Raw genomic sequence first — 57,028 nt, forward strand, 5'->3', positions numbered from 1 at the left:
ACCGTTGGGGGACTTCATCCGGGCCAAGCGCGACAGCATCCAGCCCGAATCGCTGGGACTGCCCAATCACGGCCGCCGCCGCTCACCGGGCCTGCGGCGACTGGATCTCGCCGCGCGGGCTGGCATCAGCGTCGAATACCTCACCCGCCTGGAGCAGGGCCGTGACCGCAACCCGTCCGTTGCGGTGGTCAACGCGCTCGCCGACGCGCTCAGCCTCGATGCGGCCGAGCGCAACCATCTGCGCTACCTCGCGAAGATCACCGGCGGCGCGTGTGTCGCGCACACCCAGCCCGCGCCGCCGCGCCGCGAGGTCCGTTCCACGGTCCTGGACACGCTCCGCCTCCTCGAACCGGGCATCGCCATGGTCACCAACCGGCTGGGCGACGTCCTCGCCCACACCAGCGGCTACGAGACGGTGATGAGCGGCACCGGACTGCTCGACGCGGACACCCCGAACCTCACCCGCTACGTCTTCACCGACCCGCGCGCCCGGACGTTCTTCGCCGACTGGGACGACATCGCCGACCAGCAGGCCTTCGACCTGTGGCTGGCACCGTCCGTCGAGAGTTCCGAGTGGTTCAGCACGGAACTCGCCCCCGTCGCCGGCCCCGACTTCACGCGCCGCCTGCACCGTCACGTGGTGCCGCAGCGCGGGGACCTCCGCCTCGACCACCCGTCCGGATACGAGCTTCGGCTGACCCGCGAGCTGCTCGAACTCCCGTCGGACGCCCAGCAGTTGGTCGTCTTCCTGCCGGCGGACGAACAGACGGCCCAGGCCGTCGACCAACTCCGCCGCCGGTCCCGCGGCGGGCTGAGGGCCATTTCGTAGAGCCGGGCCATCGTTCCCGGACGGTCGAGGCCGGCCCCGTTCCTGCGCCCACCGGGTGATCGCTACTGGGAGGTGATCCGGGCGAGGCGCCGGTACGAGTCGACCAGCGCCGCACGATCGTACGTACTCGTGGTGACCAGCACCTCCTGTGCGCCGGTCTGCTTGAGCACCGTCTCCAGCTCGTGCGCGACCTGTTCCTCGGTGCCCGCGAGGTGGCCGGCGAGCCCGGACTCGTAGAACCCGCGCTCCTTGTCGGTCATGGCCAGTCCCTCGACGCGCTCGGCCGGCGGCAGCGGCGGGAAGGTGCCGTGAGTGCGGGAGTACGCCATCGACCACGCCTCCGGGACCAGCAGCCGCCGCGCCTCCTCGGGCGTGGCGGCCACCGCGACCGTGCCGGAGATGACGACGTACGGTTCGCTCGCCCACGGGGAGGGCCGGAAGTGGGTGCGGTAGTGGTCGATGCCGTGCTGCATCTTCTCGCGGTTACGCAGGTCGCCGATGACCATCGGCAGGCCCGCGCGGGCCGCGACCGCGGCGCCCTCGCCCATGGCCAGCACGAACGGCGGCACGGTCAGACCCTCCGCCGGGCGCGCATGCACACCCGTCGGGGAGGTCCCGCGGAACCAGCCGAGCAGCTCCTCCAGTTGTGCCCCGAAGTCCTCGGCGTCGCCCTTGTCCCGCCCCAGCGCCTTGCGCACCCCACCCGTGAAGCCGACCGACCGCCCCAGCCCCATGTCGATCCGACCGGGGAACAGCGACTCCAGCACGCCGAACTGCTCGGCCACGACCAGGGGTTGATGGTTGGGCAGCATCACACCGCCCGTGCCGACCCGGATGGTGCGCGTGGCGCCCGCGACGGCGGCGGCCAGCACGGTGGGCGCGGAACCGGCCACTCCCGGTACCCCGTGATGCTCGGACACCCAGAAGCGGTGATAGCCGAGCTCCTCCAGTTCCTGGGCCAGCCGCACGGTGTCGCGCAGCGCCTGTGCGTCCGTGTGGCCCTCGCGGATGCGGGAGCGGTCGAGGACGGAGAAGCGGGTGGCGGCGATCAGGGAACTCACACGAATGGCAACGCGTGACAGACCACGGCATTCCCGCTCCTGCCGCCGCTGCCGGTCACATGAGGTCATGGTGATCCTCCGGTGCGACCTTCGCGCACGCCGGGCGCCAGGGCATCCGGGCCGTTGCGGCCCACTTCACAGACGGGCACGGCACCGTCGACCCACAGGGGCGCTCCTCTTGGAGGGGTAGGCGGCCTGCAGCAGCGCAGCCAGGTCCCACGGCAGACACATGTCGTCCGGGTTGTGCTGTTCCTTCAGTGCTTTGATGCGGCCGCGCCGTGACCGGGATCGTGTCGAGGCGCGGCGGGACGAGGGCCAGGCCTGGCGGTGGTGGCTGCGCATCGTATGGCCGGCCGCCGGCTTGACCTCGCTCATGGCGTTGACGATCACGGCCACCCGCAAGCCCTGCCGATTGGCGAGGACATGGTTGAGGAGCGTGGTCTTGCCCGCCCCCAGGAAGCCGGACACAACGGTGACGGGCAGGCGACCATACGGCACGTCGTACGGCATCGCGAGCTCAGCCTTCGGGGTGCAGCAGCCCGCGCTCGTATGCCTTGACCAGGTGCTGCGGCACCAGGTGGCGCACGCCGTCGAGGGTGAGCGGTACGAGCTGCGGGGTGGCCGCCTTCCACTGGGCGCGGCGGTGGCGGGTGTTGCTGCGGGACATCTTCCGCTTGGGGACAGCCATGGGAAACCTCCTCGGTGGGCAAGCACCGAGGACGCTATATGAAAATGGATCCCATTAACAATTGACTGGGTGGTTCATCGGCGGCTGCGCACGCGTGCGTCCCGCGGCGGCTGGATGAACTGCAGCTCCAGCGTCACTGGCGGCTCGGCGATGCCCGGACCGCCCGCCGCCGCCCAGCCGATGAGCTCCTCGGTGCAGTCGTCGTCCATGGCGAAGCCGACCCAGGTGGCCCGCCCGCCGGCCCGGCGCCCCGCCGCCGACGGCTGCACGACGATGACGTTCGCCTGGTCGCAAGGGCCCAGGCAGTCGGTCGTACGGACTTGGAAGCCGTGCTCGGCAGCCGCGGCGCGCAGCCGGTCCAACTGCCAGACGTGGTCGGTGCCGGGGTGCTTGCGCGGGTCGCCGCAGCAGCAGCCCCGGCAGACGACGAGGGTGCAGGGGCGCTGCTGGGCCGCGCCGATCAACGTGCGGCGGGGGGAGGGAAACGCGGATGGCATGGGAGAAGCATGATCCATCCGCCCTGCGTCCTGCCGCACCGGGGCGCACGGATCAGAACCGGGCGCCGATGTTCGCCCCGTTCCGCAGCACCAGGAAGTGCGGTGCCGACGGCAGCGAACCGTCGGCCGCGCGCGGGCCCGTGAGCGGGGCCGGATCCGTGCGGAGAACCGGAGAGGCGTTCCAAGTGCCGCCAAGACCCCGGGAGTTGCCCTTGGGTAGTTGCTCGCCGTCGACCACGACGTGCTCGTTCTGGTGGGCGCCGAGTGTGAGGGGCCGCGCCGGCGTACCGGGCGCCGAATCGTCCCCGTTCGGGGCCACGACCCGGGGCTCCGGCGCGGCCGACGCCACACCCGCCGTCACTGATCCCGTCATCAGTAATCCCGTCAGCAGTGCCGCGCTCACGACCGCCGCCGTCCAGATCGCCGCATTCCTGCGCATGGGGTTCTCCCGCCTCCGACTGCCTGTGGTGTCGCTCGGCAGTGGCCGCCGGTGGCGGGAAGGTTGCCCACCACCGGCGGCGGGATACGGAGCCGGAGTACTTCGACCGCTCGCGTCAGTCGCCGGCGTGGTCGCGGTTGTTGCAGGCGTCGTCCACCGACTGATCGGTGACGGGTGCGAACACCGGGACGAGCGCGAGTGCCTCCTTGCAGAGCCCGGTGGCGAGAGGGCTTCGGTGGCTGACGTTCATGTGGCCGCGGGGGTTGTCGTCGTTGTCGGCGTGGGCTGGGGTGGCGAGCGCAAGTCCGGTCATGGTGAGCACGGCAAGCACGCTGATCTTCTTCATAGCCCAGTCAACGACCTCGGATCGACCCAGGTCACGCGGCTGGTGGAGGCCAAAGCGCCGACCGCCGGGGGCCGCGTCGCGTTCGCTGCATGGCTCCCTTTCCGGTATTGCCGTCTCTCTGCGGACGCATCTGCTGCCTCGGCCTGCACCCCGCCGTGCTGGACCGGATGTCCAAGGCGACGATCACTCGGCTTACCCGAGGCTGCGCTGTTTGGCCTGGAAGCGCGCCTTCTTCTGGCGATTCCCGCACGTGTTCATGTCGCACCATTTCCGGGTGCGGCTCTGGCTGGTGTCGAAGAAGGCCGCTCGGCAGGTCGGTGATGCACACAGGGCCAGTCTTCCGTCGCGTTCGCCCGCGACGATGCTGATCGCGTCGGCGGCGATCACGCCGAGGGCGTCTTCCACGCGGGAAGCCGAGCTGAGCCGCCACTGCCGCTTGCCCTCGGGTGTCAGGAACGCCGCGGCCCGGCCCTCGGCGCTGCAGTCGTTGATGACCTGGACCGCCGACGGGGGGAGCGGGTCGTGGGTCACGGCCGCTGTCGCGACGGCGTGAATCGACTCCCTCAGTTCCCGGGCGAGATCGAGCTGGGCCGGGGTGCAGGAGTCCACTGCGAGTCCGCTCACGGTCAGCCAGTCGACGAGTCGCTGCGGGGTGGGAATGCGCTCCACGGCGTCGCCATGACGCTCCGACAGAGTGCCCGTGAAGCTGGTCGCCAGGACGCTGCCGAGGCGGAAGTCGGGGAACCCATCACGCATGGAACCACCTTAGCCGGTTGCGGCGTGCCGTGGAGAGCTGTTAGAACCGTCTAAGCCGGTTCCGCGATGGCCAGGAGGTCTCATGTCCCGTCCAGCCAACGACGTACAAGCATGTGAAGCCCACGCGACTGACGCCGACCTCGACGATCTGCGCGCGCGATTGGCCGCGGCGCGGCTGCCGGAGGCCGAGACGGTCCATCCCGCCGCGCCCGGCCCTCGCCGCTGGGAACAGGGCGTTCCTCTCGCCGACCTCGTCGAGCTCGTGAACTACTGGCGCACCGGGTACGACTGGCGGTCGTTCGAAGCGCGCCTCAACGGGATCGGCCAGTTCCGTACGACCATTGATGATCTGGGAATCCACTTCCTGCACCGCCGATCCGCGCGTGCGGACGCCACTCCTCTGCTCCTGACGCACGGCTGGCCGGACAGCGTTGCTCGGTTCATCGATGTGGTGGACGAGCTGGCGGATCCGAAAGACGCAGACGCGCCGGCGTTCCACGTCGTGGCCCCCTCGCTGCCGGGCTTCGGCTACAGCGACAAGCCGGCCACCACCGGGTGGGGAACCGAAAAGATCGCGGCCGCATGGGTGGAGCTGATGGGGAGGCTCGGCTACGCCGAGTTCCTGGCCCATGGCGGCGACTGGGGAGGCAATATCACCACCGTTCTCGGCGGCAGGTTCCCGGCGCACGTTCTCGGTATCCACACCACGTTCGCGGAGGGACCGCCCGGGCTGTCGACGGACGGGCTGACGGCGGTCGAGCGTGGATGGGCCGAGGAAACCCGCCACTTCTGGCGTCACCGGGCGGCCTACGCGAAGCAGCAGGCGACCCGGCCGCAGACCATCGGCTACTCGCTCGTCGACTCACCGGTCGGCCTTCTCGCCTGGATCCTCGACAAGTTCGCCGAGTGGTCGGACACCGAGGACAGCCCGTTCGAGACGATTTCCAGGGACCGAGTTCTCGACGACGTCACCCTGTACTGGCTGACGCGGACGGGTGCGTCGGCGGCCCGCATCTACTACGAGAGCCACAACTCGCTCGACCCCGAACTTCGGGTCGACGTGCCGTCAGCACTCACCATGTATCCCCGCGACATCGAGAAGTGCCCACGCCCCTGGGCACAGGAGAGGTACCGGCAGATCGTCCGATGGAGTTCGCCGGAAACCGGGGGGCATTTCCCGGCGCTGGAAGTTCCCGAGTATTTCGTCAAGGACCTGCAGGAAGGCCTCGCGGCAGTGCTGGCGGCCAGTCGCTGATCGTCGACAGACGTCGCTCGCTCCCACATACGGAGTCACGCCCCGAACCGGGAAAGCGGGACAGATCTAGGGTGGGCGTGTGACCGACAGCAGCAAGCGCCCGATCGCCGTGTTCGACCTGGACAACACCCTCGCCGACACGGCCCATCGCCAGCGGTTCCTGGAACGCAAGCCGCGCGACTGGGACGCGTTCTTCGCCGCCGCACCGGACGACCCGCCAATCCCGGAGGGCATCGCGCTGGTGCTGGAGAGCGCGGAGGAGTGCGAGATCGTCTATCTCACCGGACGGCCCGAGCGCTGCCGGCGCGACACGCTGGACTGGCTCGCCGCGCAGGGGTTGCCCGACGGGCGCGTCCACATGCGCCGCAACGACGACCGCAGGCCCGCCCGCCGCACCAAGCTGGAGATCCTGCGCAGCCTGGCCCGCACCCGGGAGGTCCGCGTGCTGGTGGACGACGACGAATTGGTGTGCGGGGACGCCGAACGGGCCGGCTTCCCGGTCGTACGGGCCCACTGGACGGCCCCGTCGGCGGCCCTGGAGACGGCGCAGGAGGTGGAGGGCCGGACCTGAGAAGTCCGACCGGGTGCCGCCCCGCCCGGCGCAGGGTTCTGCGGTCGGCCGGTCGCCCCCGCGCGTCAGGCACCGTGCGGCGGCCCGCTTGTGTGTCCGGCTGGTCGAGGTCTGGCGTGGTGGCAGCATCCTCTGCCCGGCGTGTGAGGTGCCGTTCGGGCGTTTTTCGCGGGCTGGCCTGCAGCGCTTGACCCGGCCAGGGTCGTGGAGCGGGCCCGGCTGTTCAAGGAGCGGCCCCGCTTCTCGGGCGCCATGTCAGAAGTCGGCCCCCGGGCCGGCTCGTCCGTGGCCTGGCCGGAAGCTACCCCGGCTGCCCGGCCCGTCCGGTGCCGCCGCAAACCTGTTACGTCTGCCCGGCCCGTTCAGCGCAAGCCCGGAACCTGCCCCCTCTGCCCGACCCGTCCGACGTCCGCCCGAAGCCTTCCCCGTCAGGCCGACTCGTCCAGGCGGAAGCCGACTTTCAGGCCGACCTGCCAATGGGCGATCTGGCCCTCCTCGATCTGGCCCCTGACCTGGGTGACTTCGAACCAGTCCAGGTTGTGGAGGGTCTGCGAGGCGCGGGTGATGCCGTTGCGGATGGCCTGGTCGACTCCGTCGGGTGAGGTGCCGACGATCTCAGTGACCCGGTAGGTGTGGTTCGTCATGCGGGTGCTCCTCTCCGTGACACCTGCGTCACGCGTCACTCCACCGTGCCCCAAGGCGGGGCGGAGCGCGACACGTCCGGGCTGCTTTCCTGCTTGGGCGAGCGGCGCGCGCGCCGTCGAGAGCGGGCGCCCTTGGCCCGCGGTGTGCGGGCGTTCTCGTCGCGGTTGGGCGGTGGCGTGTCGGCCGGGCGGTCGTTCCAGGCCTCGTATCCCTGGAACCCGTCGAGTCCGAGCGGCGGTGCCTCCTGCGGGATGAAGGATGCCGTCGAGATGCCGTGTCGCGATGAGGAGGCCTCCGTCACGGCGGCCAGGGCCAGGGTTTCGGTGTCGGGTTCCTCTGCCGCCGTCCGGTAGGTGATCGTGTCCGGCAGCATGACGAGCGACGTCGTGCCGGACTGCTCGCCGCCGGGGCGCAGCTGCACGCGGATGCCGTGCCGGCCGGCCAGTCTGCCGACCACGAACAGTCCCATGTGCTGGGAGATCTCGGCGTCCACGGTCGGCGGATTGGCCAGCTTGCGGTTGATCATCGCGAAGTCCTCCGCCGGCAGGCCGATGCCCTGGTCGTGGATCTCGAGCATGATGCGGCCGTCCGGCAGATGGACGGCGGTCACGCGGACCTCCGAGTGCGGGGAGGAGAACGAGGTGGCGTTCTCCAGCAGCTCGGCCAGCAGATGGACGAGGTCGGTCACGGCCCGGCCGTGGATCTCGGCCTCCGGAATGCCGGAGAAGGTGATGCGCTCGTACTGCTCCACCTCGGAGGAGGCGGCACGGATGACGTCGATCAGCGGCAGGGGCCGGTCCCACTGGTGGGCGGGTTTCTCGCCGCCGAGCACGAGGAGGTTCTCGCCGTTGCGGCGGACCCGGGTGGCGAGGTGGTCCAGCCGGAACAGGTTCTCCAGCTGGTCAGGGTCGGTCTCGTGGTCCTCCAGGTGGGTGATCAGGGCCAGTTGACGCTCGATCAGGGACTGGTTGCGCCGCGACAGGTTGGTGAAGATCGTGTTGATGTTGCCGCGCAGCAGGGCCTGTTCGGCGGCGAGCCGCACGGCCTCGCGGTGGACGTGGTCGAAGGCGCGGGCGACCTCGCCGATCTCGTCGGTGCTGGTGATCGGGATGGGGGCGACCCGGGGGTCGACCTGGACGGGGGCGGCCCGCGACAGCCGGGTGATCAGGGCGGGCAGCCGCTGCCCGGCGATCTCGATGGCGGAGGCACTCAGCCGGCGCATACGGCGGCTCATCGTGCGCGCCACCCAGGCGGCGAGGAGGAAGGCGAGGAGCACGGACGCGATGACGAGCACCGCGTTGATGATCGCGTCACGGCGGGCGTCGTCGGCGATGTCGCGGGCGCCCGCGAGGGCCGTGTCGGTGAGGTGGACCTCGATGCTGCGGTAGGCGTCGAAGCCGAGCGTGGACGCGGCGAAGAACGACTCGGGCGTGATGCCCTCGGCGGTGAGCTGCGCGGTCGTCCGGCCGGCGGCGATCTCGCCGACCATCTTGTCCAGGTCGGGCGGGGCGACATAACTACGGCCTGCCGCCCTGGCGTTGGCCGCAGCGTCGGCCCGCTGTTGCTCACCCTGCGCGGCCGCGGCGGTCAGTGCCTTCCGCAGCCGTGCCATGTCGTCGGCTGTGCCGGCACCCGCGTACTCCTGGAGCGCGACCTTTTCGAGGTAGGCGTACGAGCGGAAGGACGCGAGCTGGGTGTCCAGTTCGCCCGGGGCGAGGGTGCCGCGGTCCTCGGCCAGCAGATGGGTGCCGATGGAGCGGATCAGGGACTCGGCCGCCTGGGTCAGGGAGATGGCGTAGAGGGTGCGGCCGAAGCTGGCCTGGTTGTTGCTGCCGAAGCCCAGCTCGTTCGAGATCTCCATCAGCGGGTGCTGGACGAGGTGGTAGCTCTCCTCCGTCTGCACCCCGGCCAGGCGGGAGGTGAACGCGTTCGCGCGCACCGTCGGCAGCTGCTTCTCGCCGGCGCGGACCAGTCCGACGCGCCGCAGCAGGCCGGAGTTCTGCGGCATGCGGGCGACGGCCCGGTCGAAGGCCTTGGCATCCTCGTCGGTGGTCCTGCGGGCCTGCACCACCGCGGCGGCGGTCCGCTCGCCCTTCAGCAGCGGGATGACCGACACATCGCGCTCGTTGATCGCGTCGCTGGCGTACTTGTTCGCCGCCTGCACCAACTCTGCCACCCGGACCGCATCGTCGGCTGCCTGCCAGGTGTCCACGGAGTGCTTGACCCGGATGCCGCCGAGGACGAGGGCGATGACGACCGGGATCAGCAGCACGGCCCTCAGACGCCTGGCCACGGGCCAGTTGCCGGTCAGGGACCTCCGCGGTCGGTCTTCGGATGTCGGGGAAACCGTGTTCGGCAAGATCGTCCTATCGCTGCGGGATCGCCTGACGTTCGACGCAGGCCCGGCATATCTCTTTACGTCCCGCCTACCGCCCACCGTTCACCCGGCGCCCCGATAACGCCGTTTTTCATGGGGTCGGTTGTGGCTTGTGCGCTGTGGGCGGCCGGCCGAGGAGTCTTTTGAACGCGGCCGTGTAGGCGGCGGGATTGTCGTAGCCGAGCAGGGCCGCGATGCGGGTGACGGGCATGCCCGCGGTGAGGTGTTGCAGGGAGTGCAGGATGCAGGCGCGCCCGCGCCACTGCGAGAAGCTCAGACCGGTGCCGCTGCGGAACAGACGGGCGAGGGTGCGTTCGCTGATGTTGAGGGCCGCGCACCAGCGCGCCGGCGGGTCATGGATGTCCGGCTTCTGCAGGAACGCCTCGCACAGTCGGCGCAGCCGGGGCTCGGGCGGCAACGGCACATCGAGGGGCAGCGGGGTGAGGTTCCTGAGCTCGTGGAGGAGGAGGGCGGCGAGCGCCGCGTCGCGGCTGTGTTCGGCGTAGCACGGTTCCATGTCGACGGCGGCCAGGATCAGCGCCCGCAGCAGGTCGGAGACGTCGACGGCCTGGCAGCGGGCCGGAAACCACGGCACGGCGGTGGGTTCGATGTAGAGACTGCGGGTGCTGACACCGGTCATCGTGACCTGATGCCTGGTCAGAGGCGGGATCAGGACCGCGCGGGCCGTGGGGGATCGTCCAGTTGCCGTCGTCCGTCTCGACCCGCATGACGCCGGTGGCCGCATACAGGACCTGGGCGCGGCGGTGCTCGTGCCAGACGAGCAGATGGTCCTGGGGGTAGTCGGTGCCGATGGCCAGCACGGCACGGCCGAGGTCGTCCACCTCCGCGACCGGGATGTTGCGCATGCCGCGAGATTACGTGCGGCCACATGGCTGTGTCTGCTGCGCGTAGGAAGTTGGCGATCCATCGATTGCCTGCCATGCCGCCTGATCCCTAGCGTCTGACCAGTGCTGATCTCCTTCTCCACCCTCCTCTTCTTCGGCTGCCTGACCGGCCTGACAACGGTCCTCTTCGGCTTCGGCGGCGGCTTCATCACGGTCCCCGTCGTCTACGGCGTCCTGAACGTGACGGCGTGTTCCGGGGCGGACGCCATGCACATCGCGGTGGCGACCTCGGCGGCGGTCATGCTTGTCAACTCCGTGGCGGCGGCGCTGGCCCAGTGGCGTCAGGGCCGCCTGCGCCGTGCGTATGTGTGGCCGCTGGCGGCCTTCATCGCCGTCGGCGCGGGCGCCGGATCCTTCGCGGCCACGCTGATCGGCGGTACGGCACTGCGCCTGCTGTTCGCGGTCTACCTGCTGGTGACGATCGCCGACAGTGTGCTGCGCAAGGGCTTCCTTGCGGTGGCGCACCGGACGGGCCCGAAGCCGCTGGGCCGGGTCACGACCACCCTCGGCGGAACCGGAATCGGTCTCGTGGCCGCCGGTCTCGGCGTGGGCGGCAGCGTCATGACGGTCCCCCTTCTGCGCCGCCGGGGTCTGCCCATGGCCGAGGCGACCGCCATGGCGAACCCGCTCAGCGTCCCCGTCGCCGTGGCCGCGACCCTCGTCTACGCCCTCGCCCCGACCGCACAGGCCTGCACGGGCCAACTCGGTTACGTGGACCTCACCGCGGGCGCCGCACTGCTCCTCGGCTCGCTGCCCGCCATCGCGTTGGCGAGGCGGCTCACCGCCCGGGTCCCGGACCGCGTCCACTCCGTCGCCTACGTCGTGCTGCTCGTGGCCGTACTGGTCGTGATGGTGGCCGTTGAGGGCCGCCACCCCGTCGGATCGTGACCGGGGTGGCGGCCGGTGTTCGTGCGGGTGGTGCCGGTCAGGACGGGGCCACGGCGCGGCCGGTCTGCGGGGAGATCATGCCTGCGCACAGATTGCGGGCGGCCAGGCCCCGCGCGATACGGGGGATCGCGGCGACCGTGTTGGCGGGCCAGTCGTGCATGAGGATGACCTGCCCGTTGGTGAGCCGGCCGGCGGCGGCCACGATCGCATCCGTACTGGCGCCGTTCCAGTCCTGCGAATCGACCTGCCAGAGGACCTCCGTCAGACCGTACTTGGCCTCCACGGCCTTCACGGTGGCGTTGGTCTCGCCGTACGGCGGCCGGAACAGTCTCGGCGTGCCGCCTCCCGAGGCCGCGATGGCCTGCTGGGTGCGGGAGATCTCCGAGTCGATCTGCGCCTGGCCGAGCTGGGTCAGGTGCGGGTGGGTGTAGCTGTGGTTGCCGACCCACATGCCCGCGGCGACCTGGGCCCTCACCTGCGCCGGGTAGGCGGCGGCGTAGCGGCCCTCGTTGAACATCGTGGCCCGCAGCCCGTTCTGCTTCAGGGCGCCCAGCAGGGCCGGTGTGTTGCCGGACGGGCCGTCGTCGAAGGTGAGCCCGACGTAGCCCGCGCAGGTGGCGGCCCGCGCCGGGGCGGCGTGGAGGGTGAGGATGCCCGTGGCGGCCAGGGCGACGGCGGCCAGCGTCGTCGTCCAGGGGCGTGACGGGAGGCCTCGTCCGGTGCTCATCCCGACACCGTGATGTTGGAGCTGCCGCTGCTCTGGTAACCCTCGGTCGCGAGGATCATGTAGTACTTGAAGCTGCCGAGGGGCATCCCGGCGCGGGCCCAGGCGTCGAAGTGGTTGCCGGTGGTGATGGTGCCGCCGGTCCGCCTCGACTGCCGCACGCTCCAGTACTGGTTGAAGGTCCTGTTGCCCTCGACGGACGGCGCGTTGTACCGCGTCGTCTGGTAGATGTCGTACGTGCCGCCGTCGCTGGAGACCGTGCCCTTGTACGCTCCCGTGGGCCGGTAGCTGCCCCAGTTGTCGACGATGTAGTACTCGACGAGCGGGTTCGACGTCCAGCCGTACAGCGACAGATAGCCGTTGCCGGACGGGTTGAAGCTGCCCGAGTAGCTCACGTTCCTGCGCCCGCCGGTGCTCCAGCCCTTGCCGGCGACGAAGTTGCCGGTGTTCCGCCAGCTGGTGCTGTAGTTGCCGCCGGAGTTCAGAGTCATGGAGACCGTGCCCTGCGCGTCGGTCCAGAACGAGTAGTAGAAGCCGTTGTTGGTGCCGGTCTGGTTCGTGGTGACGACCGTGGCGGCGCGGGCGGTGCCGGGCAGGGCCAGCGCCGCGGTGGTGCCCAGCAGCAGCGCGCAGGCGCCCCTGCGGCTCAACGGGTGTGCGGGTGCGATGTCCATGTGCGGGGTTCCTCCTCGTCGTCCGAGGCCGGATTGAGGCCGGGATGTGGTCCAAGAGTGTTGGCCTGTCCCCGTCAAGCGTCAATGGTTTCGGCATTGATCGCGAAACATTCGTTGTGTTGGACAGCGGTTATCTGCCATGGAAGGGAATATCCGGACCATGCCTGATCGCGAGGTCTCGAATGTTTCGAAGGTTTTCCGGACCGCCGAGTCGGTGAATGGGATTAGGTTGCGTCCAGGTCGGCGAAGAGCAGGTGGTGGTCCGAGTACGAGGTGGGTTGCACGCGGTGCGCGAGCGGGGCGATGCCTCGTAGGAAGACATAGTCGAACCTGCTGTGCCAGTCGGTGGTCGGCTCGCAGGTCCCGGCGGGCGAGGGACGGCACCGGGGGTCTGCATCCGCGGCCAGTGCCCACATCGGGGCGAGTTCGGGGGCGTCACGTGCGGCGTTGAAGTCACCGAGGACGACGGCGCGGTCGTGCCGGGCGACCTCGGTGGCGAGTACGGCGGTCTGGTCCGCGCGGACCGCCTCCTGACGCCGTTGGGCGAGGTGGGTGTTGAAGACCCGGACGGGCCGGCCGTCCACCGTGGTGGTGACGGCCAGGTAGCCACGGTCCTCGGAGCCGCCGTCGGGGTATTCCACGGTGACGCGGTCTGTCATCGGCGCCGCCGAGAGGACCGCCTGGCCGAAGCCCCCCGGACGCCACGGCACCCCACCGCAGCGACCCCAACTCCGAAGAACGCCCGCCGATGCCGCCAGGGACGTCGTACCGAACCGGGTCATGACGGAACCTCTGCAACCCCTGCGAGGCGGGCAACGTCGACCGGGCGGCGGAGATCGCCACGTATGCGCCCCGGTCATCGGCCTGCAGGAAGCGTGCATGAGTGACGTCGAGCGGATCCGGGACCACCTGAGGCGCCGTGACCTGGCGAAGAGGGCACCGTCCGGGACACTGGGGCCGACGAGCAGCATGCAGGCCACGACCATGGCGCCGGCAAGCAACCGCGTGCCCCTTTCGAGCACCGTGGCCTCCTCGCGGCGTCCGACGTCTCCCTGCACGAGGTTATGGGGCTCGGTTGCCGGCAAGGGTGTTGTGCCAGATCTCGAACCGGTGGCCGGCCGCCGCCTCACGTGCGGCGGGCCCGCCAGGGGCGCAAATGAGACAGCAGCACCCACAGTGTGCTCGGCGTCGTCGGCGCGTGCCCTCGGCGGCGGTTCCGGCTCGGACGGCAAGGGCGCGACGGCGACCCGATCCGCGTCAGCCCGTCCTGACAGGAGCTGTCCGCAGTCACAACTGACGGGGCCCGACCGCCGTTCCCGGCGGTCGGGCCCAGGGCGCGCAGGTCAGCGCGCCACGCTCAGCGACAGCGCGAAGCGGTCCTCCTCATCCGTCCACCAGTGGGCCAACTCCAGCCCCGCCGCGGATAGTTCGCTCCGTACCCCCTCCTTGCGGAACTTCGCCGACACCTCGGTGCGCAGTTCCTCGCCCGCGTCGAAGTCAACGGCGAGATCGAGAGCGGGGATCTTCACCGACTGCGCGGTGCGTGAGCGCAGACGCATCTCGATCCACTCGTTGGCGGGGTCCCACAGGGCGACGTGGTCGAAGGCACCGGGGTCGAAGTCGGCGCCCAGCTCGCGGTTGACGACGGTGAGGACGTTCTTGTTGAAGGCCGCCGTCACACCGGCCGCGTCGTCGTATGCCCGGACCAGCACCTTCTCGTCCTTGACCAGGTCCGTGCCGAGCAGCAGCGCGTCACCGGGGGTGAGGAGGGAGCGGACCGAGGCGAGGAAGGCGGCCCGTTCGACCGGCAGCAGGTTGCCGATCGTGCCGCCGAGGAACGCGATCAGCCGAGGGCCCGGCGTGTCCGGCAGCGTCACGCTCGCCGTGAAGTCGGCGATCAGCGCATGGACCTGCAGGCCGGGACGCTCGGCGACGAGCGCCTGCCCGGCCTGGGTGAGGGCGCTCTCGCTGACGTCGACGGGTACGTACGTGTGCAGCCCGGTCAGCGCGTCCAGCAGATGGCGCGTCTTCTCCGACGACCCGGAGCCGAGTTCGATCAGCGTGCGGGCGTGCGTCGCCGCGGCGATGTCGGCGGAGCGGGCGATGAGGATCTCCCGCTCGGCGCGTGTCGGGTAGTACTCGGGCAGCTCGGTGATCTGCTCGAACAGCACGCTGCCGTGGGCGTCGTAGAACCACTTCGGCGGCAGCGTCTTGGGTGTGCCGGTCAGGCCGTGCAGGACGTCGGCGCGCAGGGCGGCGTCCGTGGCGTCCTCGGGCAGGGTGCGGGTGAGAAGGAACGGACTCACGTACGGGGCTCCTTCGGCAGTGCGGGGGCCGAGGCGTCGCTCGGCTCCTTGAGGGGGGTGAGCAGCACGTCGGTGCGGCTCGCCGCGAGCAGGGTGCGGTCGGGGACCTCCTGCCAGTGCGGGTCGTCGTCGTAGGGCTCGGAGGCCACGACGGTGCCGCGGCCGGGCCGGGACAGATACCAGAGGGTGTCGCCCCAGGTGGTCGCGGTGATGGTCGCGCCGTTGGTGAGCAGCAGGTTGAGGCGGGAGCCGGGGGCCGCCTCGGCGACCTCCACGACCGTGTCGGCCAGCGCCTGCCCCTCGTCGTCCCCGGCCCGCAGCCGCGCCAGGACCAGTGCCCACACGAGCGCCGAGTCGTTGCGGGCCTCCATCGACAGCACGTCGACCGCGGGCAGGCTCGCCACCAGGGGCGCCAGCGAACCCGGCCACCCCTTCACCGCACCGTTGTGGCTGAACAGCCAGGGCCCGGCCGCATACGGCGCCGCCGCGGCCTCCGCGTCGGCACCCGACAGGGTCGCATCCCGTACGGCGGCCAGGACCGCCCCCGAGCGCACGACGCGGGCCAGGTCGGCGAAGGACAGATCGGCCCAGATGGGCCCGGCCCGGCGGTAGCGGGCCGGCACCGGGTCGCCCTCGGCGTACCAACCCACCCCGAAACCATCCGCGTTGACCGTCCCGTACTGCTGCCGCCGGGGCGCCCACGACTGGCGGTAGAGGCCGTGCGCGGGCTCCACGAGGACCCTGCCGAGCGGCTCCTCGGGCCCCAGATAGGCCAGGTGTCGGCACATCAGACGTCTCCCGCGGAGCGGGCGGTGCGGAACCCCGAGAAGATCTGCCGCCGGATCGGGTAGTCCCAGTTGCGGAACGTCCCCCGGCAGGCCACCGGGTCCACCGCGAACGAACCACCGCGCAGCACCTTGTACTCGGGCCCGAAGAACACCTCCGAGTACTCCTTGTAGGGGAAGGCCTCGAAGCCGGGGTAGGGCGCGAGGTCGCTCGACGTCCACTCCCACACGTCCCCGATCAACTGCCGTACGCCGAGCGGGGACTCGCCCGCGGGGTAGCTGCCGGCCGGGGCCGGGCGCAGATGCCGCTGCCCGAGGTTGGCATGCTCGGGCGCCGGATCGGCGTCGCCCCACGGGTAGCGCATCGAGCGTCCGCTCGCGGGGTCGTGGCGGGCGGCCTTCTCCCACTCGGCCTCGGTGGGCAGCCGCCGTCCGGCCCAGCGGGCGTAGGCGTCCGCCTCGTACCAGCACACGTGCACGACCGGCTCGTCGGGCGGTACGACTTCGGTGATGCCGAACCGGCGCCGCAGCCACTGCCTGCCGTCACGGCGCCAGAACAGCGGGGCGTCGATCGAGTGCTCGCGGATGTGAGCCCAGCCGGCCGCCGTCCACCAGCGCTCGTTGCCGTAGCCGCCGTCGTCGATGAACGCCTGGTAGGCGGCGTTGGTCACCGGCGTGGTGTCGATGTAGAAGGGCGCCACCTCACGCCGGTGCGCCGGGCGTTCGTTGTCCAGCGCCCACGGCTCGGTGGAGGTGCCCATGGTGAACGGGCCGCCCGGGACGAGGACTTCGGCCGGCCCGGTGAACAGTGGTACGGGGTCCGGGTCCGGGGCGGTCAGGGCCTGCGGGCCCTTGCGGAGCTGATGGGTGATCAGCATCGTCTCGTCGTGCTGCTGTTCGTGCTGCGCGATCATCCCGAAGGCGAAGCCCGCCTCCGTGAGCCGGGTGCCGTGGAAGTCGGCGCTCTCCAGCAGGTCCATCACACGCCCGCGCACCTCGGCCGCGTAGGTGCGGGCCTCGGCGGGCGGCAGCAGCGGCAGCGAGGGCCGTTCGGAGCGCGGGTGCTCGAAGGCGTCGTAGAGGCCGTCGATCTCGGGGCGCATCGCCTCCCGGCCGGCGACGGCCCGCAGCAGCCACAGCTCCTCCTGGTTGCCGATGTGCGCCAGGTCCCACACCAGCGGCGACATCAGCGGCGAGTGCTGCGCGGTCAGGTCGGGCTCCTCGACACAGCTGGTCAGGAGCGTGGTGCGGTCGCGAGCGGTGGTCAGGGTGGTCAGGGCCCGCTCGCGCAGGGTCTCTGCGTCGATCGAGGACTCGTCGAGGGCGGGATCGGTCATGATGTGCGGAGATCCTTCCCGTGCGGGCGCCGGTCGGTGCCGCGCACCCGGTCCAGCAGGTCGTCGGCGGGGCTGCGGCCCTGGCTGACATAGCGGTCCAGATACGCCGCCACGGCATCCGTGACCCGGGTGGTGGCGCCGAGCCGGGGCAGGGCCTCGAGCGCCGCCGTGAAGCAGGTGACGGCCGCCTCCTGCAGCTCGGGGTCGGCCAGGCCGTCTCGGGCCGCGTCGATCCACAGCGGATTGTGCGGCGCCGCCAGCGTCAGCGCCCGTTCGGCCAGGGGCTTCACGGTGCGGTACGCGGTCTCGGCGGCCTGAGGGTCGTCGAAGAGCGCCTTCGTCACCGCGAGCGGGACGATCCACCCGTCCTCGCCGGGCTGTGCGTCGATCATGCGCAGTTCGAGGAAGCCACGCGGTCTGACCGGCGGGAACAGCGTCGTGATGTGGTAGTCGAGGTCCTCGCGGGTGGGCGGGCGCGGCGCCCCCGACCTGGTCCACTCCCGGAAGGTCAGCCCCTCCGGAACGTCCCAGGGCCCCTCGTCCCCCCGTATGCACATCACCGGCGCGTCCATGACGTGCCGCGCCCAGGCCCGGCGGGGATCCCCGTCCAGCGGGGGCGCGCCCGCGCGGCCCGGACCGATCTCCAGCCACAGCAGCTGCCGGGTGGAGCGCCAGCCGGTGGGTTCGTGTCGGGCCAGCGGTGAGTTGGCGAATGCGGCCACCAGGACCGCGCCCAGCTGGTGCGCCAGCCACCAGCGGCGGCCGTGGCCGAGGGGGCCGGGCTCCTCGTATCCGGCGTCCAGGCAGACCTGGACGGAGGCCGAGGTGCACATCATGCGGCGCCCGGACGGGCCGGTGCGGTCCAGGCAGGTCTCCATGGCGTCGTAGCGCCGCTCGTGCAGGAACCGGCGGGGCGGATGCCAGGGGTCGTGGCCGATGCCGACGAGGCCCAGATCCTGCCCGGCGAGGACCGAGCGTACGGCGTCGAGGTCGGCGGAGACGGTACCGATGCACTCCATCAGGGAGGTGGCGGGCGGCGAGCTCAGCTCCAGCTGGCCGCCGGGCTCGACGGTGAGCGCCGACCTCAGGGGCACGGTCCGCAGTGCGGCGTAGGCCGCTTCGAGTCGTTCGGGTGTGACGGGGAGTTGCGGTGTGCGCAGCTCGTGGACCAGCCATTCCACTTCGACCCCGACAGTGCGGGGCGGGCCGGTCTTGAAACAGATGCCCCGGACCAGTGCCTCCACCTCGGCTGGGGTGAGGGCGGTGCGGGGCTCCGTACAGTCGCTCGCCGGAGCGGCGCTCGGCATATCTGACATGTCGGGAACCTCCTGAGATTCGACCGTGTCGCCGGCCCGGCCCGGCAGGTGCCCGGACGGCAGCACTCGTCCCACCCAAGACCCTCCCGCCGCATCGCACAAGGGTGCGTATCGGCATGTTCCGGCTCGGTAATCTCCTCGTTCCGGGCGTTTCCTGTGGCTTTCCTGGGCGTTCGCGGACGCGGAAACTCTGTTGCACCGCACGTCCAGGATCGCCCACGATCGGTCCATGAGCACGACGGGGGAGCGCGCACGGCGCGCGAGCATGGCGCACACGGGGGTGGCGCCATGAGCGCGCGCCTGCGCGGCATCGCACAGCAGACGCAACAGATCGTGGCGGCGGGCGCCTATCAGACGTCCGACGGGCGCGAGGTGTCCCTTGCCGCGGCGGTGGAGGCGGCGCGGTCCGCTACGCGGATGTACGGGCCGGAGCCCGTGCAGGTGTCACCGACCGCCACTGCCGACACGTTCTTCGAGGTCACGGGCGAGAGCAGCCTGGAGGCGGCGCGCCGGATCGGCGGGAGGGTCGCGGTGCTGAACTTCGCCTCGGCCCGCAACCCCGGCGGCGGTTTCCTCAACGGCGCCCAGGCCCAGGAAGAGGCCCTGTGCCGCGCCTCCGCGCTGTACACGTGCCTGCTGCGGGCCCCGGAGTTCTACGACCACCACCGCACCCACCGCGACCCGTTCTACACCGACCGGGTCATCCACTCCCCGGCGGTGCCCGTCTTCCGCGACGACCGCGGCCGCCTGCTGGACGAGCCGTACACCGCGGGCTTCCTGACCGCGGCCGCCCCGAACGCGGGAGTGATCAGGCGTACGGCGCCGCAGCGCGCGGCCGAGCTGCCGCAGGCCCTGGCCGTCCGCGCCGAGCGGGTGCTGGAGACGGCCGCCGTCCACGGCTACCGGCGACTGGTGCTGGGCGCATGGGGCTGCGGGGTCTTCCAGAACGACCCGGCGCAGGTGGCGGGCGCCTTCCGGGCGCTGCTCGGCCGGGACGGCCGATTCGCCCGGGCCTTCGAGCGGGTGACGTTCGGGATCCTGGACCGCACGACGGGCCATACCGTCCGAGGCGCGTTCGCACAGGCGTTTCCGGTGGCGCAGCCGCAGTCGAGTCGGTGAGTCCCCCGCAGACGGGGGATGCTGCGGGGGACTCACACAGGAAGACGGACGAAAGTCGGTCCGCGTTCCCCGCTCCAGTACTTTGCTTCTCGTTGCTTTCCCACAGGCCTCATCGGTCCTGTGCGGTGCGGTCTCGGGGAGCCTGGCCGATCTGCAGGCCGGGACGGCGCCGGTGGACCGTGAGATAGGCGAGGCCGTCGTCCCCCGCGGTGATGCTGCGGGTGGAGCCGTGGGGGAGCCAGAGCAAGGTGCCGGTGTTCAGGGACTGCGGTTCGTCCTGCGGACCGGCGCCGAGGACGCCGTCGCCGGCGACGACGAGCACCAGTACGTCCAGGTCGGGCTCCGCGTGCGGGGCGATATGGCGGCCCGGAGTCAAACGGACCACATTGGCGTCGAGTTGGCGTCCGCTCTCGGCGAGCTTCCACAGCACCGCGGTTTCGCTCGAAGCCGTGGCGCTCAAGGCGTCGGTGTTGCCCAGGATGAGCGGCATCGCCGCCTCCGCCTTCCGGCCCACCTGCCTCTCGGCCTTGCTCATCGGCCCGCCTCCATCTGTCCGCACTCGCCGGCCCTGCCGCTTGCCCACCAATTATTACAAGTATTATTTGGAGAAAATGGTCGCAGGTGGGAGGGGAGTGAGGGGTATGCCGGGGGCGCACAGAAGCCCGCGTCGGCGCGAGGTCCTCGACGTGCTGCGCACGGCCGCGGCCCCCCTCGGTGTGGCGGAGACGGCCGAGCGCATCGGCGTCCATCCCAACACCGTCCGCTTCCATCTGGAGGCGCTGGCGGGCGAGGGTCTCGTCGAACGGCGCGTACTGGAGCCCTCCGGGCCCGGGCGGCCGCGCACCGTCTACGCCCCGAGGCCGGGCATGGACCGTGGCGGAACCCGCAGCTATCGGCTGCTCGCGCAGATGCTGCTCGGCCGGATCGCCGCCACGGGGTCCGATGCTCGGTCCACCGCGATGGAGGCCGGCCGGTCCTGGGGCCGTTCCCTGGTCGAGGCGCCGCCCCCGTCCCGGCGGCCCACCTCCGAGGAGTCGGCGGGCCGGCTCGTCGAGCTGCTGGACGGCCTCGGCTTCGCCCCGGACCCGGAAGGCGGCAAGGTCCCCGCACGGATCCGGCTGCGGCACTGCCCTTTCCTCGAACTCGCCGAGGAGTACGGCGAGTTGGTCTGCCCCCTCCATCTGGCCCTGATGCAGGGCGCACTGGCCGAGCTGCGCGCCCCGCTGACCGCGACCGATCTGGAACCCTTCGCCGAACCCGATGCGTGCCTGGCCCATCTGGCGCCCGCACCGCAGCAGACAGCAGAAAGGCATCCTTGATGTACCCCACGTGGGCCGCAGTGGCGGCCGCGATCACCTTCGTCTGGCTCGGCATGGTGCTGGCGATCTCCTTCCTGGAAGCACCGCTGAAGTTCCGCGCGCCCGGCGTGACCATTCCCATCGGACTGGGGATCGGCCGGCTGGTCTTCCGGGCGCTGAACCTCACCGAGGCCGTGCTCGCCGTCGTGGTCGTGGCCGCCGTCGCGGCCGGCGATCCGCCCGGCCGGGTCGCGGGGCCGGCCGCCGCGGCGGTGGTGCTGCTCCTCGCGCAACTGTTCGCGGTACGCCCGCGCCTCAACCGTAGGTCGGACCGGGTACTGGCGGGCGAGGACCTGCCCCGCTCGCGAGACCACCTGTACTACGTCGCCCTCGAAGCCGCCAAGGTCGCGGCCCTGATCGCCCTGGGAATCGGTCTGCTGACTGCCGGGTGAGGGAACCTTCTTCGGGTCGCACGGGTCTTCTCACTCGGTGCGGGCGTCGAGAGATCGTCCGTGGCCAGGGAAACCCACTTGCGCCGCCCCGATAGCATGTTCGAGCCCACGACGATCGCCGCCCTAGTCCGCCCTCTACCGAAAAGCCTTGCCGGCCAGCACGAAAAGCGACCTGACCAACCAACATCTAAAAAATCGGCCAGCCAATTGATACCCAGAGAATCGCGGCGCTTCCCGCGAATGAGATCCAGTTCTTCCTCCGCCACCGGGTGGCGGCCGCGGACGGTGCTGTGGACCGCGGCGGGTGTAGTGGTGCTCGGATTCCTCCTCGCGTTGGAGGTCGCCGCGCGCCACTACGGCCTGCCGGGGCCACTCACGACCCAGGTGCAAGAGGTGGTACTGCCCCCGAAATCGGGCTTCCTGCTGTACGCCAGCATGGGTTTGATGATGGTGGTGCTCACCCGGCGGCAACGGTTCATCGCGGCGGGTACCGCGATCGGCATCGACATCGTCTTCCTGGTGGTGCGCTGGGCGTGCGACGTCAAGGTGACCGAGGGCCACCATCCGTTCGGGAACGGCGCGTTGTGGGTGATACTGGGCTGCGCCGTCATCGCCGTCACGCGCCGCACCGGCCAGGAACGGATCCTGCTGCTGAAGGGCGTCGGGCTCGCCCTGCTGCTGGTGGCCGGCCGTAAGACCGGTGACACCTGGCTGCTCATCACCTCGAAGACGCGCACGATGGTGCTCGACCAGTACGTGGCAACCGCCGATCACGCACTGGGCAATCCGTCCTGGCTGGTGGGCCGGGTCGTCAAGGCCACCGGCCCGGTCGGCTTCCATGTGCTCGACCTCGTCTACGGCCAGCTCGCGGTGGCCGCCGTCGTCGTGACGCTGTACCAACTGCGCAACGTGGCCGCCGAGCGCCGCTTCCCCAGCCACCATCTGGTGCGCACGTTCTTGGTGATCGGCCTCCTGGGACCGGCCATCTACATGATCTTCCCGGTGGTCGGGCCGATCTTCGCCTACGGCACCGGCACGGACCAGTGGCCCTCGCCCGACCTGGGGCCGGACGCACTGCCCACCGTGCACTGGGCGGTGGCCGACCTGTGGCCGGGCACGATGCCGCCGCTCAAGGCCCCGCACCCGATGCCGTTCGACGCGTTCACCCCACGCAACTGCATGCCCAGCCTGCACACGGCGTGGGCCACCGCGATCTTCATCCATTCCCGGAAGGGCCCACGGGCCCTGCGCTTCGCCGGCACGTTCTGGCTGATCGCGACGCTCTGCGCCACCCTGGGCTTCGGCTACCACTACGGCGCGGACCTCATCGCGGGCGCGGTGTTCACGCTCACCATCGAGGCAGCCCTGCGCGCGCAGACCCGCGGCTGGGACCGGTCGGGGATCCGGCTGGTCGCCCACGGCGCAACGGTCTTCGCCGCACTGTTGGTGTCGTACCGCTGTCTGCCGATGGACATGGCCAGGCACCCGTGGCTGTTCGGGCCGCTGCTCCTGCTGGCGATGATCTCGGTGATCTACGACTATGTACGGACCACCAGAGCGTGGGAACCGACGCCAGCTCCGGCACGGCAACTGGAGCCCCAGCCCGAACCGGCATGACATGCGTGAGGCCCCGGCCGGTCAGGCCGGGGCCCGGCGTTCAGCTCCAGCCGTAGCGCTCCGCCAGCCGCTGCCGCACCAGGTTGAACCGCCCCCGGTCCAGGGCGCAGGCCTCGCGGCGCATGCCGTCCTCGTGCAGCCGCAGCACCCGGTCCACGTCGATCCAGGAGTCGCGCCCCGACCGGTCCCAGGGCCCGCTGCCGATCGCCACCCACTCACGGTCGTCGTCGTGCCGCTTGCTGGACAGCTGCACGGCGAGCAGCGTGCCGGCGCTCTCGCGGGCGACGACGAGCACCGGGCGGTCCTTGCCGCGGCCGTCGTTCTCCTCGAAGGGCACCCAGGTCCACACGATCTCGCCGGGGTCCGGGTCCCCGTCGTGCGCGGGGGAGTACTCGGTGCGCACCCTGCCGACCTGGCGGGGGTCGGCCTCGGTGGTGGCGGTGGGGCCGAAGCGGCCCGGGACGTTCTCATCGGTAAACGCAGTCACGCAGGCACCTTAGAGGGGCGGGGCAGCTCAGCAGGCCGGGGGCCCTCGAAACCGAGGGGCCCCCGGGAGCTGTTGTCGTATCCGCGCCGGTGCGGCTATCCCTCCTTCTCCACCGGCACCTTCTGCGACGGCGGTGCCGCTATCCCGTTCAGGGACGGCGCGGTGCCGTGCGGGGTCTGCCCGTTCTGGTTCATCGAGGCCAGCAGCTGGCGGGCCAGACCGAGGCCGGTGCCGCCCATGGTGAGTGCCTTGGCGAGCATGTCGGCCATGCCGTCCGCGCCGTTGAGCACCACCATGTTGTCGACGCTACCGAACGCGGACGCGCCCGCCTTGACGATCTCCGGCCAGTTCTCGGCGAGTTGCTGGGCGACGACCGCCTCCTGGTTCTCGGCGAGGGCCGCGGCCCGCGCCTTGATGGCCTCCGCCTCCGCGAGGCCCTTGGCCTTCGTCGCCTCGGCGTCCGCCAGGCCCTTGGCCTGCGCTGCGGCGGCCTCGGCCTCACCGGTGACCTTGGTCGCCGTAGCAGCCGCGGCACCGCGTGCCTTGGTCGCCTCGGCCTCGGCGCTCGCGGCCGTCTTGACCCGGGTCGCCTCGGCGGCGGCCGCCAGCTCGGTCTCCTTCGCCTTGGCCTGCGCCGCCGAGATCCGCGCGTCGCGCTCGGCCTCGGCCAGCGTGCGCTTCTCGTAGGCCTTGGCGTCCGCGGGCTTGCGGACGTCCGCCTGGAGCTGCTGCTCCCGCCGGTGCGCCTCGAGTTCGGCGACCCGGGTCTCCTGGACGACGACCTCCTGCCGGGCCGCGGCATCGGCGAGCGGACCCGCCTGCCGTGCCTGTGCGGCCGCCTTGTCCCGCTCGGCCTGGTAACCGGCCTGCAGGATCTCGCTGTCCCGGGTGGCCTCCGCCATCCGCGCGAACGACTGCTGCTCGGCCTCGGTGGCCAGCCGGTTCGACTCCGCCTGCGCGATCCGCGCGTCCCGCTGGACGGCGGAGGCGTGCGGTGCGGCCAGGTTCTGGATGTACCCCGTCGGGTCCTCGATCTCGTGGATCTGCAGGGAGTCCACGATGAGCCCCAGCTTCTCCATCTCCGTGCCGCAGGCGGCCCGGGTCTGTGCGGTGAGCTTCTCCCGGTCGCGGATCATGTCCTCGACGGTCAAGCCGCCGACGATGGAGCGCAGATGACCGGCGAACACGTTGTGGACCCGCTCCGCCATCAGCTTCTGCTGGTCGAGGAAGCGGCGGGACGCGTTCGCGATCGACACATAGTCGTCGCCCACCTTGAAGATGACCACGCCCCGCACCTTGAGCGGAATGCCCTGGTGGGTCACGCAGTCCACATGCAGTTCGGTCTCGTTCAGGTCGAGCGAGAGCTTGCGCACCGCCTGCACACCGGGCAGCACGAGAGTGCCGCGCCCGGTGACGATGCGGAATCCCATGCCCTCGCCGAGCCCCTCCGTCTTGTGCTTCGAGCCGGAGATGACGAGCGCCTCGTTGGGCTCGGCGACACGCCACATGAGCTTGAACAGACCGATCAGAACGAGAATGGAGGCAACCACCACTCCCGCAACGACGCCGACAACCATCGGCATACGCCCCCTTTGCATGGTGCCCTTTCGGCACCGAACGAAGGGAGTGTGCTCCTGCGCGAGGCCGGTGAGAAGACGCCCGTGAATCCTTGTCGTTTTCTTGACGCCCGCCCCTTGCCAAGCCTCTCACCTGGGGCGGAGCATGCTCAACTGTCGTATGCGGCAGTGACGTAGACGGTCCTGGGCGGCAGGTACTCGACGACCATCACGACCGTGCCCCGCTCGATCCGGTCGCTCCCTGCGGCCGCGTACGCGAGGAAGTGCTCGGCCCCGCCCCGCACCCGGACGATCACCTCGCCGACGAGCCCGGGCCCGACCGTACCGGTGACCCGCCCCATCAGCCCGACCATCGACGCATCGTCCATGGGCACAGGGTACGGGCCCAGACCGCCTACGCCGCCGGGGAATCCGGGACGGCCCGCTGCGGCGGCCACGCCTCGTGCCAGCGCAGCTCCGCCTCCAGTTGCGCGGCGAGCGAGATCAGCAAGGGCTCGCTGCCGGCCGGCCCGAGCAGCTGTGCCCCGACGGGCAAACCGCCGTTCACGAACCCGGCGGGCACGTTGACCCCGGGCCAGCCCAGCACGTTCCACGGCCAGGCGTACGGGCAGGCGGCGATCATCGCCCGGTCGGTGGCGAAACCGCTCAGCTGCAGCATCGCGCCGATGCGCGGCGGGGGAGCGGCGGTCGTGGGCGCGAGGACGACGTCGTACGACTCGAAGAAGGTGCCGATACGGCGTTGCAGCACCACCTCGGCACGCCGCGCCGCCCGTAGCGGTACCCCGCCGAGCAGCCGGCCGAGCCGGGCGGCCTCGCGGGTGCGCCGGTCCAGGAGGGCGGGGAACGGCGTCTCGGCCACGCGCTCTGCGATGCCGGCGGTGGCGCGGGGGACGAAGGTGAGCCCGATCTGCCCGTAGGGCGGGTCGGCCTCCTCCACGACATGCCCCAACCGGCTGAGCTGCTCGGCCAGTTGGAGCACCCGGGCGCGTACCTCCGGCTGGAGGCGGGCGGGCACGGCGGTGAACGGCGGCTTGAGGGAGAGCGCGATGCGCAGCCGCCCCGGCTCTCGGCCCACCGCTTCCAGGGCGTTGACGGCCGCCGGCCGGTGCGGATCGCGCTCGTGGTTGCCGCTCGCGGCGTCGAGCAGCAGGGCGGCGTCCGCGACCGTGCGGGCGAGGGTGCCGTTCACGGTGATGCCCTGGAAGGACTCGCCGCGCGGCCAGGTGGAGATGCGGCCGCGCTGCGGTTTGATGCCGACGAGGTGGGTCCAGGAGGCGGGGATGCGCACGGATCCGGCTCCGTCCGAGCCGAGCGCGGCGGGCACGAGACCGGCGGCGACGGCGGCGGCCGACCCGCCGGACGAGCCGCCGGGCGTGTGCTCCGGATGCCACGGATTGCGGGTCGCGCCGAAGGCGGGCCCCTCGGTGAAGGGCCACTGCCCGAACTCGCAGGTGTTGGTCTTGCCGACGATCACGGCCCCGGCCGCCCGCAACCGCCGTACCGCCTCGCCGTCCTCCGTGACGGGTGGGAACTCCCCGTCACAGCCGAAAGCGGTCGGCTCACCGGCCACATCCATGTCGTCCTTGACGGCGACGGGCACGCCGAGCAGCGGTGTGCGCATACCGGCGGCCAGTTGCCGGTCCGCCGCGTCGGCCTCGGCGAGGGCGGCCTCGGCGCGCACGATCCGGAAGGCGTTGAGGGAGGGCTGCGTCGCCTCGATCCGCGCGAGGGCCTGCTCGACGAGCGCCCGCGAGGTGGTCTCCCCCTCGGCGAGAGCTCGGGCGGACTCCGCCAGGCCTGCGGCACGGTCGAGCGTCATACGGGACACCTCTCCGGGACGGCGTTGTCTACTGAACGGTAACGTCCTGGGGGCCGAAGTGGTACGGCATCTCGAACATCCCTTCCCTCGGCGGCGATTTGCCGCAAACGCAATCGCCGCACAGGTGCCATCCGGTCCTGCTCCATCCATTGACGCACACTGGCCTCACCTTTACCTTCTGACCGACTCGCCGAACTGTGTTCGATATTCCGGACGGGTTTTCGGTTGGACCAATGAGCCGCACGTGAGCACTCGACCCCCCGCCCCGTCCCGCCGGGCCCTCCTGCGCGCGATGGCCGCCCTGCCCGCCTCGGCGCTGGCCCTGGGAAAACTGCCCGGCCTTGCTCGGCACGGCATCGACCGCGGCACCGGCGAGCGGCTCCGCCACCCGCGAAGGACGCGACCTTCATCGCCAGAACGGGCACGGCCTCGGGCTCGATCCGCTGGGAGTCGTACAACTACCCCGGCTACTACCTGCGGCACTACAACTACCAGCTGCGGGTGGACGCGACGGCGGGGACGGATCTGTTCCGGCAGGACAGTTCATTTGTGGCCGCCCACGGCTGGGCGGACTTGGGGACTGACTGAGCAGTGTGCGGGCGATGGGGGTGCCCCCGCGGCCGTTCAGGCCGTGGGGAGGGTGCGGCATCGCTGCCAGTCGCCGCCGCGCAGGGTGGCGCCGATCGCGTTGACCAGGCCCATGTGGGCGTCGGAGATGACCAGTTGGACGCCGGACAGTTCGCGGACGATCAGTGGGCGCAGAAAGGCGAGCCAGCCGGCGCCGTCCTCGGCGGTGGCCACGTCCAGCCGTGGTCTCCGAGCGATGAGCGGGTCGGGCGACATGCGTAACCACGACCTAACCCCGCATCCCTACTTTGAGCCCCGTCCCAACCGACTCCCTGGGGAGGCACCGTGGCGCTGGTGCGGTCGCGACGGCTGATCCGTGAGCTCTCGGCCGATGCACCGGCTCGGTTGTTCTGCGTTCCGGACGCCGGCGCACCTCGACCGATGCGCCGCGCGGCTGAGTGGCCGGGCATGGCCACCACATACACCGTCACCCGCGGCTGGGGATCCGGGCCACCGTGGTCAGGAGGGATCGAGCGTGCGGAACAACTGCTTCTGGGGTCCGGTGGTCGGCGACGAGCAGATCGCCGCTCTCGTACGCCACTACGCTGGTCGCCCTGCCGCGCTCGGCGGATCGTCGGCCGCGACCGCGCTGTCGCCCCAACAGAGCGACCTGTGGCGGGCGGCGAGCGCGCTCGCCCCCACGCCGGTGCTCCTGGCGACCGTGGTGTTCCGGCTGCGTGGTCCGGTCAAACGCGCGGCGCTGGCCGCGGCGGTCCGGCGACTGTCGCTGCGACACGACGTCCTGCGTACCGTGTTCGAGAACGGCCCGGCGCCGGCCGCACATCTCGGCGAGCCGCCTGAGCTGCGGGTGGTGGAGGCGCCTGAGGCGGCGGCGGACACGGCAGAGGAATTCGTTCGCGGCATCGCCCGTACCCCGTTCCGGTTCGGCGAGGAGCCGCTGTTCCGCGTCACGCTCGTCTGCCGCGCAGAGGACGACCACCTGCTGGTCCTGACCTGCCATCAACTGGTGATCGACGGCTACGGGCAGAACCTCTTGCTGCAGGAGCTCACGAGTCTGTACCGCGCCGAGATGAGCGGGGAGCCGGACGACCTGCCGGAGATCAAGCAGCCGTACCAGGAGACGGCTCGCCTGCTCCGCAACCCGGACCCGGAGGTACGCCGCCGTGACGAGGAGTTCTGGAGGTCACGGCTCCGCGATCTGCCGGTCATGAGCCTGCCCGACGACCGTCCGGGGTTCGAGGGGGCGACGCTGGCGCCCACCGGGGCCGTGGAGACGGTGCTGCCCGACCCGGACGGCGCCGTCGTCGCCGGGTTGCGCCGACTCCGGGTGAACCTGTTCGCGCTGTTCGCCGCGGGGACGATGGCGATGCTGCATGGCTGTACCGGGCAGACCGATCTCTGGATCGCGACCGTGGTGGACAACCGGTTGACACCCGAGTCGCAGGCACACGTCGGCCCACTGGCCGGACCGAGGGTCGTACGGGTCGGGTTCGCCGCCGACGCGACGTTCGGTGTGTTGGCGCGGGCGGTGCAGCGCGAGGTCTGGGCCACCATGGAGCGGCAGCACATGCCGTTCTACGACGTGGTCACCGCCGGGGGCGCAGACGGCGCCGACATGTGCAATCTCGGGTCGGTGGGCGTCACCGTGGCCGTGCCGGTCCAGCTGCCCGACTGGCCGCTCGGCGACGTGGAACTCCTGGAGTTCGACCCGCTGGAGGGCGAGCCGAGCACTGGTTCGCCGCTGGCGCTGCTCGTTGAGGAGCAGGCGGGAAGCTACCGCCTGCGCCTGGAGTTCGACGAGAGCCGGTTCAGTCACGGGCGGGCGCACGACATGGTGACGACGATCGCCGATGCCGTGGTCGCCGCCACCGCGGATCCGCAACGTTCGCTCGCTTCCTGGCGGAGTCCGACATCAGCCGAAGCCTGACCGCTCAGTCCCTGCCTCGCGACCCTGGGAGCGTCTCATGACCGCTGATCATCCGGCTCGGCACCCGAGTCCAGTCGAACAGTGGAACGAGACGCGATACGACTATTCCGCGACCAGTCGCATCATGGATCTCATCGATTCCGCCGCGGCCAAGTACGCCGATGATCCGGCGCTTCGAACGACATCCGGAGTGGCGCTCACGCATGGCGAACTCGCGGCCGAGAGCTCACTGCTCGCCGAGCATCTCGCGGCGCACGGCGTCCTTCCGCGCACCCCGGTCGGCCTGCTGGTCGATCACGTCCCGGAGGCCGTCGTGGCCATCCATGCGATTCTGCGCGCGGACGCCTACTACGTCCCGCTGGACCCACGATGGCCGGCGCGCCGCACGGCGGAGGTACTGAAGGCGAGCGACATCAGTCATGTCCTCGTCACGGAACCGTACTGCGGCAGGGCGGGCGACATCGGCGAGGACATGACGGTCATCGCGGTACGCCACGGCAGTGAACCCGAGATGCTCGCGAGCTCCGTCTCCCGGCCGTCGGCCCGGCAGCAGGAGACCGGACCCGCGGGACCGGACGATTTGGCATACACGATCTTCACGTCGGGCTCCACCGGGCGGCCGAAGGCGGTGGCGGTCCGGCACACCAGCGTCGTCAACCTGATCGAGTGGTTCAACCGGCGCAACTTCGTCGACCCGAGCGACATCCTGCTGCAGACAGCGGCGTTCAGCTTCGATCTGTCGGTGTACGACGTCTTCGGGGTCCTGGCTGCCGGTGCGAGTGTGCTCCTGCTTCCCGACGCGGATCTGGAAGAGCTCGAGGAGATCGCGATCGCCCTCGTCGAGCACCCGGTGACGCTGTGGAACTCCGCACCGGCCATGTTCACCGCCGTGACGCTGCTGCTCGACGAGTCGTCCCGCCGGCACCGGGATCGACTTCGTCGGGTCTTCCTCAGCGGTGACTGGATCCCGCTGAACACGCTCGACGTTCTCCGCCGTGAGTTCCCGCGCGCGACTCTGGTGGCGCTCGGCGGTGCCACCGAGGCCTGCGTATGGTCCAACGACTTCGTCGTGGACGAGGTGGACCCGTCGTGGCGGAGCATCCCGTACGGGCATCCGATGCAGAACAGCCGGTACTACGTCCTTCATGACGATCTCACGCCCTGCGACGTCGACGAACCGGGGGAGCTGTACATCACCGGTGTCTGCGTGGCCGCGGGATACCTCGGCGATCCGGCCCTGACGGCGGACCGATTCCTGCCGGATCCGTGGGACCGGGGCGAGGGTTACACGATGTACCGCACCGGCGATCGTGCTCGCTGGACGTCGAACGGATGGGTCGAATTCCTCGGCCGCATGGACTCGCAGGTGAAAATCCACGGTTTCCGGATCGAACTCGGCGAGATCGAGCAGGTGGCCATGCGGGTCCTCGACGTCGACGAGGCGATCGCCCTGAAGCTGGGCGACGGAGACTCGCCCTACCTGGCCCTCGCGCTCAGGGCCTCGGGAGAGCTGGACGCCAGGACCGTCAGGGAAAAGCTGGGTGAATGGCTGCCCAGGTACATGGAACCCCGTCGCGTGGTCGTATGCCGGACCTTTCCGGTGGGCCAGACGGGAAAGGTCGATCGCGCGGCGCTGCGGGAGCTCTTTCAGCCCGCCGGGTAGCGACCGTCTCGGACTTGTCGATGGGAGTCTCGATGTACGACGATCTCTATGACGTCATTGTGATCGGTGCGGGAGCGGCGGGCCTGACCGCGGCCACCATGCTCGGCCGCTCGATGCGAAGTACGCTCGTCATCTCCAAGCCCCTGCGACGCAATTCACCGGCGAGCTCGGTCAACAACGTCCCGTACGCCGACGGGGCCGCCCCGGCGGACATCTACCGGAAGATGGAACAGGACGCCGGTCGATACGGCGTGACCATGCTGTGGGACGAGGTCACATCCGTTCGCGCGTACGAGGACCATGTTGTCGTCGAGGGCGGTGCGCATCCCGGTCTGCGCTGCAGAAGGCTGCTCCTCGCCACCGGCCGCGTCGACGTCCTGCCGGACTGGCTGCCGGAGGGAGTCTGGGGCAGATCGGCCTTCGACTGCCCCTACTGCCACACGTACGAGCGTAGTGGCAGCACGTTCGTCTGTGTGGGCACCGGGGACGAGACGCTCAAGATGGCAGCGCTGTCGCGGCAGTTCGCCAAGCGGATGACGGTTCTGGTCGGGGACCCGCCGGCGAGCCGGGGACGACTCGCCCGTCTGCTCTTGCGCCATGACGTCGAAGTGCTGTGCGACGAGGTGGTCCGTGCCTCCGCGGACCCGGCGGGCGGCGTCACCCTGCGGACGGCTCACGGGCGGACCCTCAGCTGCGACACCCTGCTGCTCGGCGATGTGGCCCGGCCCTACCGTAAGTTCGCCGAGGACCTCGGCCTCGAGCTGTCGGCGGAGGGATTTCCCGAGACGAGCCTGTACGGGATGACGTCGAATCCGCTTGTCTACAGCGCCGGGAACGTCGAAGGATCCTCGTACTTCATGTGGACCGGCGCGGCGAGCAGCGGGATCAACGCCGCCCGCGCGATCTGCGAGGATCTCGCCTTCGCCAGCGAACTGCTGGACGACTGGGAGTGAAGCTCACGCGGCCGGTGCGACCGCCACCGGCCGCGAGGCGTAGTGGACGAGCCCTCCTGCCACGGCCACCCACCTGACGAAGTGCGCGTGATGCGTGAACGCCTCGGCGCTCAGCGTGGCGTCGACGCGCATCCGTGCGGGAGACCCCGGCCGGATGGCGATCCGCTGCGCGTCCGGGAACGACATGCCGAAGTTCGCAGCCCCCGACGTATGGACGGCGCCGGCCGCGACGATTTTCCGTGAGACGCTCGCGGCGGGCGTCATCAGCACGTCGACGGTGACGGTGCCCGGCCGCTTCCAGACACTCGGGCATTCGATGCGCACCTCGTCGATGACCGGGTCGAGCGGGAAGTCGACTATCGGCCCGCACACGTTGCAGATCAGCGCGCGACGCCCGACCTGCTCGTACAGGGGGTGCCGCGCGACAAGCTCCGCCAGTCGGCCCGCGCAGTACGGGCAGGCATCGTCGATCGGGCGGACCCTCGTGTCGAGAATGCCCTCCCACATCTCGTTGAGGGCGGAGTGGCTCATCTTGCCGAACTCGTGGAAGTCGGCGACCGCGGTCAGTTCGGCGTCGGCGATCAGGCTGCCCAGCCGGCGCAGCGGGCCGAGGACCTTCTCGGCGGGATCCGCGCCGAGGACCGTCCTCTTCAGCGTCCGGGCCAGTTCCAGGATCTCGGTTTCCATGGCGACGATTCCGTCCGGCGGCATGAATCCGGTCGGCCCGAACTCGCGCAGCGCCCGCACGGTCCGGCCGAGTTGCAGCAGTTGCGGCTTCACGTCGCGGACGCCGTCGTGCGCGTCGGCGCCGGGCCCGGCGTCGGGGGTGGACGGGGACTCGCATCCACCGCCCGCGGTCACCCAGGGCAGTCCGAGGACCGCGAAGTAGGGCAGCTCGCGACCGGTTTCCCGGAGGTGGTCGTTGATCGCGGCGCAGATCCGCCCGGCGTCCGTGCCCGCCGCCGTCGCGGTGCCGACCAGGTCGTTGACCGTGAGGTTCGGCAGCATCTGATGAACGGCGCCGATGTAGGCCGCAGGAATCCCGTACTGGAACGCGCCCGCCAGTTGGTACTCGGCCGCCACCAGACCGGTGCCGGGGCGCCAGGCCATGCACGAGTTCGCGAACACGATGTCAGCCTGGACGCGGGCCGCCTTGATGACGTCCCGCGACCGGACGCCGTCCCGGAAGCAGCGGTCCGAGAAGGCACAGCTCGGTGCGGCCGAGCCATGGGCAGACGGCCCTCGATGACCGGCATGGTCGCCGCAGACCACGGTGTCGTTGAGGATCAGTGCGTGTTCTCGCCCGGCCGACGCGAAGGACACGAGGCCGGTGTACCTCTCGGAGAGCATGGGCTCGAGCACCGCGCGGCTCGCCCGGTCGCCGATGACCCATTCCGGCGCGGCGTCCGCGCCGTCCGAGGCCGGGATCCGGCTCGCCGCCGCATGCTGACGCAGCCAGGGGACCACGGTCAGCCGGCTCCGCTCCGGAGGTTTGCGGAGGTGACAGCTGAGTCCCTTGGCGAGCAGCCAGCTCAGCTCGGACAGGTCCGGCCCCAGCACGAAGCCGATCGTGGCGTGCCGGCCGCCCTGCCGGTATGCGCTGACGGCCTCCAGTGACTCGGTGACCACGTCGAGATCGATTTCGTCGTGCAGAGCGACGAAGACCACCTGCGTGTCTTCGCGGCGTGCGTCGAGGATCCGGCCCAGTCCGCCGGTGGACAGCGTCACGAACGAGGCATCGAGGCGATCTGCCAGCGCCCGTCCCACGGCCGTGGTCGCCGAGCCGGCCGGCACCACCACCAGCGTGCCCGAGACGTCCGGGTCCTTGCGCCCGGAAGGTGCTCCCATCAGGTTGGCGAGGGCGGCAAGCCGGCTCTCGTCGACGCCGAGCATCGGCACGAGTGCCGGATCGCGCAAGTCACGCGTGTACGCATCGGCTGCCGTGTGGACGACGAACGGGCCCCTGTGCTCCATCACTTCTCCATACCGCCTCGGTTCGGATCGATGGTGAAGCCACCCGGACGCCCCGCATCGGCCGCGATTCTGCGGACTTCCCGGTGGTCGGCGGCGACCTGTGCCGGGTCGCTGTGCGCAAGGACCGCCATGCCCAGCCGTTGCGCGTCAAAGATGTCGGCCGTCTCCGGGACATAGTCTCCGTCCTGGACGTTGACCTGCAGGTTGTAACAGCTGGGCAGGTCCGCGATCGCGTCCAGGCGGGAGAGACCGCTGACGACTCCGGCGGACTGCACGGCGAAGAAGATCGCGAGGGTGGTCAGTTGGAGCGGGTAGCCGTCCGGGATGTTCCGGTCCCCGGCCAGGTACCGCACCATGCGATCGACGCTGTTGTCACCGGTCGCCAGCTCGCAGGTCCACGGGTGCCCACCGCCCGAGAGCCGGGCGTTGACCTCGATGAGCAGCGGCCCGGCCTCGGTGACCATCACCTCGGTGTGCGCCGCACCGAACGTGATCCCCAGCGCGTCCAGGGCTCCTTTGACGTAGCCGATGATCGCGTCGTTGCCGGGTGCGTCCATCGCCAGAATTTCCATGCTCGCGTACAGCGGGATGTGTCGTCGGCTGGAGACCTTGTGGTACCGGACGACGTCGTTCACCGTGTGTCTGCCCTCGTAACTGAAGGTGTCCACGGCGTATTCGACGCCCTTGACATGCTCCTGGACGAGCACCTCGGAAATGCGCGAACCGTACACGCTCGCCGAGCCGAGCAACTCTGAGACGACGGCGCGTGGGTCATATCCGCCGGAAACGAACCGGACGCTGTCCGTGCCGGCGGAGTCGGCTGGTTTGACCACCAGATCACGGCCGGTCAATCGCTCCCGGGTGACCCAGGCGAGCACGTCGTGGGCGTCGGACGTACACAGAGACCTGATCGTCGGCAGGCCCGCTGCCGCGACGGCGGCGATCATGTCGCCCTTGTGGTGCCGCGCAGATCCGAGGTCCGGCACGTTGGCCAGCTTCGGCGTCAACACCGCGGCGAGCTCGTCGGCCAGTTTGATGCCGGTATGGGTACCCGGCACGATCGCGACCGGATCGAGAGCCTGCAACCGGCCGACGAGCGAGCCTAGTTCACCGCCGCCGTACGCGATGTGTTCGTCGAAGTCGGACAGGCGAAGCGTCGCGGGGTTGGGTGCCGAGACCCCGGACAACGTTACGGCGCACGGCGAGAAGCCGCCCTGCCGGAAGGCCGGTGCGAGCATGTTTCCCGACGAGTACGGCTCGACGACAACCACGGTTCCTCGACGCATGTCCTGTCCGCTCCTCGCAGGCACGGCCCTTACCTCTCCTCGTCGATCCGGGCCGACAGAAGCGCGATCGTGCGGCATTCCGTGATGTCCTTGAACCTGACCCGCTTGCCGAGCGCCGCACGAACCTGGGAGATCACGCGAGTGGCGAGCAGCGAGTGCCCGCCGAGGTCGAAGAAGTCGTCCTCGACACCGACCTGCTGATCCCGGAACAGCTGCTGCCAGATCCCCAGCAGTACTGCGGTGGTGTCGACCGTGGACGTCGACTCGTCGCCGCTCATCCGGTCACTCCTCTCTCCTGCGTCGCACGTGCCCGATTCCGGTCATGGTGCGCGGTGAGCTCCGCATTGACGACGGACATGATCGTTGCCAACGGCTCCGGGCCGAAGACCTCGTAGTGGTTGCCGCTCACGGACACGGTCTTCAGGCTGCCGTCGACGAACTTCTGCCACGAGCGCGGATCCATTCCCTGTTCGACACTGTCCGCCGCCGTGAACATGAGGACGTCCCCGCCGAAGCGGCCGGATCGGTGCTGCAACAGGGCGCCGCGGTTGTTCGCGAAGACCTTGGCAAGCGCCGGAAGGTACTCGTCGGGGATGGCCGCCGCCGTGCCGGGCGACGCCTGGAGCACCCGGCGCAGCTCCTCCGTTGTCAGCTGCGGGTCGGCCACCGTGGGCTCGACGTTCGGCACCGGGTCCGTCTGCTCGCCGTCCCAGGGGTAGCTGTCGAGGAGCGCCAGCATGGAGACCTCCTCTCCAGCGGCTTCGAGCATCACGGCCATGGCGTGTGCGACGTTGCCGCCGAATGACCAGCCGAGGAGCTGGTACGGGCCGTTCGGCTGGATGCGACGCACCTCGCCGACGAAGTCCGTCGCGATGTCCGTCAGGGTCCGGCCCACAGGTCCGTCCCCCCGGATTCCGCGTGACTGCAGGCCGTACATCGGAAATCCGTCCGCGAGCCATCGGCTCATCGGCCTGTAACACCAACTCAGCCCGAGGGCGGGGGGCATGACGAACACCGGCGTCCGGTCGCCCTCGGGGCGGATGCGCAGCACCACGTCCAGGCCGTCGGCGGCCGGGCCCGGTGTGCCGGTTCCCGCCTCGGTCCGGTCCAGCCACCGATCGATCCCCGCTGGTGAAGGGTGTTCGAACACCACGCGTACCGGGAGGTCCGTGCCGAGCGTCGAGCGAATGCGGCTCACCAGGCGCACCGCCATCAGGGAGTGTCCGCCGAGCTCGAAGAAGTTGTCGTCGGCCCCGAACTTCTCCGCTCCGAGAATCTGGGCGAACGCGCCGCAGAGGGCGTCCAGCCGCGGTGTGCGGGGACGTGGGGCGGTGTCCGCGGTCACCGGGACCGTCGGGTCGACGGCCGTCCGTCTCACCGGTCGGGCTTCGACCGGCCACGGCAGGGCGAACGCACTGAGCGGCGTGGTTGGACTCGCGGTCATCGCGTCGATGAGGTGTACGGCTTGATCGGCGATGCGCTCGACCGTCGAGCGGTCGAACAGGTCGGGGCTGTACCCGAGCCAGCCCTCGATACCGGCGTCGGCGCCTTCGTGCGCCTCGGGAAGGGCGAAGTTGAAGGACAGGTCGAACGTCGGGAGACCGAGGAGGTCCACCTCCTGTCGCTCGGCTACGCAACCGAAAAGGTCCCGCCCGGCGCCGATCCCTTCGTCGAGGACGACCATGACCTGGAACAGGGGGTTCCTCGCCGGGAGCCGGGCCGGCTTCAGCAGTTCGACGATCCGGTCGAACGGCATGTCCTGGTTGGCGTACGCCCCGATTTCGGCCTGGCGGACGTGGGCGAGCACCGTCTCGAAGGTCGGGTCTCCCTCCCAGGTGCACCGCAGCACCTGGGTGTTGACGAAGAAGCCGATGGCGTCCTCGAGCCCTGGACCGGTCCGACCCGAAACCAAGCCGCCGATCGGGATGTCGCTGCCGCCGCCGAGTTTGGCGAGCAGGACCGCGACGGCCGCGCGAAGAGTCGTCAGCGGGGTGGCCTGCGCGGCCGTCGCCTGTGCGAGAAGCCGGTGACGCGCATCCGGCGAGACGGTGAACCGCACGCCGTCCGCGCGTGCGGTCAACCGCGCCGGACGCGGCCGGTCCACCGGGAGCGGCAGCTCTTCCGGGAGACCGGCGAGGGTCTGTGCCCAGTACCGCGCCTGGCGGGCGATGACGCTGCGGCTGTCGGACTCGTGGCCCAGCAGGCCCCGCTTCCAGATGCTGTAGTCCGCGTACTGCACGGCGAGCGGCTGCGGCTGCCATGGCAGTCCGTCACGTCTCGCGAGGTACGCGGCGGACAGGTCACGCCAGAGCGGGGCCGTCGACCAGCCGTCGCCGGCGATGTGGTGCAGGGAGACCAGCAGGACGTGTTCGTCGGGGCTGATCGCCAGAAGCCAGGCACGCAACGGAGGCTCGGTGGTGAGGTCGAACGGCAGCGCGGCGCGCCACGACAGCTCCGCGCAGACCCGGTCGCCTGCGACGTCCGCGACGCGAAGTCCCGGCCGGACGGCCGCCGGGTCGAGCACGACCTGGTGGGGCTCGCCCTGGTCGGAGGGAAACACCGTGCGCAGGATCTCGTGCTTGTCCACCAGCCGGTCGAACGCCCAGGCGAGTGCGTCCCGATCCAGCGGCCCGGTCAGCTTCAGCGACAGCAGGATGGTGTGATCCGCGCTGGGGCCACGCAGCTGTTCGTAGAACCAGAACGTCGACTGCCCGGGGGACAGCGGGATCCTCGCCGGCCGGACGGCCGGCCGGAGGCGCGGGCTCGCCGCTGCCGCCTGGTCGAGCACCTCCGCCAGACCCCTGGGGGTGGGCTTCTCGAAGACGTCACCGAACGTGATGTCCCCCGGGAAGACTGTTCGGATCTGGCCGACCAGTCGGGTGGCCAGAGCCGAAGTGCCGCCCAGATCGAAGAAGTCCGCATCGGCGTCGACGCCGTCCAGCCCGAACAGGCCGGCGAACATCTCACACAGCACCTGTTCGCTGGAGGATCGCAGCGAATGGACCGGGGCATCCGGTACGGACATCGACCACTCTCCGGGCATCATGGGCCCCCTCATCGGTCCCTCACAGCTACGACGGCTGGGCACAGTTGCGACCACTCGGTTCGAGCGCAGCCGTCGCACCCGACCGGACATGTGAAGTGGAGCCCTTGCCGCGCGATCTCCTCGGTCAGCAGCGCGATCTCCGTGCGTGCCGCCCCCATGCCGAACCACCCGCGTCCGGATCGGAGTGGGCCGATGAATTCCACAGGGTTACGGCGTCGTCGGCCCGCACGGCGCAACCGCCCCCAAGACATGTTCTTCATCTCCCATGACGTCGCCGGACGGACACGAGTCTCGGGCGCCCGATACCGACGCACACTAGGGCGGCCGAGTTAGCGGTCGGTTATGCGGCGGGGCCGGGTGTACCGGTACTTCGGCCGGCCACCGCTCCCGCGGCGTGGGTCGACGGAATCCGCGGCGCACTGCGTGTGCGTACGGCGGCCGGCGACGGAGAGCGTTCTGCGCGGCGCCGAGCTGCCGTCTGCTTGTTCGTGCCGCTCGAAAGAATCCGATTCGGCGCTATGGACTGTGGCGATGTCGTTCGGTCAGGCAGCCCACACAATTCCGTAGCCGGTGCGTGCCGACCGCGCACACCGCGCACATAACCGTCCGGAAACCACGAGTGCATAGCGTTGCCGCGCCGCACACGGAATGCGACCGGGGAATGTGCCGAGGGAGAGCCTACGTGCCAGTCAGCGATGTGAGCGGCGGGCAGAAAGCCGCCGGGGAGTCCGCCGGGCCCGAGGAAGGCGGCATACGCCGACGCACACCGCCGATCGCCGTCCTCGCCGGTGAGATGCTGGCCATGGACCGCCTCGGCACCCTTTGCCTGTCGGGCCTGGTCACCCTTGCGGCGGTGCTGCCCGCCTCCCTCGCCGTCACCTCCGGCGCACTCGCTGGCAGGCTCGCCACCTCCCACGGGAAGGACCTGTTCGACGGCGGGGGCGGTGCGGCCGCGCTCGCTCTCGGCGGCGTGTTCCTGCTGATGCAGGTGGTGCCTCCGCTGGCCCAGGCGGTCGCCGAGTCCCTTGGCAGGCGGCTGCACCGCGGGCTGGCCGAGCGTGTGCTCACCGCGCTGGAACGCCCCGCCGACCTCGGCCGCCTGGAAGAGGCGCGAACCAGGGAACTCGTCTCCGCCGCGGACCGCGGACTGAACGGCACCTGTGTCCGGGACGCCGTGGTGGGAGCTGTCAACGTCGGCATCGCGCGCGGCGGCGCGGCGTCAGGTGTGCTCATCCTGCTCGCTTACCGCTGGTGGCTCGCCGTGCTGCTGGCACTGGCCTACGGCTACGCCATGGTCATCGTGTCGCGCATGTACCAGCGGGCCCTGGAGTCCGCCGAAGGCACCCCCGCCCTCATGCGCCGTGCAATGTACCTGAAGAACACCCTGTGCGGCGTCTCGGCGGGCAAGGAGGTGCGGACCTTCGGACTGACCGACTGGCTGCTCGACCGCTACACCACGGAGTGGCGCAAGGCCATCGCCACGACCCGAGGTGACCGCGCGGGTGCCGCACGGGTCAGTCTGGTGAGCGGCGTGGTGGTCCTGGCCGCGCAGGGGCTCGCGTTCGCGCTGCTGGTGGCGGACGCGGTCGACGGGCGGGTGGGGGTCGGCAGTTTCGTCATGTTCGCCGTGGCAGGCGTCGGGCTGTTGGGGCTCGGCGTCGTCACCCCCGATCTACTGAACATCGAAGTCGGTGGCACGGTACTCGCAGCCGTGCGGCAACTGGAGGCGCACACGGCACCACCGGACGCGGCCCGACTGACGCCCCGTCCGCCCGAGTCCGGCGTCGGTGACGCCCTGATCACCCCGTCCCCCGCCGCTCCGCCTTCCACCGCCGTGCCGCAGCGGTCCATCGTCTTCGAAGACGTCGGATTCCGTTACCCCGGGTCCGACAGCTGGGTACTTCGCCACCTCGACCTCACCGTTCCGGCGGGCACGTCCCTCGCTGTCGTCGGTGTCAACGGCGCGGGGAAGACCACCCTGGCCAAACTGCTGTGCGGTCTGTACGAGCCGACCGAGGGCCGCGTTCTCGTCGACGGCACCGACATACGGGACCTGCCGCCCGGCACATGGTGGAACTGCTGCGCCGCCCTCTTCCAGGACTGGGTCAGATGGCGGCTGCCGCTGCGGGACAATGTCGCCCTTGGCGCCCCGCAGCGCCCCGCGAGCGAACAGGAGTTGGCGGCAGTCGCCCGCACCGTGGGACTCGACGAGGTGTTAGGCGCCCTGCCCGACGGCTGGTCCACGGTTCTCAGCCGCGAGTACGGCGGCGTGGACCTCTCCGGCGGCCAGTGGCAGCGCGTCGGACTCGCCCGTGCACTGTGGGCGCTGTCCGCGGGCGGCACGACCCTGGTGCTCGACGAGCCCAGCTCCGCTCTCGACGTACGCGGCGAGACCGAGCTGTACGACCTGCTGCTGGCCGCGGCCGAGGGCAGGACCATCGTGCTCGTCTCCCACCGGTTCTCCACCGTCCGGCACGCCGACACGATCGTGGTCCTCGCCGACGGAGCGGTGGCCGAGAGCGGAAGCCACAAGGAGCTCATGGACAGGGGCGGTCGGTACGCACGCATGTTCACGGTCCAGGCGGACCGTTACGTCGAGCGGGGTGAGGACCGATGACGCGTCCCGGCCGACCGCGCCGCGGCCCGCTGCGTGCCGCGCTGGCGCTCTCCCTCGAAGCCGATCGCCGCGCCACTCTTATCACCTTCGTCAGCTTCGGCCTGCGGCCCACCATCCCCGTGGTCATCCTCTACCTGGTGAGAGTCGTCGTCGACGCCATCGTCGCGCACGACCAAACCACCCTGTGGACCGCTGTCGGTGCCGCCGCTCTCGCCACCGGTCTGTCCATGGGCAGTATCAGCTACGCCATCGAACTCAACGTCCGCATGATCGAGGCCACCGCCGCGGTGGTCGACCGGCGGCTGATGCGAACGATCGGTGGTCTTCCGGGGGTGGCCCACCTGGACAATCCCGAGGTGCTCGACCGCGTCGAGATGCTGCGGCAGGAACGCGTCCATCTCTCCGAGGGCGGTGACGTGTTCTCCCTCGTCATCGGCGCCGTGGTGCGAGCACTGGTCACCGGTCTGGTGCTCGCCATGGTGCAGCCACTCCTGCTGTTCCTGCCGCTGCTGGCCCTGCCTTCCCTGCTCGCCTCCCGCCGCGGACAGCGCAAGCGGTCCGACGCCATCGCCCGGTCGGCGACGACCTCCCGGCTGGCCGGCCATCTGTACGCCACGGGCACCTCCCTGCCCGCGGGCAAGGAGATCCGGCTCTTCGGCCTGGGACCCGCGCTGCGCGAGCGCTACCGCACCGCCGCCGCGGACGCCGACGCCACCGTCACCCGCGCTGTGTGGGGCGGCCTGGCCCTGAACTGCGCGGGCGGCGCGCTGTTCGCCGTTGGCTATTGCGGCGCCCTGTTCTTCGTACTGCACGACTTCGCCCGCGGCACGACCTCGCTCGGGGACGTCGTCCTCGTCCTCGGGCTCGTCACGTCCATCAGCACCCAACTCGGCCAAGCCGTCGTCTTCGCGGGCTTCCTCCAGCAGGTCCTCTCCGCGTCCCGGCGGCTGCTGTGGCTGGAGCGGTATGCGGCAGACGTGGCCCGGCCGGCCCCCACCGCACCCGCCCCCGGCCCCCGTCTGTCCACGGGGATCCGCTTCGAGGGCGTCCACTTCCAGTACCCGGACACCGGTACCTCCGTCCTGAGGGACATCGACCTGGAGCTGCCCGCCGGAACCGTTGTCGCCGTCGTCGGGGCCAACGGCGCGGGCAAGTCCACGTTGATCAAACTGCTCACCGGTCTCTACGAACCCACGCGGGGCCGGATCACCGTCGACGGCGTGGATCTCAGGGAGGCGCCCCTCGAGGCCTGGTACGCGCGCACCAGCGGCTGCTTCCAGGACTTCAGTCGACTGGAGTTCACCGTCCAGCACAGCGTGGGCGTCGGATCGGTTGCGCACGCCGACGAAGCCGCGCGGGTCTTGGAAGCGGTGAAGCGTGCCGCCGCCGCAGACCTCGTCGAGCGCCTCCCGAACGGCCTTGCCACCGAACTCGGCGCCTCCTTCGACGCCGGTACCGAGCTGTCCGGCGGGCAGTGGCAGCGCATCGCTCTCGCCCGCGCCTGCATGCGGCGCGCCCCGTGCCTCCTGGTGCTCGACGAACCGACCGCTGCCATCGACCCCCTGGCCGAGGATGCCCTGCTGAGCGCCTACGTCGACGCCGCCCGGCGGAGTGCGGCAGCAGCGGGCGGCATTACGCTGTTCGCCTCACACCGCCTCTCCACAGCGCGCAACGCCGATCTCATCGTCGTCGTCGAGGGAGGGCGCATCGTCCAACTGGGCCGGCACGGCGACCTGATGACACAGCAGGACAGCATCTACCGCGACCTGTACGAGAGACAGGCCCGCGCGTACGCCTGACGTCGGCCGCATGCCGGGACGCGGACCAGGACGTGTCCGTGGGGCCATGCCGATGGCTCATGTCCGGCCGGTTCGCCCTTCGGCACGGCTCGTCGCACAGCCCGTAACTGGAGGCTAACTGGGGGGCGTTACCGTTCCCGGCACCGTCTTCGTTCCGCCCCGTTACCGGATCGATCACCCTGGGAGAGCTCATGGCCGACGGCGTCGCCACAAGGGTGGGAGCAGTGTTCTGCGACCTCCTGAACGTGCCCGCCTGCGCAGAGCACGAGTCCTTCTTCCAACTCGGTGGAGACTCGGCGCTCGCCACCAGGGCCCTGACACTGCTGGGCAAGGAGTACGGCGTCCGTGTCCCCTTCGCCGAGCTGTACCGCGACGCCTCACCGGCGGCCGTCGCCCGGGTGATACACGAGCTGCGCGCAGCGCCCGCAGCACCGCGGCGTTCCCTCACCGATGTGGCCCGGCGCCGGCGCCGCACCTGGTTCCCGCTGGCACTCAGCCAACGCGCGCTGCACAAGATGAACGCCGCCACCGGTGGCGCGGGGCTCTTCAACAACGTGGGCGTCCTGCGCTTCACCGGCGATGTCGACGTCCCGGTGCTGCGGGGCGCTCTGGAGGACACCGTCTCGCGGCAGTCCGCATTGCGGCTGGTGTTCGGTGTGCACGACGGCCGACCGGCCCAGCGCTTCGCCGACATCGGCCCTGACGTCACCGAGGTCGATCTGCGCGACGGTGGTGAGCCGGCGCTGCGCGCGCGGGTGCGCCGCGAGCGGCTCCGCGGCTTCGATCTGACCGACGGGGGCGGGGCCGCGCGTTTCGTTCTCGCCCGGACCGGCGAGCGCGCGTGGGTGCTCGTGTCCGTCTTTCACCACATCGTGTTCGACGGCATGTCCCAGGGGCTGTTCGTCGACGATCTCGCCCACGCCTACGCCTGCCGCCTGGGCGAGACCAGCGCGCGGCCCCCGTTGGCCATGGACTACGCCGACTTCGCGGAATGGCAGCACGCCACCCTGTGCGGTGACCGTCTTGAAGCTCACCTGGACGCCATGCGTGCCTCGCTGTGTCGCTCGCCGACGCCCTCGCTCTACCCGGCGGCTGCTTCGGGACGGGCCCGCAGCTTCATCAGCAGGGCACGGCCGTTCACCGTGGACACGCGTCTCACCCGCGGCCTGCGCGCGCTGGCGGCACGCTGCGACACCACTCTCTTCGTCGTCCTGCTGAGCGCTGTCCTCGACTTCACGGCACGGCGTACCGGCGACGGTTCCCCGGTCGTGGCCATCCAGACCTCGAACCGGGGCCTGCCCGGAACGGAGGGCACCGTGGGCTGTTTCGCCAACTCCGTCCACGTCACCGTCGACCGCCCCGCAGGGACAACGGCCGAGGACCTCGTCAAGCTGACGAACGAGGCGATGGCCGAGGCTCTTGCGCACCAGGAGATGCCGACGGAGGAAAGCCTGAGCATCCTGGCAGAACGTGGCGAACTGCCCAGCGGACCGAACACCCTGCCGCAGGTCGCCTTCGCCCTCCAGCCCCCGCGCGACGAGCGCCGCGACCTGCCGGGAGTGCGGCTCGACGCTGCCTACGTCACCCAGGAGGGTGACGCGGTTGACCCCACTTCGCTGGCCCTGGTGCTCGAACTGTTCACCGAGAACGGACAACTCAACGGGGTGACACACCACCGGCTCGCCGACTGGTCGGGCACCACGTTCGCCGCGGCGGAACAAGACCTGCTGGCTGCCTTCGCCCGCTGCGGCGGGGCCGGTCCGGACCTCGAACACCTGTCGCAACAGAAAGGCTGATCTGGTGCCCACGTCATTTTCCCGCATCCTCAACGAGGACGATCTCACCGAAGTTCGAAACCAGTACCTGGCGGCACTGGAGGCGCTGGAGGCGGAGGAGAACGCCGAACAGAAGGCCGAAGAGCACGACGAACGGCCCGCCAAGGAAGAGGAGTGATCAGTGGACTTCGTGACCATCGACGACCCGTCCATCAAGTCCCGTCTGGAACGCGACGGTGTGGTGCTCATCGACAGCCTCCTCAGCAAGGACGAGGTCGCCGAGACCCGGGCGCAGCTCGAGCGCTATGAGAAGGAGGTGCTCCCGGACGTCCCTCGTGTGCACTACGAATTCCATCAGGACGGCGTACTGCGCAACATGACGGAGATACAGCGCTACGACGAGTGGTTCAACCGCTTCGGCAACCAGGACCGCTTCTTCGACCTGTTCCGTGGGGTCGTCGACTGGGATCCGGCGCTGTTCTACCTGGAGACCTTCCCCAAGCGCCCGGGCTGCAAGCCGCTGCGCATGCACCAGGAGCTGTTCGCGGGGCCCGTCGACCCGCCGCACTACCTGCACCTGTGGATCGCCCTCGACGACGTCACCAACGACAACTCGGGCATGGTCTTCTACCGGGGCAGCCACCGCTTCGGCCTCGCGCCCCACATCTTCCACCCGGACGGTCTGCCGGAGGTCCAGCCCGAACTGCTCGAGCGAATCGCACACCTGCGTGTGGAACCCGACATCCCGGCCGGGTCGGCGGCTCTGTTCGACGGCGGCACCATTCACGGCAGCAAGGCGAACATCACCGACCGCAGGCGCCTGTCCCTCGTGGTCGCGGTCCGGGGCAAGGACACCGTCGTCCACGGTGACCTGGACATTTTCGCGAGCATCATCACGCGGTTCTACCGCGAGGAGATCGGCGTCGCCAAGTGTTCGGCAGAAGACGACTTCTACTCCCTCGGAGGGGACGAGCCTGCCAGGGACCGCGTGCTCAAACGCATCGTGGACTACTACGGCGTCGAGCTCACCGCCGATCAGCTGGACCGGCGGCGCACCCCCAGGGCACTCGCCGAGGAACTGATCGAACTGACCGGCTGGCACGAGCTCAACACCTGAGGCCGGGACTCCGATGCACATCCGTGCGCACCCCGCAGGGGCACGAGCGGCCGGCGCCTCCCGGGCGCCGGCCGTCCCATCCGGCCCGCCGACGGTTATCCACCAGGTCGGCCCTGACGGTGGATGACTTCCGCTGCACCTACCGTGACATCCACGCCTACAACGTCGAGCACTGGGGGCTGCGCCTCGGACAGCGGCTCGTGGGGGAGTGAGACGATGCGCCATCGTACCCTCGGGGCCGGCGGCCCGGTCGTCAGCGAGGTCGGCCTCGGCACCTGGCGCCCCCTGTCACGGGACGGGCGGCGTGGCGCCGCCCGTCTCGTGGGCGCCGCCCGCGACCTCGGCATCACGTTGTTCGACACTGCCGGCTCGTACGGTGACGCGGAGGAGGCACTGGGCATCGCCCTGCGGGGTGCTCCGAGAGAGTCCTATGTGCTGTCCACCAAGGTCTACTACGAGCCCGGGGGCACGGTGGCGGGGCTGTCGCGCGCAGCCATCAGAGCAGGTGTCGAGCGCAGCCTGCGGGCTCTTCGTACCGAACACATCGACCTGCTCAGCGCCCATCGCTTCGACGACCGGACACCCCTGGGGGAGACCATCGCGGCCTTCGGGGAACTCATCGAGGAAGGCAAGATCGCCCACTACGGATTCAGTGAGTGGACGGCCCGGCAGATCGATGCGGCCTGTGCGGCGGCAACCGAAACGGGTGTCCGGCCCCCGGTCGCCAGTCAGCCGCAGTACAGCGTCCTGTGGCGGGTCCCGGAGAAGGCCGTTGTGCCGCTGTGCCAGGACCTCGGCATCGGCACGGTGGCTTTCTGGCCTCTCGCACAGGGCCTGTTGACCGGCAAGTACGCGCCCGGCGAACCGCCCCCGGCGGATTCGAGGGCCGCGGACCCCACCGGCAGGCTCCTGATGGACCACTTCATGGCGGAGCCGATCCTGGAGCGGGTGCAACTCTTCGCCCGGCTCGCCCGGCACCAAGGCATGACGCCGGCCCGGCTCGCGGTGTCATGGGTGCTCAACCGGCCCGGTGTCACTTCAGCACTAGTCGGTGCCTCCACCCCCGAACAGCTTGCCCAGACGGCGTCTGCAGCCGGGGTGCTCCTCTCGGAACCCACCATGGAACTCATCGACAAGATCTTCGCCGGGTGTGTGTATGACGATGTCGCCGGCACAGGGTAACGACGCCTCGACTCGGCGGAACCCTCCGTGAGTACCGGACGCCGCGTGCGTAACTGCTCCCGAACCAGTGGTGGGTAGGTTCCGACGCGAGCTGGAGGACCTTGTGATTCGGCTGTTCCGCTGCCTCGGCGCCCGGCCCGCACATCGTGTCGACGCGGACCTCACGGCCCGCATGTTCAGCGCCGACGGCTGTACCTGCCTCGCCGTCAACACGCACACCATCGCCACCATGACCCGCGGCGACGACCTGCCGGTCGGCTACGCGAGCGCCATGCGGGGGCTTACTCCGGTGCTGAACGTCAACCCAGTGAAGGGATCACCGTGGAGCTGAACGACTCGAACCGGACGGCCGTCAAGCCGGGCGGCACCTACGTGCATGCTGTCGGAAACACCCCGCCCAACTGGAACCTGCTCTCATCGGTCGGCAACGTCGTCGACACGGGCATGGTGCTGCAACTGATCACGCCGAGTCCGTTCGTCGCGTTCCCGGACCTGCAGAACCACTGGAACGAGGATCTGTTGGCCGGCGAGCCGGAGCTGGTCGCAACGGACCCGCAGACCATCGTGTACCGGCTGCGGCCAGAAGCCTGCTGGAACGACGGGACCCCGGTCGGAGTCGAGGACTTCCGCTACACCTGGCGCGTGTCCAGCGGGCTCCACAGCCCCGCCTGCGAGCCGTCGACCCATGCCGGGTACGAGCTGGTCGAGTCCGTGGAGGGCGCGGACGACGGCCGCACCGTCGTGGTCACGCTCGCGTCGGGCAAGGCGTTTCCCGACTGGGACGCGATGTTCTCGTACCTGTATCCGGCGCACATCGCGGCGCGTGCCGGTGACCTCCGGACGGCCGACGGTCTCGCGGCGGCGTTCGCCTCGTTCGACCAGGTGGTACCCACCTGGTCGGCGGGACCGTACCAGGTGGAGCACGTCGAGCCCGGTGTCGAGGTGGTGCTGGTTCCGAACCCGAGGTGGTACGGCCGAGTCGCGCCGAGCCTCGACCGCGTCGTGTTCCGGGTGGTGACCGACCCGGAGGCGCTCGTCGACGCGGTGCGTCACCGGGTGGTGCACGGCATGTCCACCCCGCAGCCCACCAAGGCGCTCGTGGACGCGTTCCGTGACATGCCCGGTGTCCGGTACGAGCTGCGCCAGGGGCTGGTCTGGGAGCATCTGGACCTGAACACTCGCAATCCGTTCCTCGCCGACGCCGACCTGCGTCGGGCGATCTTCACGGCTGTCGACCGTGGGGAGATCCTGGCCGAGACCGTCGGCACCTTCCATCCGGACGTCGAACCGTCGAACAGCCACAACTTCTATCTGGGGCAGCCCGCCTACCGCGACGTGATCACCGGCACCGGACAGGGCAGTGGCGACATCGCGGCGGCCGAGCGGCTGCTGCATGCCGCCGGATACTCGATCCGCGACGGCCGCCTGCGCACCCCGGACGGCTCGACCGTCGCCGTGCTGCGATTCAGGCACGCGCCCGGTGACGGCATGCGCCGACGCACCGGCGAGCTGGTGCGCGATCAATTGCGCCTCATCGGGCTGGAGGTCAGCATCGAACCGACCGACCGGCCCGGCACGTTGGTGGCCGGCGACTACGACATCGTGGCTTTCAATTGGATCGGCAGCCCGTTGCGGGTCGGGCCGGCCCGTGACATGTGGACCACGGGCGGCGGTATGAACTTCGGCCATTTCTCCCACCCAGAGGTCGACCGCCTGGTCGGCGAGGCGACCGAGACGCTCGACCTGGTCAAGGCCCACGAACTGCTCAACCATGCGGACGAAGTCCTCTCGCACGAGGCGTACTCGCTGCCCCTGTGCCAGAAACCGAGCCTGCTCGTCGTGGATGACCGCTTCGCCAACGTGCGGGCGAACCCGACCAACGGGCTGGTCATCTACAACGCCCAGGAGTGGGGCCTGCGCGCGTGACTGCACGCGCCCGCCGTGTCGTCACTCCTGTTCGGTCAGTGCCCGTTCCGACGACGCCCCCGTGACGGTGGCGTCGGGCGGTCCCCAACTGGCTCCCGCATGTGCCACCGTTCCGGGCGCGCGAACCTGCGCGCCCGGACGCGCGTTTCCACAGGCCGCCTAGTGCCGTAAGCGCTGGGGCAAGGGAAGGATCATGCCGCCGGGGTGGCAGACGCCGCAGCGTCGCTGATGAGCTCCGCCAGGTTCTGTGCGAGGGACTCTATTTCGTTCACGTCCCAGTTCTGCACGGGGTGCAGGAGTTGGGCGCTCGTCCCGTGGCGTGCGACGCTCAGTGCGAGGTCATGCCGTAGCCGGACATGGCCGCGTGGCATCGGAGTGACCACCACATCGCCCACGCGCACCGGATCCTGCGGGGCGTTGAACTCCTCGACACCGACATTGGTGACCGGGTCGTCCGACGCGGTCAGTGGCCCCAGGGCCCGGGCCACGTCACGATAGGGCACGTCCGCGTACCGGAGGGCCGTCAGGACGGCATCCCGTCCCGCGGCCAGTGCAGTTGTGAGGTCGGCCGTGGGGCGGGGCACGAGCACAAGGGGCACCACATTGATCAGACAACCCATCAGATGCTCGCTGCCCGGGACGTCCCGGACCGCGACCGGTGCGGCGAGGACTGCGCGCTCGGCTCTCGAGGTCCGGGAAAGGAAGTGGCCGAACAGGCCCGTCAGCCCCATGTAGCGAGTGGCCCCCGCCCTCCTGCACGCCCGGTCGAATGAGGCCCATGTCGCGCCCGTCACGGGGAGTTCCACAGCGGCCGCCAACCGATCGGTCGGTGTCCCCTTGAGTCCCGGCAGCGCTGCCCGGTACGGGGCCTCGGCAAGGAGGGTGGCCACTTCGCGGGCCCTGCCGCTGTCCACCGCGGCCTGTTCCTGCGCGGCCCGGGAGAGCAGCCATCTGCGGTAGCCGGTTGTATCCGGAGCGGGGGGCAGGGCTGTGTTCTGCGCTCGTGCCGCGTAGTGCGACAGGAGCGTACGCAGCAATACACCATGGGACCAGCCATCACTGATCAGATGATGGAGGACGAGAATCAGCACATGCTCGTCGGACTGGACCCGGATCAGTCGGGCACGCCAGAGTGGGCCCGTCTCCAAGTCGAAGGGTTCGGTGGCGGTCAGCACCGTCAGGCGTTCGATCCGGGCCGCCCGGGTCTGCGCATGGACGGCGCCCAGGTCGGTGTACGCCAACTCCGGTGCAGGGGCGTCGAAGGAATGCCGGGGCTCTTCACCGACCTCGATGACACGGCACCGCATCGCCTCGTGGACCGCACGGGCGTCACCGAAGGCCAACCGCAGGGCCTCGGCGTCCAAGGGGCCGTCGATGCGCAGGACCCCCGTGTCGTGGTACCCCGAGACACCCGGGCTCAACTGCTCGGCCAGCCACATCCCCTGCTGGGTCGCGGGCATCGGGAGCGTCTGGGGGGTCTGCGATCGCCGCCGGGCGCGTAACGCCTCGACCAGCCTGGCCCGTTGGGGATCGACACCTTGCTTCAACGGCGGTTCCGTCCTTTCCGCGGGCACGACGGGTTGGTCCTCGTGGTGCGCGGCGAGCGACGTCACGATAGCAACGAGAGACCCTCTTGAGGAGAGGGCCTCGCGGCTCGGCCCCCGCGCACGGGCATCACCGGTCGCTGACGTCCGTCGGGGCGTCGTTGGACCAACTGGCCGGCGTAACCGCGGGAAAACCGTGGCGTCCTAGCCTCGGCCCGGCTCATTGTCCGCAGTGAACGTTGGACGGCGGAGGGGAAGTCGCAGGGGTGGAGCACGGTACGGGGGCCCGGGCAACAGGCGCCCGGCGGATCCGGTGGAAGGCGCTCAAGGGGCCCATCGCCCGACTCGGCGTCCACGAGCATCCGATGGCCGAGCACGACGGCATGCATCGAGACCACTACGAGAGGCAGTCCCGTGCCTACGCGTGACGACACCCAGCATGGCTCGGCCACCGGGACGGGACTGTGGTTCCCCGCTCCTCCCGCCCCGGGCGACAGCGCCGTACGCCTGCTGTGCCTGCCCTACGCGGGGGGCTCACCCGTCATGTACCGCACCTGGGACAAGGCACTCGCGGGCACTGCGGACGTGCTCCCGCTGTGCCTGCCGGGCAGGGCCCATCGGTGGGGCGAGCCGCTCGAGCACGACCTGCACCGGATCGCCGACGAAGTGGTCGAGGCCACCGCCCCGCTGCAGAAGGACCTGCCGCTGGCACTGTTCGGGTACAGCCTGGGCGCACTGCTGGCCTTCGAGGTCGCCCGCGGCCTGGCCCGACGAGGCCGCCCTCCGCTCCTCCTCGCTGTCGCGGCCTGCGCACCGCCGCGTGAGTGCGGGGCGCTGTCCCCCAAACACACCCTGCCGGACGAGGAGTTCATCGCTCTGCTGCGGGAGATGGGGGCGACTCCCCAGGCCATCCTCGACAACGAGGAGATGCTTTCCCTGCTGCTTCCGATGCTGCGTTCCGACTTCGCGCTGGCCGACCGCTATCGCCACACGCCGGGCCCTGTCCTGTCCACGCCCATCGTCGCCTTGGCGGGGCGGGAGGACCCCGAGGCCGGACCCGAGGTGATGGCCGGCTGGGCCCGCGAAACGCAGCAGCCTCTGCGCCGACACGACTTGGACGGCGGCCATCTGTTCATCGAGGAGAACCAGCCGATGGTCATCGCTCTGGTGCGGGCCGCGCTGCGCACCGCACTGGCACACAAAGAGCGCTGAACCCATGGGAAACGATGAGGGAGAGACGCTGATGGACACAGCCCCCGTGCCGCACGGTCGACGCGACACCCGTACTGTGGCCGACTCCGCCCGCCGATGCTGGCAGGACCTCCTGCACGTCCCCGAGATCGACGACGGCGCACACTTCTTCGCGCTCGGTGGCCACTCGATGCTCGCCACCCGTCTGATGTCCCGCATGCGCAAGGCACTCGACGCCGATCTTCCGACCGGACTCATCTTCGATCATCCGGTCTTCGCCGACTTCGTCACTCGAACGATCGCCGCGCTCGGCGAGGACTCGGTCACCGCCGACGAACGGCCGCGCCCCTCGGGCCGCGTCACGGGTCCGGTGTCGCCCCAGCAGGAGCGGCTGCTGCGCATCGAGGATGCGCTCGGGCCCTCACCGGTCCACAGCATCGTCGTGCCCGTCGCCCTGGATGCGCCCGTCGACGGCGCTGTCCTGCGGCTCGCGCTGCACGCGCTGCTGACTCGGCACGGTGCGCTGCGCCTGGCCTTCCCCACGCCGGACGGAGGCGGCGCACGCCAGCAGGTGCTCGTTCCACCCTGGGCGCCCGGTGACGTCGAACTGGTGGAGCGGGACATGCCTGTGAGCGCCGGAGGGCAGGCCGAGGAGGCGGCCATCCTCAAGGAGGTACGCCTTGCGCACCTCAAGCCGTTCGACCTCATGCGGGGCAACCTTCTGCGCGCCCAGCTGTTCCGTCGGCGTCATGCGGCCGACCTGCTCGTGCTGCATCTCCACCACCTGGCCGTCGACGGCGTGTCACAAACGGTCCTCCTCGACGACCTCGCCGAGGCCTACACGCAGTTGGTCACCGAAGGCCATGTCCACATGGCCGACAGCGACGCCCTCACCCACATCGACTACGCCCTCCACCGCGGAGGCCGACAGGGCGACGTGGCGGCCGACTCCCGCCGCCACTGGACGCGCGTGGCTCGTGATCTCGCAGCAGACCTGGCCGCCACCGCGGAACTTGCTCCGCGCGGCATCCGGTACGTGCGCCGCGGCGCCGAACTGGACGCCTCCGTGCTGCACGGGCTGCACGCATGGGCCGGCACCGAGGGCGCCACCGACTTCGTCGTGGCGACCGCCGCCGTCGCCGCCGCACTCGCCGGTCACCTGGGCCGCCGGCACGTTGGCATCGGCACCCTGCTCGACAACCGAGCGCACGCCGCCCACGAGCGCACCGTCGGGCCCTTCGCGAACAGCACACTCCTCGCAGTACCGGTCCCCGCCGGTGCGACACCGCGCGACATCGTGCGGGCCACGCGGGCTCAGCTCGCCGAGGCCCGGCGGTGCGCCGACAGCCCGCTGGACGACCTGCTCGGACCACCCTGTGACATCTTGGGGCTGCGTCCCGACGACCTGGTGGACGTGGTGGTCGCCTTCGACCGCCCATACCGGGCCCCCGCCGGGTCCGCCCTGCGCATGTCACCGCTGTACGACCACGGAGGCCTCCTGGTGCCTTCCGCGCTCGGCCCGCGGTTGAGCGTCACCCTGTTCGCCCACGAAACCGGCACACTGCGGATCACCGTAGAACACACGGAAGACCCCGAGGACCCCCAGAGGCCGGACGCTGTCCTGAGCGCCGTCGTGGGAGCCCTGCGGCTGTTCGCCGAGGCGCCTGACGCGATCGTCGTACCGTCCCCCGCGGCGGTGCCGCGATGAAAGCCGTCGCACCCGTTCGGCTGCGTTCCGCGGACGGCACCGTCGAAGTCGTCTTCGACGCACTCGAGCGGCCGGTCGTGACCGCGCCCAGCTGGACGGCGGCCGCGTTCGGCCTCGGCTGGGCGGTCGCCCGGCATCGCCGCGAGCAGATGGACTTCCTGCGACGCCGCACGCACGGACGGCTCGCCGAAGTCCTCGGTCCTCAAGCCGTGCAGGCCGACGTGCGACAGCGAGTCCTGGGACTCTCGCACGTCGCTCGTGCGTGCTGGGAGATGCTGCCCGTGTCGCAGCGGCGCACTCTGCGGGCGTACGCGGACGGCGTCAACGCCGCCGCACCGGACGGCCCGGGCGGTGCGTGGACACCGGTGGACTGCATCGCGGTCACGCAGGGGTTGCTCCAAGCGCTCTCATCGGACGGACAGGACGTCCGCATGGTCGAGGTGATGCGACGGACACTGCCCGCGGCCGTCGTGGACTTCCTGCTCGACCCGCAGGACGATTTCGCCGTCGGCATCGACGGCACGGTGCCGGATGTGTGCCGATCCGATCTGCCGGTCGCCGAGGTGCGGGCACTCATGGCCGAACCGCCCGGCCCTGCTGGGCCCTTGGTGGTCGCGGAAGGCCGCCCCGTCGGCAGCAACGCCTGGGCCGTCACCGACGGAGACACCGCCGTCCTCGCCAACGACATGCACCTGGAGCTGACCAGCCCGTCGCTGCTGTACGCCGCCCGGCTCGTCGTCGGGGACACCGGCGTCACCGGCGTGACCGTACCCGGCCTGCCAGTGATCGTCGCCGGTACCAACGGTCGCATCGCCTGGGGATTCACCCGCCTCCCGGCCGACACCTGCGAGCTGTGGGAGCTGACTCCGGGCAGCACCCCCGGCACATATCGGCACGAGGGCCGCGACCGGACTTTCAGCATCCGGCGGGAACGCGTCGGCGTCATGGGCGGCGAGGACGTCGAGGTGGAGGTGCGCGAGACTCGGTGGGGCCCGGTCGTCGACCAACTACGCGGCCGCCACCTGGCGTTGGGCGGAAACCTCACCGACCCCACGGCACTCGACTTCGCCCTCGTGGGACTGTACGAGAGCGCGAACGTCACTGCGGCGGCCGACCTGCTGAACGACTGCGGCATGCCTCCCCTGAACGTCATCCTCGCCGACACGGCGGCCGACGTCGCCTGGACCGTGACGGGCCGTCACCCGAGGCGCGCGGGCGGACCGCGCGGCTTCTCCGACCCGGTACGGGACCCGTGGCCGACGCCACGCCTCGCCCCCCACGAGCTGCCTCGGTTGGTGACACCACCGACCGGCCACGTGATCAGCTGCAACAACGGGGACGCGGCCGGTCGAACCGCGGGCCTCGGCTGGAACTTCTTCCCCGGCACCCGGGCCCGCCGCGCCGCCGGGGCGCTCGCCGCAGACGGGCCCCACGACGAGGCTCGCTGCGTCGCGCTGCAACTCGATGTGGACGCCGGGCTGTACGCGTACTACCGCGACCTGGCGCTTCGATACGTGCCCGAGCGCGCTCCCGTGCCGCTGCGCGCCCTGCGCGACGAGGTCCTGGCCTGGCGCGGCACCTCGCACCACGACGAGTACGGTCTGGCCCTGCTCGTGTTGTTCCGGGAACTGCTGCGCGAGGAGCTGTTCGCCGCAGTGACCCGTCCCTGCCGGCGGTACGACGAGGCCTTCACTTACTGCTACAACGGCCACGAACGGCCCCTGCGGCGACTGCTCGACGCCTTGGCCGCGGACATTGTCCCCAAGCCCTGGCCCGGGCCGGCCGCGTTTGTGGCGGGCATGCTCGGCATTGCCAGGGCACTGCTGACCAAGCGCACCGGCAGCGCCGAGCCCGCCCGCTGGGGGAGCGTGAACGCCCTCGCGCCGACGCCCCTGAGCGGTGCCCCGGTCCACGGCGGTCCGCCTGGAGGCCGCGCAGGTGAACCCGGCGTCGGACTGTCCGGTTGCCCGGAGAGCCTGCGGGTCACCCAGCCCGACTTCGGCGCGGCCATGCGCCTGGTCGTCGCACCTGTCCGTGCCGAGGACGGTCTGCTGGCCATCCCCGGAAGCCCCGCCGGCGCCGGCCCCGTAGACCTCGACCACATGGCCCGTTGGACACAGGGCAAGACCCACCCGCTGCCGACGCGCGAGGACAGGCCGTACGGCGACGGCACACGCGGGCCTGAGTCGCTCCGCACCCCGACAGGGAGGACCCTGTGAACACCGCACCGCCCGGACCGACCTTGCGCACACTGAGCGATGTCCTGCGCCACTCGGCCCGACAGTTCGCAGAACGACCGGCGTTGTCCGCAGCCCCCGTGCGACTGACCTACGCCGAGCTCGACCGATGTGTCGACGCCCTGGCCACCAGGGTGCGTGCGGTGGGGATCCGGCCCGGTGACCGGGTCGGCATGAGCGTGGCCCGCGGGCCTTTGGCCCTGGTGGCCTCCGCGGCCCTGATGCGGGCGGGCTGCGCCTACGTCCCCCTCGACGCCGCGCATCCGTCCCGCCGGCTGCGCCACATCGTCGACAACGCCGGCCTGCAGGTGGTCGTCTGCGACGAGTCCGGTCGTGCCGCACCCGAGATCGCGGCCCTGACCAGGCTGCAGGTCGACGGCGACGACCTGGTGCCCGGGCCGTTCGCCGGTGCTGCCGAGGACGACACCGTGCCCGGACCGGGGTCCGTCGCGTACGTGATGTACACCTCGGGCTCCACCGGCGTGCCCAAGGGCGTGGAGGTGACCCACGCCAACGTCCTCGCGATGCTCACCGACGCCCTGCCGCTGTTCGGGTTCGCCGACTGCGAGGTGTGGCCCCTGCAACACGCCCACGGATTCGACGTCAGCGTGTGGGAGATGTGGGCGGCGGTGGCCGTCGGCGCCACCTTGGTCGCGGTTCCACGCGCCGCCCAGCAGGACCCCGAGTCCCTGGCCGAACTGTTGCTGCGCCACCGTGTGACACGACTCCACATCGTCCCCAGCGTCTTCCACCACCTCGCCGAGGTCGTGGAGGAGGAGGCGGTGCACCTGCCGCTGCGCAATGTCACCTTCTGCGGCGAGGCACTCAACTACCGGGCCATCCAGTCCTGGACGCGATCCCAGCCCGGACCGCAGCCCGCATGGTGCAACGTCTACGGCATCACCGAGACCACGGTCTACAACACGTTCAAGCGGTTGACGGCCGAAGAAGTGACCCGGGCCGTATCGGCCACTCCCATCGGCACGGCCTACGACCACAGCCCGGCCGTCGTCCTGGACGAGGAACTGAGGCCGGTCGCCCCTGGATGCACCGGGGAGATCCTCATCGGCGGCCGCCAGGTGACACCCGGCTATGTCGACATGCCCGAACTGACCGCCGAGCGCTTCCTCCAGCTGCCCGGCAGGCCGGGCCGCTGGTATCGCACCGGAGATCTCGCCCACAGGGACGAGGCCGGCCAACTGCACTACGTCGGGCGCCGGGACGACCAGGTCAAGATCCGAGGCTTCCGCATCGAGTTGGGCGAGATCGACCATGCCCTGCGGGCCGTGCCCTGGATCGGCGACGCGGCCGCGGTCGTCGAGAGCACCGCGCGAGGGGAACCGGCCCTGGCCGCGTGCGTCGTCACCGAGCACGCCGCCGGCCCCCGGCACGCCGCGGACGACAAGCAGAACGAGGCGCTCTTGGACCGGCTGCGCAAGGAGCTGGCCGCCGTACTTCCGGATCACATGCTCCCCGGACGCGTCGTGTGCCTGGACCGGCTGCCACTGAACACCAACGGCAAGACGGACCGGCGCGCCCTGGCGGAAGACCTTTCGCGAAGGAGCTGACGATGGAAGACAAGGCACCGCTGTCGTTCGGTCAGGAAGCGCTCTGGCTCGCCGAGGAACTCGTTCCCGGTCTTTCGGCGTACATGATGCTCGCCGGCTGGGAGCTGACCGGCCCACTCGACCCACAAGCCCTGCGGCGGGCGTTGACCGCGCTCGTCG

At 70.4% G+C, this 57,028-nt stretch carries 48 protein-coding genes and 7 pseudogenes (2 of these 55 cut by a window edge); 26 read left to right on the top strand and 29 right to left on the bottom strand.

From position 1 onward, the window contains the following. Positions 1-829, top strand: partial view of a helix-turn-helix domain-containing protein gene (locus ABD355_RS14870; protein WP_344400740.1) — the 3' portion only. The gene continues 8 nt to the left of window position 1, outside the view; only the last 829 of its 837 coding nucleotides appear in the window; its start codon lies off the left edge, out of view; its stop codon occupies positions 827-829. Positions 830-891: 62 nt separating this feature from the next. Here ABD355_RS14870 and ABD355_RS14875 read toward each other — a convergent pair whose 3' ends face one another. The 7 genes and pseudogenes from ABD355_RS14875 to ABD355_RS14905 all read right to left on the bottom strand — a co-directional run bounded on the left by ABD355_RS14875 (position 892) and on the right by ABD355_RS14905 (position 4,616). Then, on the bottom strand, positions 892-1,890 hold the full coding sequence (locus ABD355_RS14875; RefSeq protein ID WP_344400741.1) for an LLM class flavin-dependent oxidoreductase: 999 nt from the start codon (positions 1,888-1,890) through the stop codon (positions 892-894). A 363-nt stretch (positions 1,891-2,253) separates the two neighbouring features. Beyond that, a pseudogene (locus ABD355_RS14880) lies at positions 2,254-2,400 on the bottom strand (GTP-binding protein); the annotation flags it as partial. A 7-nt stretch (positions 2,401-2,407) separates the two neighbouring features. Further along, positions 2,408-2,578, bottom strand: a complete 171-nt coding sequence (gene rpmF, locus ABD355_RS14885) for a 50S ribosomal protein L32 (protein WP_344400742.1) — start codon at positions 2,576-2,578, stop codon at positions 2,408-2,410. 74 nt (positions 2,579-2,652) lie between these two features. Continuing rightward, the gene (locus ABD355_RS14890) at positions 2,653-3,075 is read right to left on the bottom strand and encodes a (2Fe-2S) ferredoxin domain-containing protein (protein WP_344400743.1); all 423 of its coding nucleotides are present in this window, start codon (positions 3,073-3,075) and stop codon (positions 2,653-2,655) included. A 52-nt stretch (positions 3,076-3,127) separates the two neighbouring features. Then, positions 3,128-3,514: a hypothetical protein gene (locus ABD355_RS14895; RefSeq protein ID WP_344400744.1), complete on the bottom strand. Its 387-nt coding sequence runs from the start codon at positions 3,512-3,514 to the stop codon at positions 3,128-3,130. Between the two features lie 115 nt (positions 3,515-3,629). Then, complete coding sequence (locus tag ABD355_RS14900) at positions 3,630-3,860, bottom strand: hypothetical protein (protein ID WP_344400745.1); 231 nt, start codon at positions 3,858-3,860, stop codon at positions 3,630-3,632. Between the two features lie 192 nt (positions 3,861-4,052). Next, positions 4,053-4,616, bottom strand: coding sequence for a CGNR zinc finger domain-containing protein (locus ABD355_RS14905; RefSeq protein ID WP_344400746.1), 564 nt, complete (start codon positions 4,614-4,616; stop codon positions 4,053-4,055). A gap of 82 nt (positions 4,617-4,698) precedes the next feature. Here ABD355_RS14905 and ABD355_RS14910 point away from each other — a divergent pair, with 82 nt between their 5' ends. Together ABD355_RS14910 and ABD355_RS14915 are read left to right on the top strand one after the other, a co-directional pair. Next, complete coding sequence (locus ABD355_RS14910; RefSeq protein WP_344400747.1) at positions 4,699-5,871, top strand: epoxide hydrolase family protein; 1,173 nt, start codon at positions 4,699-4,701, stop codon at positions 5,869-5,871. A 79-nt stretch (positions 5,872-5,950) separates the two neighbouring features. After that, positions 5,951-6,442, top strand: coding sequence for a phosphatase domain-containing protein (locus tag ABD355_RS14915; RefSeq protein ID WP_344400748.1), 492 nt, complete (start codon positions 5,951-5,953; stop codon positions 6,440-6,442). Between the two features lie 428 nt (positions 6,443-6,870). Here ABD355_RS14915 and ABD355_RS14920 read toward each other — a convergent pair whose 3' ends face one another. The 3 genes and pseudogenes from ABD355_RS14920 to ABD355_RS14930 form a co-directional block, all read right to left on the bottom strand. Further along, complete coding sequence (locus ABD355_RS14920; protein WP_123969177.1) at positions 6,871-7,086, bottom strand: dodecin; 216 nt, start codon at positions 7,084-7,086, stop codon at positions 6,871-6,873. A gap of 35 nt (positions 7,087-7,121) precedes the next feature. Beyond that, positions 7,122-9,380 carry a sensor histidine kinase gene (locus tag ABD355_RS14925; protein WP_344400749.1) on the bottom strand — a complete coding sequence of 753 codons (2,259 nt, stop codon included), beginning with the start codon at positions 9,378-9,380 and terminating at the stop codon, positions 7,122-7,124. A 175-nt stretch (positions 9,381-9,555) separates the two neighbouring features. Beyond that, a pseudogene (locus tag ABD355_RS14930) lies at positions 9,556-10,330 on the bottom strand (AraC family transcriptional regulator). A gap of 102 nt (positions 10,331-10,432) precedes the next feature. Between ABD355_RS14930 and ABD355_RS14935 the strand changes: the two are divergent. Further along, positions 10,433-11,257, top strand: a complete 825-nt coding sequence (locus tag ABD355_RS14935) for a sulfite exporter TauE/SafE family protein (RefSeq protein ID WP_344400750.1) — start codon at positions 10,433-10,435, stop codon at positions 11,255-11,257. Positions 11,258-11,294: 37 nt separating this feature from the next. Here ABD355_RS14935 and ABD355_RS14940 read toward each other — a convergent pair whose 3' ends face one another. From ABD355_RS14940 to ABD355_RS14950, 3 genes and pseudogenes are all read right to left on the bottom strand, one after another. Continuing rightward, a complete protein-coding gene (locus ABD355_RS14940; RefSeq protein WP_344400751.1) occupies positions 11,295-11,984 on the bottom strand; it encodes a polysaccharide deacetylase family protein in 690 nt (229 codons plus the stop codon). After that, positions 11,981-12,655, bottom strand: a complete 675-nt coding sequence (locus tag ABD355_RS14945) for a glycoside hydrolase family 11 protein (protein ID WP_344400752.1) — start codon at positions 12,653-12,655, stop codon at positions 11,981-11,983. Before ABD355_RS14945 ends, ABD355_RS14940 begins: the two co-directional genes overlap by 4 nt. A gap of 224 nt (positions 12,656-12,879) precedes the next feature. Then, positions 12,880-13,398, bottom strand: a pseudogene (locus ABD355_RS14950) (endonuclease/exonuclease/phosphatase family protein); the annotation flags it as partial. Between ABD355_RS14950 and ABD355_RS14955 the strand changes: the two are divergent. Further along, positions 13,397-13,567: pseudogene (locus ABD355_RS14955) on the top strand (endonuclease/exonuclease/phosphatase family protein); the annotation flags it as partial. The pseudogenes ABD355_RS14950 and ABD355_RS14955 sit on opposite strands and share 2 nt — an antisense overlap. A 7-nt stretch (positions 13,568-13,574) precedes the next feature. On the opposite strand, the pseudogene ABD355_RS44690 reads toward ABD355_RS14955, so the two are convergent. The 5 genes and pseudogenes from ABD355_RS44690 to egtA all read right to left on the bottom strand — a co-directional run. Further along, positions 13,575-13,677: pseudogene (locus ABD355_RS44690) on the bottom strand (endonuclease/exonuclease/phosphatase family protein); the annotation flags it as partial. 321 nt (positions 13,678-13,998) lie between these two features. Further along, positions 13,999-14,961, bottom strand: coding sequence for an L-histidine N(alpha)-methyltransferase (gene egtD / locus ABD355_RS14960; protein WP_344400754.1), 963 nt, complete (start codon positions 14,959-14,961; stop codon positions 13,999-14,001). Further along, entirely contained in the window at positions 14,958-15,749 is a 792-nt protein-coding gene (gene egtC / locus ABD355_RS14965) for an ergothioneine biosynthesis protein EgtC (protein ID WP_344400755.1), read from the bottom strand. The genes egtD and egtC overlap by 4 nt, the downstream gene beginning before the upstream one ends. After that, on the bottom strand, positions 15,749-17,083 hold the full coding sequence (gene egtB, locus ABD355_RS14970) for an ergothioneine biosynthesis protein EgtB (RefSeq protein WP_344400756.1): 1,335 nt from the start codon (positions 17,081-17,083) through the stop codon (positions 15,749-15,751). Before egtB ends, egtC begins: the two co-directional genes overlap by 1 nt. Then, complete coding sequence (egtA, locus tag ABD355_RS14975) at positions 17,080-18,399, bottom strand: ergothioneine biosynthesis glutamate--cysteine ligase EgtA (protein ID WP_344400757.1); 1,320 nt, start codon at positions 18,397-18,399, stop codon at positions 17,080-17,082. The genes egtB and egtA overlap by 4 nt, the downstream gene beginning before the upstream one ends. A gap of 288 nt (positions 18,400-18,687) precedes the next feature. On the opposite strand from egtA, the gene ABD355_RS14980 reads away from it, so the two are divergent. Continuing rightward, positions 18,688-19,518, top strand: a complete 831-nt coding sequence (locus ABD355_RS14980; RefSeq protein ID WP_344400758.1) for a TIGR02452 family protein — start codon at positions 18,688-18,690, stop codon at positions 19,516-19,518. A 109-nt stretch (positions 19,519-19,627) separates the two neighbouring features. On the opposite strand, the gene ABD355_RS14985 is transcribed toward ABD355_RS14980, so the two are convergent. Next, a complete protein-coding gene (locus ABD355_RS14985; RefSeq protein WP_344400759.1) occupies positions 19,628-20,053 on the bottom strand; it encodes a cupin domain-containing protein in 426 nt (141 codons plus the stop codon). Between the two features lie 106 nt (positions 20,054-20,159). Here ABD355_RS14985 and ABD355_RS14990 point away from each other — a divergent pair, with 106 nt between their 5' ends. From ABD355_RS14990 to ABD355_RS15000, 3 genes are all read left to right on the top strand, one after another. After that, positions 20,160-20,837: a helix-turn-helix transcriptional regulator gene (locus tag ABD355_RS14990; protein ID WP_344400760.1), complete on the top strand. Its 678-nt coding sequence runs from the start codon at positions 20,160-20,162 to the stop codon at positions 20,835-20,837. Next, entirely contained in the window at positions 20,837-21,268 is a 432-nt protein-coding gene (locus ABD355_RS14995) for a hypothetical protein (protein ID WP_344400761.1), read from the top strand. Before ABD355_RS14990 ends, ABD355_RS14995 begins: the two co-directional genes overlap by 1 nt. A 240-nt stretch (positions 21,269-21,508) precedes the next feature. After that, positions 21,509-22,885 (top strand): phosphatase PAP2 family protein, encoded by a 1,377-nt coding sequence (locus ABD355_RS15000; protein WP_344400762.1) that lies wholly within the window; start codon positions 21,509-21,511, stop codon positions 22,883-22,885. A gap of 40 nt (positions 22,886-22,925) precedes the next feature. Here the strand turns inward: ABD355_RS15000 and ABD355_RS15005 are convergent, their stop codons facing one another. The 4 genes from ABD355_RS15005 to ABD355_RS15020 all read right to left on the bottom strand — a co-directional run bounded on the left by ABD355_RS15005 (position 22,926) and on the right by ABD355_RS15020 (position 26,768). Beyond that, on the bottom strand, positions 22,926-23,372 hold the full coding sequence (locus ABD355_RS15005) for a type II toxin-antitoxin system PemK/MazF family toxin (protein WP_115910814.1): 447 nt from the start codon (positions 23,370-23,372) through the stop codon (positions 22,926-22,928). A 95-nt stretch (positions 23,373-23,467) separates the two neighbouring features. After that, positions 23,468-24,955 (bottom strand): flotillin family protein, encoded by a 1,488-nt coding sequence (locus tag ABD355_RS15010; protein ID WP_344400763.1) that lies wholly within the window; start codon positions 24,953-24,955, stop codon positions 23,468-23,470. Between the two features lie 143 nt (positions 24,956-25,098). Further along, on the bottom strand, positions 25,099-25,317 hold the full coding sequence (locus tag ABD355_RS15015; protein WP_344400764.1) for a hypothetical protein: 219 nt from the start codon (positions 25,315-25,317) through the stop codon (positions 25,099-25,101). A 26-nt stretch (positions 25,318-25,343) separates the two neighbouring features. Beyond that, the gene (locus tag ABD355_RS15020; RefSeq protein WP_344400765.1) at positions 25,344-26,768 is read right to left on the bottom strand and encodes an amidase; all 1,425 of its coding nucleotides are present in this window, start codon (positions 26,766-26,768) and stop codon (positions 25,344-25,346) included. 390 nt (positions 26,769-27,158) lie between these two features. Here ABD355_RS15020 and ABD355_RS15025 point away from each other — a divergent pair. Beyond that, positions 27,159-27,356 (top strand): annotated as a pseudogene (locus ABD355_RS15025) (AbfB domain-containing protein); the annotation flags it as partial. Positions 27,357-27,407: 51 nt separating this feature from the next. Here the strand turns inward: ABD355_RS15025 and ABD355_RS15030 are convergent. Then, positions 27,408-27,575 (bottom strand): annotated as a pseudogene (locus ABD355_RS15030) (transposase); the annotation flags it as partial. Positions 27,576-27,870: 295 nt separating this feature from the next. On the opposite strand from ABD355_RS15030, the gene ABD355_RS15035 reads away from it, so the two are divergent. From ABD355_RS15035 to ABD355_RS15045, 3 genes are all read left to right on the top strand, one after another. Continuing rightward, positions 27,871-29,283, top strand: coding sequence for a condensation domain-containing protein (locus ABD355_RS15035; protein ID WP_344400766.1), 1,413 nt, complete (start codon positions 27,871-27,873; stop codon positions 29,281-29,283). Between the two features lie 124 nt (positions 29,284-29,407). Then, positions 29,408-30,946, top strand: coding sequence for an amino acid adenylation domain-containing protein (locus ABD355_RS15040; protein WP_344400768.1), 1,539 nt, complete (start codon positions 29,408-29,410; stop codon positions 30,944-30,946). A 32-nt stretch (positions 30,947-30,978) separates the two neighbouring features. Beyond that, entirely contained in the window at positions 30,979-31,899 is a 921-nt protein-coding gene (locus tag ABD355_RS15045) for an FAD-dependent oxidoreductase (RefSeq protein ID WP_344400769.1), read from the top strand. A gap of 3 nt (positions 31,900-31,902) precedes the next feature. Here ABD355_RS15045 and ABD355_RS15050 read toward each other — a convergent pair whose 3' ends face one another. Genes ABD355_RS15050 through ABD355_RS15065 form a run of 4 tightly spaced genes read right to left on the bottom strand, consistent with a single transcriptional unit; the run spans position 31,903 to position 38,184 of the window. Continuing rightward, positions 31,903-33,873, bottom strand: a complete 1,971-nt coding sequence (locus ABD355_RS15050) for a hypothetical protein (RefSeq protein WP_344400770.1) — start codon at positions 33,871-33,873, stop codon at positions 31,903-31,905. Beyond that, entirely contained in the window at positions 33,873-35,159 is a 1,287-nt protein-coding gene (locus ABD355_RS15055) for an ATP-grasp domain-containing protein (protein WP_344400771.1), read from the bottom strand. Before ABD355_RS15055 ends, ABD355_RS15050 begins: the two co-directional genes overlap by 1 nt. Positions 35,160-35,188: 29 nt before the next feature. Beyond that, complete coding sequence (locus ABD355_RS15060) at positions 35,189-35,437, bottom strand: phosphopantetheine-binding protein (protein WP_344400772.1); 249 nt, start codon at positions 35,435-35,437, stop codon at positions 35,189-35,191. Beyond that, entirely contained in the window at positions 35,434-38,184 is a 2,751-nt protein-coding gene (locus ABD355_RS15065) for a condensation domain-containing protein (RefSeq protein ID WP_344400773.1), read from the bottom strand. Before ABD355_RS15065 ends, ABD355_RS15060 begins: the two co-directional genes overlap by 4 nt. Before the next feature lie 703 nt (positions 38,185-38,887). On the opposite strand from ABD355_RS15065, the gene ABD355_RS15070 reads away from it, so the two are divergent. The 8 genes from ABD355_RS15070 to ABD355_RS15105 all read left to right on the top strand — a co-directional run bounded on the left by ABD355_RS15070 (position 38,888) and on the right by ABD355_RS15105 (position 48,621). Next, positions 38,888-40,822: an ABC transporter ATP-binding protein gene (locus tag ABD355_RS15070; protein ID WP_344400774.1), complete on the top strand. Its 1,935-nt coding sequence runs from the start codon at positions 38,888-38,890 to the stop codon at positions 40,820-40,822. Continuing rightward, on the top strand, positions 40,819-42,621 hold the full coding sequence (locus ABD355_RS15075; protein WP_344400775.1) for an ABC transporter ATP-binding protein: 1,803 nt from the start codon (positions 40,819-40,821) through the stop codon (positions 42,619-42,621). The genes ABD355_RS15070 and ABD355_RS15075 overlap by 4 nt, the downstream gene beginning before the upstream one ends. Before the next feature lie 191 nt (positions 42,622-42,812). After that, positions 42,813-44,417, top strand: a complete 1,605-nt coding sequence (locus ABD355_RS15080; RefSeq protein ID WP_344400776.1) for a condensation domain-containing protein — start codon at positions 42,813-42,815, stop codon at positions 44,415-44,417. 4 nt (positions 44,418-44,421) lie between these two features. Then, positions 44,422-44,574 (top strand): hypothetical protein, encoded by a 153-nt coding sequence (locus ABD355_RS15085; protein ID WP_344400777.1) that lies wholly within the window; start codon positions 44,422-44,424, stop codon positions 44,572-44,574. 3 nt (positions 44,575-44,577) lie between these two features. Next, entirely contained in the window at positions 44,578-45,513 is a 936-nt protein-coding gene (locus ABD355_RS15090) for a phytanoyl-CoA dioxygenase family protein (RefSeq protein WP_344400778.1), read from the top strand. Between the two features lie 216 nt (positions 45,514-45,729). Continuing rightward, positions 45,730-46,695 (top strand): aldo/keto reductase, encoded by a 966-nt coding sequence (locus ABD355_RS15095; protein ID WP_344400779.1) that lies wholly within the window; start codon positions 45,730-45,732, stop codon positions 46,693-46,695. Between the two features lie 103 nt (positions 46,696-46,798). Continuing rightward, positions 46,799-47,026: a hypothetical protein gene (locus ABD355_RS15100; RefSeq protein ID WP_344400781.1), complete on the top strand. Its 228-nt coding sequence runs from the start codon at positions 46,799-46,801 to the stop codon at positions 47,024-47,026. Further along, positions 47,017-48,621, top strand: a complete 1,605-nt coding sequence (locus ABD355_RS15105) for an ABC transporter family substrate-binding protein (RefSeq protein WP_344400782.1) — start codon at positions 47,017-47,019, stop codon at positions 48,619-48,621. The genes ABD355_RS15100 and ABD355_RS15105 overlap by 10 nt, the downstream gene beginning before the upstream one ends. Before the next feature lie 191 nt (positions 48,622-48,812). Here the strand turns inward: ABD355_RS15105 and ABD355_RS15110 are convergent, their stop codons facing one another. Beyond that, positions 48,813-50,081, bottom strand: a complete 1,269-nt coding sequence (locus ABD355_RS15110; protein ID WP_344400783.1) for a condensation domain-containing protein — start codon at positions 50,079-50,081, stop codon at positions 48,813-48,815. A 498-nt stretch (positions 50,082-50,579) separates the two neighbouring features. On the opposite strand from ABD355_RS15110, the gene ABD355_RS15115 reads away from it, so the two are divergent. The 5 genes in view from ABD355_RS15115 to ABD355_RS15135 are tightly spaced (at most 31 nt apart) and all read left to right on the top strand, a layout consistent with a single transcriptional unit that may run on beyond the window. Then, positions 50,580-51,377: a thioesterase II family protein gene (locus ABD355_RS15115; RefSeq protein ID WP_344400784.1), complete on the top strand. Its 798-nt coding sequence runs from the start codon at positions 50,580-50,582 to the stop codon at positions 51,375-51,377. Positions 51,378-51,408: 31 nt separating this feature from the next. Next, positions 51,409-53,064 carry a condensation domain-containing protein gene (locus tag ABD355_RS15120; RefSeq protein WP_344400785.1) on the top strand — a complete coding sequence of 552 codons (1,656 nt, stop codon included), beginning with the start codon at positions 51,409-51,411 and terminating at the stop codon, positions 53,062-53,064. After that, the gene (locus tag ABD355_RS15125; protein ID WP_344400786.1) at positions 53,061-55,283 is read left to right on the top strand and encodes a penicillin acylase family protein; all 2,223 of its coding nucleotides are present in this window, start codon (positions 53,061-53,063) and stop codon (positions 55,281-55,283) included. Before ABD355_RS15120 ends, ABD355_RS15125 begins: the two co-directional genes overlap by 4 nt. Beyond that, entirely contained in the window at positions 55,280-56,869 is a 1,590-nt protein-coding gene (locus ABD355_RS15130) for an amino acid adenylation domain-containing protein (protein ID WP_344400787.1), read from the top strand. The genes ABD355_RS15125 and ABD355_RS15130 overlap by 4 nt, the downstream gene beginning before the upstream one ends. A gap of 2 nt (positions 56,870-56,871) precedes the next feature. Then, positions 56,872-57,028, top strand: partial view of a condensation domain-containing protein gene (locus tag ABD355_RS15135; RefSeq protein WP_344400788.1) — the 5' end (the start) only. The gene runs 1,550 nt beyond the window's last position; the window shows 157 of its 1,707 coding nt (coding positions 1-157); its start codon is at positions 56,872-56,874; its stop codon lies off the right edge, out of view.

Source organism: Streptomyces longisporus (assembly GCF_039532765.1).
GTDB classification, from domain to species: Bacteria; Actinomycetota; Actinomycetes; order Streptomycetales; family Streptomycetaceae; genus Streptomyces; species Streptomyces longisporus.

Bases quoted from the DNA above. Each gene is read 5' to 3' on its own strand.
- rpmF (WP_344400742.1), bottom strand. From the start codon at position 2,578: ATGGCTGTCCCCAAGCGGAAGATGTCCCGCAGCAACACCCGCCACCGC.
- ABD355_RS14890 (WP_344400743.1), bottom strand. From the start codon at position 3,075: ATGCCATCCGCGTTTCCCTCCCCCCGCCGCACGTTGATCGGCGCGGCC.
- ABD355_RS14895 (WP_344400744.1), bottom strand. From the start codon at position 3,514: ATGCGCAGGAATGCGGCGATCTGGACGGCGGCGGTCGTGAGCGCGGCA.
- ABD355_RS14900 (WP_344400745.1), bottom strand. From the start codon at position 3,860: ATGAAGAAGATCAGCGTGCTTGCCGTGCTCACCATGACCGGACTTGCG.
- ABD355_RS14905 (WP_344400746.1), bottom strand. From the start codon at position 4,616: ATGCGTGATGGGTTCCCCGACTTCCGCCTCGGCAGCGTCCTGGCGACC.
- ABD355_RS14910 (WP_344400747.1), top strand. From the start codon at position 4,699: ATGTCCCGTCCAGCCAACGACGTACAAGCATGTGAAGCCCACGCGACT.
- ABD355_RS14920 (WP_123969177.1), bottom strand. From the start codon at position 7,086: ATGACGAACCACACCTACCGGGTCACTGAGATCGTCGGCACCTCACCC.
- ABD355_RS14940 (WP_344400751.1), bottom strand. From the start codon at position 11,984: ATGAGCACCGGACGAGGCCTCCCGTCACGCCCCTGGACGACGACGCTG.
- ABD355_RS14945 (WP_344400752.1), bottom strand. From the start codon at position 12,655: ATGGACATCGCACCCGCACACCCGTTGAGCCGCAGGGGCGCCTGCGCG.
- egtC (WP_344400755.1), bottom strand. From the start codon at position 15,749: ATGTGCCGACACCTGGCCTATCTGGGGCCCGAGGAGCCGCTCGGCAGG.
- egtB (WP_344400756.1), bottom strand. From the start codon at position 17,083: ATGACCGATCCCGCCCTCGACGAGTCCTCGATCGACGCAGAGACCCTG.
- egtA (WP_344400757.1), bottom strand. From the start codon at position 18,399: ATGTCAGATATGCCGAGCGCCGCTCCGGCGAGCGACTGTACGGAGCCC.
- ABD355_RS14980 (WP_344400758.1), top strand. From the start codon at position 18,688: ATGAGCGCGCGCCTGCGCGGCATCGCACAGCAGACGCAACAGATCGTG.
- ABD355_RS14985 (WP_344400759.1), bottom strand. From the start codon at position 20,053: ATGAGCAAGGCCGAGAGGCAGGTGGGCCGGAAGGCGGAGGCGGCGATG.
- ABD355_RS14990 (WP_344400760.1), top strand. From the start codon at position 20,160: ATGCCGGGGGCGCACAGAAGCCCGCGTCGGCGCGAGGTCCTCGACGTG.
- ABD355_RS14995 (WP_344400761.1), top strand. From the start codon at position 20,837: ATGTACCCCACGTGGGCCGCAGTGGCGGCCGCGATCACCTTCGTCTGG.
- ABD355_RS15000 (WP_344400762.1), top strand. From the start codon at position 21,509: ATGAGATCCAGTTCTTCCTCCGCCACCGGGTGGCGGCCGCGGACGGTG.
- ABD355_RS15010 (WP_344400763.1), bottom strand. From the start codon at position 24,955: ATGCCGATGGTTGTCGGCGTCGTTGCGGGAGTGGTGGTTGCCTCCATT.
- ABD355_RS15015 (WP_344400764.1), bottom strand. From the start codon at position 25,317: ATGGACGATGCGTCGATGGTCGGGCTGATGGGGCGGGTCACCGGTACG.
- ABD355_RS15020 (WP_344400765.1), bottom strand. From the start codon at position 26,768: ATGACGCTCGACCGTGCCGCAGGCCTGGCGGAGTCCGCCCGAGCTCTC.
- ABD355_RS15040 (WP_344400768.1), top strand. From the start codon at position 29,408: ATGGATCTCATCGATTCCGCCGCGGCCAAGTACGCCGATGATCCGGCG.
- ABD355_RS15045 (WP_344400769.1), top strand. From the start codon at position 30,979: ATGTACGACGATCTCTATGACGTCATTGTGATCGGTGCGGGAGCGGCG.
- ABD355_RS15050 (WP_344400770.1), bottom strand. From the start codon at position 33,873: ATGGAGCACAGGGGCCCGTTCGTCGTCCACACGGCAGCCGATGCGTAC.
- ABD355_RS15055 (WP_344400771.1), bottom strand. From the start codon at position 35,159: ATGCGTCGAGGAACCGTGGTTGTCGTCGAGCCGTACTCGTCGGGAAAC.
- ABD355_RS15060 (WP_344400772.1), bottom strand. From the start codon at position 35,437: ATGAGCGGCGACGAGTCGACGTCCACGGTCGACACCACCGCAGTACTG.
- ABD355_RS15065 (WP_344400773.1), bottom strand. From the start codon at position 38,184: ATGTCCGTACCGGATGCCCCGGTCCATTCGCTGCGATCCTCCAGCGAA.
- ABD355_RS15075 (WP_344400775.1), top strand. From the start codon at position 40,819: ATGACGCGTCCCGGCCGACCGCGCCGCGGCCCGCTGCGTGCCGCGCTG.
- ABD355_RS15080 (WP_344400776.1), top strand. From the start codon at position 42,813: ATGGCCGACGGCGTCGCCACAAGGGTGGGAGCAGTGTTCTGCGACCTC.
- ABD355_RS15095 (WP_344400779.1), top strand. From the start codon at position 45,730: ATGCGCCATCGTACCCTCGGGGCCGGCGGCCCGGTCGTCAGCGAGGTC.
- ABD355_RS15110 (WP_344400783.1), bottom strand. From the start codon at position 50,081: ATGCCCGCGACCCAGCAGGGGATGTGGCTGGCCGAGCAGTTGAGCCCG.
- ABD355_RS15120 (WP_344400785.1), top strand. From the start codon at position 51,409: ATGGACACAGCCCCCGTGCCGCACGGTCGACGCGACACCCGTACTGTG.
- ABD355_RS15125 (WP_344400786.1), top strand. From the start codon at position 53,061: ATGAAAGCCGTCGCACCCGTTCGGCTGCGTTCCGCGGACGGCACCGTC.